This window comes from Campylobacter sp. BCW_4323 (assembly GCF_001763115.1).
Lineage (GTDB): Bacteria > Campylobacterota > Campylobacteria > Campylobacterales > Campylobacteraceae > Campylobacter_D > Campylobacter_D jejuni.
The window spans coordinates 1-57448 of the sequence record NZ_MJYC01000035.1; the positions used below are offsets into that span (position 1 = coordinate 1).

General features: G+C 32.4%; 57 protein-coding genes, 4 tRNA genes and 1 pseudogene (1 of these 62 cut by a window edge). 41 read left to right on the forward strand and 21 right to left on the reverse strand.

All coding sequences use genetic code 11. The features are described 5' to 3' along the window. Positions 1 to 626 precede the first annotated feature (626 nt). The 3 genes from AJN60_RS01565 to AJN60_RS01575 all read right to left on the reverse strand — a co-directional run bounded on the left by AJN60_RS01565 (position 627) and on the right by AJN60_RS01575 (position 4948). The gene (locus AJN60_RS01565) at positions 627 to 1673 is read right to left on the reverse strand and encodes a type II asparaginase (RefSeq protein ID WP_079396326.1); all 1047 of its coding nucleotides are present in this window, start codon (positions 1671 to 1673) and stop codon (positions 627 to 629) included. A gap of 85 nt (positions 1674 to 1758) precedes the next feature. Continuing rightward, complete coding sequence (gene recJ / locus AJN60_RS01570; protein WP_002860872.1) at positions 1759 to 3330, reverse strand: single-stranded-DNA-specific exonuclease RecJ; 1572 nt, start codon at positions 3328 to 3330, stop codon at positions 1759 to 1761. Further along, positions 3317 to 4948, reverse strand: a complete 1632-nt coding sequence (locus tag AJN60_RS01575; RefSeq protein WP_070285749.1) for a CTP synthase — start codon at positions 4946 to 4948, stop codon at positions 3317 to 3319. Before AJN60_RS01575 ends, recJ begins: the two co-directional genes overlap by 14 nt. Positions 4949 to 5067: 119 nt before the next feature. Between AJN60_RS01575 and thyX the strand changes: the two genes are divergently transcribed. Continuing rightward, entirely contained in the window at positions 5068 to 5691 is a 624-nt protein-coding gene (thyX, locus tag AJN60_RS01580; RefSeq protein ID WP_044778558.1) for an FAD-dependent thymidylate synthase, read from the forward strand. Between the two features lie 119 nt (positions 5692 to 5810). Beyond that, complete coding sequence (locus tag AJN60_RS01585) at positions 5811 to 7196, forward strand: cation:dicarboxylate symporter family transporter (protein ID WP_052782965.1); 1386 nt, start codon at positions 5811 to 5813, stop codon at positions 7194 to 7196. 38 nt (positions 7197 to 7234) lie between these two features. On the opposite strand, the gene AJN60_RS01590 is transcribed toward AJN60_RS01585, so the two are convergent. Together AJN60_RS01590 and purB are read right to left on the reverse strand one after the other, a co-directional pair. Then, complete coding sequence (locus AJN60_RS01590) at positions 7235 to 9604, reverse strand: ribonucleoside-diphosphate reductase subunit alpha (protein ID WP_002860869.1); 2370 nt, start codon at positions 9602 to 9604, stop codon at positions 7235 to 7237. A 15-nt stretch (positions 9605 to 9619) separates the two neighbouring features. Beyond that, entirely contained in the window at positions 9620 to 10948 is a 1329-nt protein-coding gene (gene purB, locus AJN60_RS01595) for an adenylosuccinate lyase (RefSeq protein WP_070285750.1), read from the reverse strand. A 77-nt stretch (positions 10949 to 11025) separates the two neighbouring features. Between purB and AJN60_RS01600 the strand changes: the two genes are divergently transcribed. The 6 genes from AJN60_RS01600 (at position 11026) to dsbI (ending at position 17494) form a co-directional block, all read left to right on the forward strand. Next, the gene (locus tag AJN60_RS01600; RefSeq protein WP_044779733.1) at positions 11026 to 11928 is read left to right on the forward strand and encodes an RluA family pseudouridine synthase; all 903 of its coding nucleotides are present in this window, start codon (positions 11026 to 11028) and stop codon (positions 11926 to 11928) included. A gap of 111 nt (positions 11929 to 12039) precedes the next feature. Then, positions 12040 to 12912 carry a fumarylacetoacetate hydrolase family protein gene (locus tag AJN60_RS01605; protein ID WP_002860866.1) on the forward strand — a complete coding sequence of 291 codons (873 nt, stop codon included), beginning with the start codon at positions 12040 to 12042 and terminating at the stop codon, positions 12910 to 12912. 87 nt (positions 12913 to 12999) lie between these two features. After that, a complete protein-coding gene (locus AJN60_RS01610) occupies positions 13000 to 13914 on the forward strand; it encodes a cytochrome-c peroxidase (protein ID WP_070285751.1) in 915 nt (304 codons plus the stop codon). After that, positions 13904 to 15682 (forward strand): methyl-accepting chemotaxis protein, encoded by a 1779-nt coding sequence (locus AJN60_RS01615; protein WP_070285752.1) that lies wholly within the window; start codon positions 13904 to 13906, stop codon positions 15680 to 15682. Before AJN60_RS01610 ends, AJN60_RS01615 begins: the two co-directional genes overlap by 11 nt. Positions 15683 to 15788: 106 nt before the next feature. Beyond that, entirely contained in the window at positions 15789 to 15956 is a 168-nt protein-coding gene (gene dba, locus AJN60_RS01620) for a disulfide bond formation protein Dba (protein WP_002779270.1), read from the forward strand. 11 nt (positions 15957 to 15967) lie between these two features. Continuing rightward, positions 15968 to 17494, forward strand: a complete 1527-nt coding sequence (gene dsbI, locus AJN60_RS01625) for a disulfide bond formation protein DsbI (RefSeq protein WP_070274830.1) — start codon at positions 15968 to 15970, stop codon at positions 17492 to 17494. A 20-nt stretch (positions 17495 to 17514) separates the two neighbouring features. Here dsbI and queC read toward each other — a convergent pair whose 3' ends face one another. Then, the gene (queC, locus tag AJN60_RS01630; RefSeq protein ID WP_044778566.1) at positions 17515 to 18189 is read right to left on the reverse strand and encodes a 7-cyano-7-deazaguanine synthase QueC; all 675 of its coding nucleotides are present in this window, start codon (positions 18187 to 18189) and stop codon (positions 17515 to 17517) included. Between the two features lie 78 nt (positions 18190 to 18267). On the opposite strand from queC, the gene AJN60_RS01635 reads away from it, so the two are divergent. After that, positions 18268 to 19494 (forward strand): HD domain-containing protein, encoded by a 1227-nt coding sequence (locus AJN60_RS01635; protein ID WP_070285753.1) that lies wholly within the window; start codon positions 18268 to 18270, stop codon positions 19492 to 19494. 91 nt (positions 19495 to 19585) lie between these two features. After that, complete coding sequence (locus AJN60_RS01640) at positions 19586 to 20110, forward strand: YagU family protein (RefSeq protein ID WP_002860860.1); 525 nt, start codon at positions 19586 to 19588, stop codon at positions 20108 to 20110. Between the two features lie 11 nt (positions 20111 to 20121). Here the strand turns inward: AJN60_RS01640 and ilvD are convergent, their stop codons facing one another. Next, positions 20122 to 21798: a dihydroxy-acid dehydratase gene (gene ilvD, locus AJN60_RS01645; RefSeq protein WP_070285754.1), complete on the reverse strand. Its 1677-nt coding sequence runs from the start codon at positions 21796 to 21798 to the stop codon at positions 20122 to 20124. Between the two features lie 158 nt (positions 21799 to 21956). Between ilvD and AJN60_RS01650 the strand changes: the two genes are divergently transcribed. The 3 genes from AJN60_RS01650 (at position 21957) to AJN60_RS01660 (ending at position 23516) form a co-directional block, all read left to right on the forward strand. Beyond that, on the forward strand, positions 21957 to 22604 hold the full coding sequence (locus AJN60_RS01650; RefSeq protein WP_002855562.1) for a ferritin family protein: 648 nt from the start codon (positions 21957 to 21959) through the stop codon (positions 22602 to 22604). A 64-nt stretch (positions 22605 to 22668) separates the two neighbouring features. After that, a complete protein-coding gene (locus AJN60_RS01655) occupies positions 22669 to 22908 on the forward strand; it encodes a ComEA family DNA-binding protein (protein ID WP_070285755.1) in 240 nt (79 codons plus the stop codon). A gap of 32 nt (positions 22909 to 22940) precedes the next feature. Next, positions 22941 to 23516, forward strand: coding sequence for a ribonuclease HII (locus AJN60_RS01660; RefSeq protein WP_070285756.1), 576 nt, complete (start codon positions 22941 to 22943; stop codon positions 23514 to 23516). Here the strand turns inward: AJN60_RS01660 and AJN60_RS01665 are convergent, their stop codons facing one another. The 3 genes from AJN60_RS01665 to AJN60_RS01675 all read right to left on the reverse strand — a co-directional run bounded on the left by AJN60_RS01665 (position 23517) and on the right by AJN60_RS01675 (position 30904). After that, complete coding sequence (locus tag AJN60_RS01665) at positions 23517 to 24962, reverse strand: glutamate synthase subunit beta (protein WP_070285757.1); 1446 nt, start codon at positions 24960 to 24962, stop codon at positions 23517 to 23519. Between the two features lie 9 nt (positions 24963 to 24971). Continuing rightward, positions 24972 to 29462: a glutamate synthase large subunit gene (gltB, locus tag AJN60_RS01670; protein WP_070285758.1), complete on the reverse strand. Its 4491-nt coding sequence runs from the start codon at positions 29460 to 29462 to the stop codon at positions 24972 to 24974. A 134-nt stretch (positions 29463 to 29596) separates the two neighbouring features. Beyond that, entirely contained in the window at positions 29597 to 30904 is a 1308-nt protein-coding gene (locus AJN60_RS01675) for a Na+/H+ antiporter family protein (protein ID WP_044778575.1), read from the reverse strand. Positions 30905 to 31108: 204 nt separating this feature from the next. Between AJN60_RS01675 and sorA the strand changes: the two genes are divergently transcribed. After that, on the forward strand, positions 31109 to 32347 hold the full coding sequence (gene sorA / locus AJN60_RS01680) for a sulfite:cytochrome c oxidoreductase molybdopterin oxidoreductase subunit (protein WP_044778576.1): 1239 nt from the start codon (positions 31109 to 31111) through the stop codon (positions 32345 to 32347). A 5-nt stretch (positions 32348 to 32352) separates the two neighbouring features. Beyond that, a complete protein-coding gene (gene sorB, locus AJN60_RS01685) occupies positions 32353 to 32694 on the forward strand; it encodes a sulfite:cytochrome c oxidoreductase monoheme cytochrome C subunit (protein ID WP_002857673.1) in 342 nt (113 codons plus the stop codon). 25 nt (positions 32695 to 32719) lie between these two features. Here the strand turns inward: sorB and gyrB are convergent, their stop codons facing one another. The 3 genes from gyrB to dnaA all read right to left on the reverse strand — a co-directional run bounded on the left by gyrB (position 32720) and on the right by dnaA (position 37607). Continuing rightward, positions 32720 to 35029 carry a DNA topoisomerase (ATP-hydrolyzing) subunit B gene (gene gyrB, locus AJN60_RS01690; protein ID WP_070285759.1) on the reverse strand — a complete coding sequence of 770 codons (2310 nt, stop codon included), beginning with the start codon at positions 35027 to 35029 and terminating at the stop codon, positions 32720 to 32722. A 29-nt stretch (positions 35030 to 35058) separates the two neighbouring features. Continuing rightward, the gene (gene dnaN / locus AJN60_RS01695) at positions 35059 to 36126 is read right to left on the reverse strand and encodes a DNA polymerase III subunit beta (protein ID WP_070240265.1); all 1068 of its coding nucleotides are present in this window, start codon (positions 36124 to 36126) and stop codon (positions 35059 to 35061) included. A gap of 158 nt (positions 36127 to 36284) precedes the next feature. Beyond that, on the reverse strand, positions 36285 to 37607 hold the full coding sequence (gene dnaA, locus AJN60_RS01700; RefSeq protein ID WP_070284774.1) for a chromosomal replication initiator protein DnaA: 1323 nt from the start codon (positions 37605 to 37607) through the stop codon (positions 36285 to 36287). 94 nt (positions 37608 to 37701) lie between these two features. Between dnaA and ruvC the strand changes: the two genes are divergently transcribed. From ruvC to AJN60_RS01725, 4 genes are all read left to right on the forward strand, one after another. Further along, the gene (gene ruvC, locus AJN60_RS01705; RefSeq protein ID WP_074469938.1) at positions 37702 to 38184 is read left to right on the forward strand and encodes a crossover junction endodeoxyribonuclease RuvC; all 483 of its coding nucleotides are present in this window, start codon (positions 37702 to 37704) and stop codon (positions 38182 to 38184) included. Positions 38185 to 38386: 202 nt separating this feature from the next. Continuing rightward, entirely contained in the window at positions 38387 to 40930 is a 2544-nt protein-coding gene (gene flgE, locus AJN60_RS01710; protein ID WP_070285760.1) for a flagellar hook protein FlgE, read from the forward strand. Positions 40931 to 41178: 248 nt separating this feature from the next. Next, positions 41179 to 41562: a preQ(1) synthase gene (gene queF, locus AJN60_RS01720; RefSeq protein WP_044778580.1), complete on the forward strand. Its 384-nt coding sequence runs from the start codon at positions 41179 to 41181 to the stop codon at positions 41560 to 41562. Between the two features lie 137 nt (positions 41563 to 41699). Then, a complete protein-coding gene (locus AJN60_RS01725) occupies positions 41700 to 42344 on the forward strand; it encodes an outer membrane beta-barrel protein (protein WP_070285761.1) in 645 nt (214 codons plus the stop codon). Between the two features lie 35 nt (positions 42345 to 42379). Here the strand turns inward: AJN60_RS01725 and AJN60_RS01730 are convergent, their stop codons facing one another. Further along, positions 42380 to 43009, reverse strand: a complete 630-nt coding sequence (locus tag AJN60_RS01730; RefSeq protein WP_070285762.1) for a hypothetical protein — start codon at positions 43007 to 43009, stop codon at positions 42380 to 42382. A 463-nt stretch (positions 43010 to 43472) separates the two neighbouring features. Between AJN60_RS01730 and leuD the strand changes: the two are divergent. Beyond that, positions 43473 to 43857, forward strand: a pseudogene (gene leuD, locus AJN60_RS01735) (3-isopropylmalate dehydratase small subunit); the annotation flags it as partial. Here leuD and AJN60_RS01740 read toward each other — a convergent pair. From AJN60_RS01740 to AJN60_RS01755, 4 genes are all read right to left on the reverse strand, one after another. Continuing rightward, positions 43837 to 44367, reverse strand: coding sequence for a GNAT family N-acetyltransferase (locus AJN60_RS01740; RefSeq protein WP_070285763.1), 531 nt, complete (start codon positions 44365 to 44367; stop codon positions 43837 to 43839). The pseudogene leuD and the gene AJN60_RS01740 overlap by 21 nt on opposite strands. A 27-nt stretch (positions 44368 to 44394) precedes the next feature. Beyond that, positions 44395 to 44470: transfer RNA gene (locus tag AJN60_RS01745), tRNA-Val, on the reverse strand. A 3-nt stretch (positions 44471 to 44473) separates the two neighbouring features. After that, positions 44474 to 44549: transfer RNA gene (locus AJN60_RS01750), tRNA-Ala, on the reverse strand. 46 nt (positions 44550 to 44595) lie between these two features. Next, positions 44596 to 44683, reverse strand: a tRNA-Ser gene (locus AJN60_RS01755). Between the two features lie 132 nt (positions 44684 to 44815). On the opposite strand from AJN60_RS01755, the gene AJN60_RS01760 reads away from it, so the two are divergent. Further along, positions 44816 to 44892, forward strand: a tRNA-Met gene (locus tag AJN60_RS01760). 13 nt (positions 44893 to 44905) lie between these two features. Here AJN60_RS01760 and AJN60_RS01765 read toward each other — a convergent pair. From AJN60_RS01765 to AJN60_RS01775, 3 genes are read right to left on the reverse strand one after another with little or no spacing between them, the layout of a single operon-like run. Next, complete coding sequence (locus AJN60_RS01765; protein WP_002867513.1) at positions 44906 to 45004, reverse strand: hypothetical protein; 99 nt, start codon at positions 45002 to 45004, stop codon at positions 44906 to 44908. After that, positions 45001 to 46071 (reverse strand): 23S rRNA (adenine(2503)-C(2))-methyltransferase RlmN, encoded by a 1071-nt coding sequence (gene rlmN, locus AJN60_RS01770; RefSeq protein ID WP_070285764.1) that lies wholly within the window; start codon positions 46069 to 46071, stop codon positions 45001 to 45003. Before rlmN ends, AJN60_RS01765 begins: the two co-directional genes overlap by 4 nt. A 22-nt stretch (positions 46072 to 46093) precedes the next feature. Next, entirely contained in the window at positions 46094 to 46630 is a 537-nt protein-coding gene (locus tag AJN60_RS01775) for a phosphorylase family protein (protein ID WP_070285765.1), read from the reverse strand. Positions 46631 to 46709: 79 nt separating this feature from the next. Here AJN60_RS01775 and rsmA point away from each other — a divergent pair, with 79 nt between their 5' ends. The 20 genes from rsmA to rplF all read left to right on the forward strand — a co-directional run. Next, positions 46710 to 47510 carry a 16S rRNA (adenine(1518)-N(6)/adenine(1519)-N(6))-dimethyltransferase RsmA gene (gene rsmA / locus AJN60_RS01780; RefSeq protein WP_070285766.1) on the forward strand — a complete coding sequence of 267 codons (801 nt, stop codon included), beginning with the start codon at positions 46710 to 46712 and terminating at the stop codon, positions 47508 to 47510. After that, positions 47479 to 49473: a ribonuclease J gene (locus AJN60_RS01785; protein WP_079861557.1), complete on the forward strand. Its 1995-nt coding sequence runs from the start codon at positions 47479 to 47481 to the stop codon at positions 49471 to 49473. The genes rsmA and AJN60_RS01785 overlap by 32 nt, the downstream gene beginning before the upstream one ends. Positions 49474 to 49508: 35 nt before the next feature. Further along, positions 49509 to 50270, forward strand: coding sequence for a pseudouridine synthase (locus tag AJN60_RS01790; RefSeq protein ID WP_070285768.1), 762 nt, complete (start codon positions 49509 to 49511; stop codon positions 50268 to 50270). Between the two features lie 197 nt (positions 50271 to 50467). Next, positions 50468 to 50779, forward strand: a complete 312-nt coding sequence (rpsJ, locus tag AJN60_RS01795) for a 30S ribosomal protein S10 (protein ID WP_002779353.1) — start codon at positions 50468 to 50470, stop codon at positions 50777 to 50779. A 9-nt stretch (positions 50780 to 50788) separates the two neighbouring features. Further along, positions 50789 to 51364, forward strand: a complete 576-nt coding sequence (gene rplC, locus AJN60_RS01800) for a 50S ribosomal protein L3 (protein WP_002779987.1) — start codon at positions 50789 to 50791, stop codon at positions 51362 to 51364. Next, positions 51361 to 51975, forward strand: a complete 615-nt coding sequence (gene rplD / locus AJN60_RS01805; RefSeq protein ID WP_002825499.1) for a 50S ribosomal protein L4 — start codon at positions 51361 to 51363, stop codon at positions 51973 to 51975. The genes rplC and rplD overlap by 4 nt, the downstream gene beginning before the upstream one ends. 2 nt (positions 51976 to 51977) lie before the next feature. Further along, positions 51978 to 52259: a 50S ribosomal protein L23 gene (locus AJN60_RS01810; protein ID WP_002856384.1), complete on the forward strand. Its 282-nt coding sequence runs from the start codon at positions 51978 to 51980 to the stop codon at positions 52257 to 52259. Between the two features lies 1 nt (position 52260). Further along, the gene (gene rplB / locus AJN60_RS01815; protein WP_002825501.1) at positions 52261 to 53091 is read left to right on the forward strand and encodes a 50S ribosomal protein L2; all 831 of its coding nucleotides are present in this window, start codon (positions 52261 to 52263) and stop codon (positions 53089 to 53091) included. 1 nt (position 53092) lies between these two features. Beyond that, entirely contained in the window at positions 53093 to 53374 is a 282-nt protein-coding gene (rpsS, locus tag AJN60_RS01820; RefSeq protein WP_070285769.1) for a 30S ribosomal protein S19, read from the forward strand. A 10-nt stretch (positions 53375 to 53384) separates the two neighbouring features. Continuing rightward, positions 53385 to 53810, forward strand: coding sequence for a 50S ribosomal protein L22 (rplV, locus tag AJN60_RS01825; RefSeq protein ID WP_002860832.1), 426 nt, complete (start codon positions 53385 to 53387; stop codon positions 53808 to 53810). After that, the gene (gene rpsC, locus AJN60_RS01830; RefSeq protein WP_029588596.1) at positions 53810 to 54511 is read left to right on the forward strand and encodes a 30S ribosomal protein S3; all 702 of its coding nucleotides are present in this window, start codon (positions 53810 to 53812) and stop codon (positions 54509 to 54511) included. Before rplV ends, rpsC begins: the two co-directional genes overlap by 1 nt. Before the next feature lie 2 nt (positions 54512 to 54513). Continuing rightward, positions 54514 to 54939: a 50S ribosomal protein L16 gene (rplP, locus tag AJN60_RS01835; protein ID WP_002779441.1), complete on the forward strand. Its 426-nt coding sequence runs from the start codon at positions 54514 to 54516 to the stop codon at positions 54937 to 54939. Further along, positions 54926 to 55111, forward strand: a complete 186-nt coding sequence (gene rpmC / locus AJN60_RS01840) for a 50S ribosomal protein L29 (RefSeq protein WP_002851566.1) — start codon at positions 54926 to 54928, stop codon at positions 55109 to 55111. Before rplP ends, rpmC begins: the two co-directional genes overlap by 14 nt. An 11-nt stretch (positions 55112 to 55122) precedes the next feature. Then, positions 55123 to 55374, forward strand: a complete 252-nt coding sequence (gene rpsQ, locus AJN60_RS01845; protein WP_002851549.1) for a 30S ribosomal protein S17 — start codon at positions 55123 to 55125, stop codon at positions 55372 to 55374. Further along, a complete protein-coding gene (gene rplN, locus AJN60_RS01850; RefSeq protein WP_002779438.1) occupies positions 55374 to 55742 on the forward strand; it encodes a 50S ribosomal protein L14 in 369 nt (122 codons plus the stop codon). The genes rpsQ and rplN overlap by 1 nt, the downstream gene beginning before the upstream one ends. Continuing rightward, positions 55742 to 55975 (forward strand): 50S ribosomal protein L24, encoded by a 234-nt coding sequence (rplX, locus tag AJN60_RS01855; protein WP_002779437.1) that lies wholly within the window; start codon positions 55742 to 55744, stop codon positions 55973 to 55975. Before rplN ends, rplX begins: the two co-directional genes overlap by 1 nt. Before the next feature lie 3 nt (positions 55976 to 55978). After that, positions 55979 to 56524: a 50S ribosomal protein L5 gene (gene rplE / locus AJN60_RS01860; RefSeq protein ID WP_002851453.1), complete on the forward strand. Its 546-nt coding sequence runs from the start codon at positions 55979 to 55981 to the stop codon at positions 56522 to 56524. A gap of 1 nt (position 56525) precedes the next feature. Next, complete coding sequence (locus AJN60_RS01865) at positions 56526 to 56711, forward strand: type Z 30S ribosomal protein S14 (RefSeq protein ID WP_002851478.1); 186 nt, start codon at positions 56526 to 56528, stop codon at positions 56709 to 56711. A 9-nt stretch (positions 56712 to 56720) separates the two neighbouring features. After that, the gene (gene rpsH / locus AJN60_RS01870) at positions 56721 to 57116 is read left to right on the forward strand and encodes a 30S ribosomal protein S8 (protein WP_002860830.1); all 396 of its coding nucleotides are present in this window, start codon (positions 56721 to 56723) and stop codon (positions 57114 to 57116) included. A gap of 78 nt (positions 57117 to 57194) precedes the next feature. Next, positions 57195 to 57448, forward strand: partial view of a 50S ribosomal protein L6 gene (rplF, locus tag AJN60_RS01875; RefSeq protein WP_052821999.1) — the beginning only. The gene runs 283 nt beyond the window's last position; only the first 254 of its 537 coding nucleotides appear in the window; its start codon is at positions 57195 to 57197; the stop codon falls past the right edge of the window.

The following is a 57448-nucleotide window of genomic DNA, read 5'->3' on the forward strand; positions in this document are numbered from 1 at the left end:
TTATAGATAGTTTAATCTTTTTCTTCAAAGAAAAAGTTATAAAAGATTAAAAGAAAGCTTTTAATCTTTTTAATATTAGATTGAATAGATTTTACATAATTGCTTATGCCTAAATCTTTCTGGCTCAATCGATCACTTATTTAGATTTCAAAGATTGACTAATAAGATTTGAATAACAATACTAATTTAAAAGAACAAAACAAAAAATCATTTTTAAAAGAAAAGTTTTTAAATTAAAAACAAGATTTATAAAAAAGCTTTTAGTTTTAAATTAAAAAATTAAGAAAGTTAAAAACTCAAATAATTTAAAAACTTAAAAAATCTAAAATAAAGTTAATTTATAAAATCTACTCAGTTAGTGAAACTTTATAATTTAAAAGATTTTAAGTCCTTTTTTCAAAAAAGGAAATGAAAGTATAACCAATTAAACTTAAAAGGGGATTAAATAAAGGATTAAATAGTATAAATATTTGTGTAAATATTTATATAAGTATTTGGTGGGTTGAAAAATGGGGGCTATATTTTAATGATAATAAAAAATGCAAGATATAATATACTATTATTAGGATTAAAAGGCTTGACTTAGGGAAGATAAATTCCCTAAGTTTAGAAATATTTAAAAAATTTTAATATTTTAAAAAATACTCTTGAATTTTTTTAGGATCACTTGTTTTTGTAAGCGCTAACATAAGCAAAACTCTTGCTTTTTGAGGATTCAAATCTTCAGCACTAATAAAACCTAATTTTTCATCTGAATCACTCACAGCAACACGACCTGCTACAACCCTTGAACTTACAACAACATCAAGTCCTTTTTTTATAAGCTCTTTTAAAACATTTTTTTGATCTTCATGTATACTTCCTGCACCACTTCCTGCAACAACTATGCCCTTAGTTCCATGTTCAAATAAAGCTTTTGCAGCGACACCACTACCATCATTTGAATAGCTATAAAGAATATCTACTTTTGGCAAACTTGTGAGTTTGCTTACATCAAAAGGAGCGTTTTTTGCATGAGCTTTAGTAACATTATTATAGAAAAAGACTTTACCATCTACTATATAACCCAAATCCCCAAAATCAGGAGAAGAGAAAGCATCAACATTTAAACTATGGGTTTTTACTACACCTCTAGCACTTAAAATTTTATCATTCATAGCTACCATAACACCCTTGCCCTTAGACTCTTTATCAGCAGCTAATGCTACAGCATTGTAAAGATTTTTTGGCCCATCTGCACTTATAGCAGTTGATGGACGCATAGCGCCAACTAAAACTACAGGCTTATCACTTTTAATGGTTAAATTTAGAAAATAAGCAGTTTCTTCCATGGTATCAGTACCATGAGTTATAACCACACCATCCACCCCTTCAGCAAAAAGCTTATTGATTTCTTTAGCAAGCTTTAGCCAAATTTCATCACGCATATTTGAACTATCAATATTTGCTATTTGTTCCCCGCTAATATTAGCTAAATCTTGAATTTGTGGAACCGCTTTGATTAAAACATCTACACCAACAACCCCAGCTGTATAACCTGTTGTGGCAACAGCACTATCAATAGAACCTGCTATCGTTCCACCTGTTGCTAAAATAGCAATCTTTGGTTTAGCTTCTGCCATACATGCTCCTATAGATAAAAATACTAATACACATAATAGTAACTTTTTCACAATTCTCCCCTTATTTTGTTAAAATTCGTTTCATTAATGAAACTTATATAATATTAATAAATAATAAATAAAAATTTTATAAAATTTATAAAATTTCTTTAATAACAAATTGTGGAGTTACTAATCCTCTAAATTCATTCTTAGAAATACTTCCAAGCAAAGAAATATTTTGATTCAATTCTGGCTCTTTATCAAAATTAAAAAATAAAGCTTCTATGGTTTTATTTTCCTTGGTTAAAATAAGCTTTAAGTGTTTTTCATCTTTACCTAGAAGTTTTTTATTTTTTACACAAAGATTTTCTAAAACAAAAAAAGGTCGTGGATTTTTATGTCCAAAAGGTTCAAAAGATTCTAAAATTTCAAGCATTTCAAAATCAATTTCGCTAGGTTCTAAGATTCCTAAAATTTCATCTGTATCCAAAAATTCACTTTCAGAAATTTGCGAACATTCTTTTTTGATTTTATTTTTAAATTGTTCAAAATTTTCAGAGTTTAAACTGATTCCAGCGGCACCTTTATGACCACCATAATTGCTTAATATAGAATTTGTCTTAGAAATTAAAGCTAAAATATCAATCTTGCCAACACTTCTTGCGCTACCTTTTAAGTGTTCTTTATTTTGAGAAAATACAAAAGCAGGTTTATTAAAATGTTTAGCTAAACGACTTGCCACAATCCCTAAAACCCCTTCATGCCAATTTAAACCCGATACCACAATACAAGAATCGTTTTCATCGATTTGATTTAAACTATCTTCAAAAAGCTGTTTTTCTTCATCTTTACGACTTTCATTAAAACTAACAATTTGTTCTAGATATTCTAAAGCTTTATTAAAATCTTTAGTGTGTAAAAATTCATAAGAAATACTTGCATCATCCATTCTTCCAGCACTATTTATAAGCGGAGCAATTAAAAACCCTATATTATCAAGAGCAAATTTATCCTTTTGATAATAATGCTTAATAGCCCTAAAAGCAGCCCTTTTAGATTTGTTAATATGATCTATACCACGCCTTACTAAAGCACGATTTAAATCTCTAAGTTCCATCATATCTGCAATAATTGCAATCGCCAAAAGTTCTAAAAATTTACACATATCATATTTAAGCTTGCACACCTCTTTTAAAGCCGCTATCAAATACCATGCAACTTGAGCTCCACAAATTTCAATTTCTGGAAAATCACAATCTTTTTGCTTTGGATTGATAATGGCAAAAGCATCAGGCAAAACATCTTGAGGCATATGATGATCAGTGATAATCAAATCTATATTTTTTTCTTTACAGAGTTTGGCTGCTTCAAGAGCAGCTATTCCATTATCTACTGTTATTATTAAATTTACATCAAGTTCGTTGATGATCTCAGCATTTAATCCATATCCATCTTTAAAACGATTTGGAATTCTTACTATATAATCAAAACCTATATCATCGAAAAATTCTGCCATAATAACACAAGAAATAATTCCATCAACATCATAATCCCCTACTATGGCGACTTTCTCATTTTTTTCTACAGCTTCTTTGATGCGATTAGCTGCTTTATATGCATCCTTTAAACAGCATGGCAAAGGCAGATCGCAAAGTTTGGTATGCAAATCTTTTTCAAAGCGTGAAGCCAAAATTTTTTTAATTTCATTTTTATTAATTATCTTCATAGTTTATAGCTGCCTTGATAAAACCGCAAATCACAGGATTAACATGCTCAAGTCTTGAAGTAAATTCTGGATGAAATTGCACAGCCAAGAAAAAAGGATGACAGTTAAGTTCAACTGCTTCAATCAATCCTTTGCTTTCACCACTTACAATTAAACCGTGTTTTTCAAAATCTGCTCTATATTTTGGATTTGCTTCATAACGGTGGCGGTGGCGTTCTTTTACACTTTTTGTTTCATTATAAACCTTAGCCAAAAGGGATTTTTCCTTGATATCACATTTATAAGCCCCTAAACGCATAGTTCCGCCTAAAGGAGTTTTTGCTGTACGAATTTGTTTTTCTCCATTTGTATCCATAAATTCATCAATCAAATAAACCACAGGATTTTGGCATTTCTCATCAAATTCACTTGAATTTGCATCTTTAAGTTTTAATACATTTCTAGCAACTTCCACCAAAGCAAGCTGCATACCTAAACAAATTCCTAAAAAAGGAATTTTATTTTCTCTTGCGTATTGAATGGCTTTTATCTTACCTTCTACACCACGATATCCAAATCCCCCCGCAACTAAAATTCCACTCACATCTTTAAATACTTCAGCACTTTCCATATTTTCAAGTTTTTCACTATCTACCCATTTTAACTCCACTTTAGTATCTAGAGCTGCGCCTGCGTGTATAATAGCTTCAGTAAGGCTTTTATAGCTTTCTTTTAAATCCACATATTTGCCTACAAAAGCGATTTTAACTTCATTACTTGGAGCTATAACTCTTTTTACCAAAGAGTCCCAATTTTCCATATTAGGTTTTAAATTTTTCAAATCCAAAATTTCAGCAATAGGGCTTAAAATATCTTGCTTTAAAAAATTAAGTGGAATTTGATAAATACTAGCCGCATCAACACTTTCTATCACGCAATTTTTTTCCACCCCACAAGAAATAGCAATTTTATCTTTTAAATCTCTATCAAGAGCTTTTTCACTACGACAAATAATCATATCAGGACTAATGCCTATGCGTCTTAACTCGCCTACACTATGTTGAGTTGGCTTTGTTTTTAATTCTCCTGCAGCCTTGATAAAAGGTACTAGGGTAAGATGAATATTCATAGCATTATTTTTACCCACTTCCAAACGCAAAGCACGAATGGCTTCTAAAAAAGGCAAGCCTTCTATATCCCCAACAGTTCCGCCTATTTCAACGATGAGTATATCTTTGCCTTCTCCTGCTTTTTTAATGCGATCTTTGATTTCTCCTACTATATGAGGGATAACTTGAATGGTTTTGCCAAGATATTCTCCACGCCTTTCTTTTTCAATCACACTTTGATAAACGCGTCCTGTAGTAAAGTTATTATCTTGAGATAAACTCTCATCCAAAAAACGCTCATAATGTCCCAAATCAAGATCCGTTTCTGCTCCATCATCAGTTACAAAAACTTCCCCATGCTCAAAAGGACTCATGGTGCCTGGATCGACATTGATATAAGGATCAGCTTTTAAAATACTCACTTTAAGCCCTGAATTTTTTAAAAGTGTTGCGATAGAAGCAGCAGCTATCCCTTTACCCAAAGAACTTAAAACTCCGCCTGTTACAAAAATATATTTTGTTTGTTTCATTGATAATAAGCCTTATTTTTTTATCTAATTATAGCTTGATAAAACTTTTTATTTCATTAGAATTTTAAGTAAAAAATGCAAGAATTATAAAAAATATTTTTATCAAAAAAGGAATAAGCATGCAAATCACTTTACTTTTTCACACTCCATTATCTATTTGTTCTCATGCAACAAGAACTTGTTGGCAAAGCTTTGAAAAAGGCGATTGCGGTGGCGAAAAAGATAAAGAACTTATCGATCGCGTGGGTAATAAATTCAAACACGCTTCAACCTTAGAACATCTAAACTATACTTTTTATATACAAGGAATTTCAAGAGCTTGTTTGCAAGAAGTTGCAAGACACCGTCACACTAGTCCTAGTGTAAAAAGCACGCGTTATACCTTAAAAGAACTTCGCAATGAAGCTGAATTTAAAACAGGAGATTTTGAAAATGCAAGCCGTTATCTTGTGCTTTGTGGCAATGAAGAGGTTGATAACGCAAGTATTAAAGCCTTAGAAAATTTACGCACTATTTTACAAAAAAGCATTAGTCTAGATATAGCCAAATACTGCTTACCAGAAAGTTATAAAACCGAACTTACACTAACGATTAATGCAAGAAGTTTGCAAAATTTCATATCTTTGCGTAGTTCAAAATCAGCTCTTTGGGAGATTAGAAATTTAGCAAATGCTTTATTTGAAGCCTTACCACAAGAACACAAATTTATATTTGAACATTGCCTACATAAAGATATAGAATAAATCATACTAATTTTATCTTATTTAAAATATTTTTATGCTACCATTTATAAAATCAAGCTTTATGCAAGTATATTTTCATATACCTTGTGCTTGATTATAGTTTCTTATAAGGACTTTTTATGGATAAACAATTTTTTCAAGATTTTTTAATGCTTTCACAAGCTCATACTATAGCTACTCTTGCTATGCTTTGTGTTGCTTTTTACGCATTAAAAAAAATGCGGGATATAAAAATCAATTTTTCTCTTCGCATGCTATTTGCGCTTTTAATGGGTTTGGGGTTTGGTTTTGCTTTGCAATATTTGGCAAATTTTCCAGATGCTAAAGAAGCAAGTAATATTCTTTGGTATAGTGAAACAAAACATTGGTTTGCATTTGTAAGTTCTGTTTTTGTAGCTTTTATAAAAATGTTGGTTGTTCCCCTTGTAAGCATTTGCATTATAAAAGTAATTATAGAAATTGATAAAAATATCAAAATATCCTCCTTGCTTGGAATAAGTCTTTTTTGGATACTCTTTAGCACAGCCATAGCTGCAACCTTGGGTATATTTTTAGGTTATAGTTTTGATTTAGGAAGTAATTTTGCAATACATGAAGGAGATAAACAAATTCGCGAAATTCAAACTTTTTCAAATATTATACTAGGGCTAATACCTAGCAACATCATTACAGCTATTAATAAAGAAAATATTATAGCTATTGTCATTTTTTCTTTTTTTGTAGGAATTAGTGCTAAAAAAATTTCTAAAAAAGAAGAGTATGAACAAGCCTTTAAAAGTTTTCATAATTTTATCCTAATCTTTTATAATATTATGATGAACATGACTGCTACAGTTATTAGATTTATGCCTTATGCTGTAGTTTGTATGATGGCTAATGTGCTTTTAAGCAATGGTTTTGAAGCTATCAAAACAGCTGGGCTTTTTATAATGCTTATTTATATGGCTATGTTTATAATGTTTGGGGTGCATTTTTTACTTCTTGCTTCACAAGGGCTAAACCCTATAAAATATGCAAAAAAAGCATTTCCTGTATGGTTATTTGCATTTAGCTCAAGATCTTCTTTGGGCACTTTGCCTATGACCACTTCAACTTTGCAAAATAAATTTGGAGTTAATTCAGCTATAGCTAATTTTGTAGCATCTATAGGTACAACAACAGGACTTAATGGTTGTGCAGGATATTTTCCAGCTTTAGCGGCAGTTTTTGTAGCTTTTGCTACACATACACATATTGATTTTACATTTGCTTTAATGATAGTTTTGGTAGCTGTTATTGGATCCTTGGGTATAGCTGGGGTACCTGGAAGTGCAACTATGGCAGCTTCTATTATGCTAGCAGGGATTGGATTTGGTAATAATTTTGTCATGCTAAGTTTGATTTTAGCCATAGATCCTATTATAGATATGGCAAGAACAGCAAGCAATGTCTCAGGAGCTATGACTTCGGCACTTTGTACTGCAAAAAATCTAAAAGCTCTAGATAAAGAAATTTACAATTCTTAATCTTTTAAAACCCAATGCTTTTCATTGGGTTTTAGTATTTATTGGCAACCTTCACATTCTATGCTACGATCTGCAACATTAACTTTTTCACTATCAGGGCTTTCGCTTCTTAAATAATAAGTAGATTTTACTCCAAGCTCCCAAGCGAGTTGATAAATTTCATTTAAATATCCCCCACTTGCTTTATCAAGTGATAAAAAGATATTTAAACTCTGCCCTTGATCGATCCATTTACCACGCACAGCAGCAGCCTTTACAAGAATTTTTTGATCAAGTTCGTAGGCTGGAGTATAGTATTGCCAAGTATCAAGGCTTAAATTTGGCACAACAACAGGTATCATACCACTTAAATTTTGTTCAAACCACTTTCTTTTGTAAACAGGTTCTATAGTCTGCGTAGTACCCACCAAGATAGAAATAGAAGAAGTAGGCGCAATGGCCATCAAATAACCATTTCTCATACCATCTTTTTTAACTTTTTCTCTAAGTTTAACCCAGTCGCATTCACTTTGATCAAATAAGCCTTCTCTTAAAGTTAAAGCTTTAGCCTTAGGACTTGCTACATCAATAGGAAAAATCCCCTTGCTCCAATTTGATCCTTCAAAATCTTCATAAGAACCTTTTTCAAGAGCTAAATTTGAACTCGCATTAATAGCTTCAAAGCTAATTTGCTCCATAATCTCATCGATTTTATTTAAATGCTCATCGCTTCCCCAATGAATCTTAGCCTCAGCAAGCATTTGTGCTTCACCCATCACTCCAAGTCCTATGGCGCGAGATTTTAAATTTGTATCTTTTACTTTTCTATGAGGATAAAAATTTAAATCAATTACATTATCAAGCATACGAATAGCCGTTGGCACAACACGCTCTATATCTTCTTTAGTATATACTTTGCTAAGATTTATACTTGCTAAATTACAAACGGCTGTTTTTCCATCATTTTTATATTTTTCCACTATATAAACTTTATTACCATCAATGCTATCTAAAGTTGATATTTTTTTGGCTGGTTTTTCATATCCCCCATCGATCACAACCTTTTGCTCTTCATCAAAATGAAGCTCATCTCCATTTTCAAAAACTACTTTAATTTGATAATAATTTGGCTCGGTATTTTGAAAAATTTCAGTACATAAATTTGAACTTCTAATAATTCCTACATGAGCATTTGGATTTGCTCTATTAGCACTATCCTTAAAACATAAAAATGGCAAGCCTGTTTCAAAATAATTTAGCAAAATTTTCTTCCAAAGCTCTTTAGCTTCTACGATTTCTTTGGTAATGCTTTCATCTTTTTCATATTCTTCATAGCGTTTTTCAAAAGCCTCGCCATATAAATCACACAAATCCGCTGTATCTGCAGGATCAAAAAGAGTCCATTTATCGTTTGCTCTCACTCTCTTCATAAAAAGATCATTGATCCATAAAGCAGGGAAAAGTTCATGAGCACGGCGTCTTTCTTCACCTGAATTTTTACGCAAATCAATAAAATCACTTATATCCATGTGCCAAGGCTCTATATAAACCGCTATAGCCCCTTTTCTAGTACCTAGTTGATCTACTGCCACGGCAATATCGTTGGTAATTTTCAAGAAAGGTATAATCCCTCCTGCGGCATTTTTATGCCCATCTATGCTTCCACCCATAGCACGCACTTTAGACCAATCCCAACCTATACCACCACCAAATTTAGAAAGTAAAGCCATTTCTTGATAAGAATCAAAAATACCTTCAATATTATCAGGGGTTGATCCTATATAACAAGAGCTAAGTTGATGGCGCGTTGTCCTAGCGTTTGATAAAGTTGGAGTTGCAAGCATGAGTTCAAATTTAGAAATAAGATCATAAAATTTCTTTGCCCATTCTTGGGGATTAAATTCATTCTGCGCTAAAAACATCGCAATGGCCATAAACATTTGTTGAGGAAGTTCTATAGGCATACCTTTACTATCTTTAATCAAGTATCTATCATATAAAGTTTTAATACCAAGATAAGTAAATTGCATATCGCGTTCAGGCTTAATATAAGCATTTAAATCATCTAAATCGTATTTTTCTTTAAGACCAAGTAAAATTCTTCCTTCTTTTTCGCCCTTTTCAAAATATTCACGCAAATGATTATAGCGATTCATACCATTAACTTTCTTATACAAATCAAATAAAAAAAGTCTAGCTGCAACAAAGGTCCAATTTGGACAATCAATATCTATCTTATCTACCGCGGTTTTAATTAAAGTTTTTTGAATTTCTTCAGTTGAAATTCCATCGCGAAATTGAATCTTTGCATCGAGTTCAAGTTCGCTTAAATTCACACCTTCTAAATCTTTTACAGCATCAGAGGTGCATTTTTTAATCTTAGAAATATCCAATTCTTCTGTGCGACCATTTCTTTTAATAACTTTCATTGCCTTCCTTGCTTTTTATTTAAATGTTCTTTTAAAAATTGCATCAACATTTTTTGTATAGTAGTTATAATCGAAACATTTTCTTACATCCTCTTCGCTCAAACTTTTTCTTAAATCCTCATCCTCTAAAAGTGCCAACAAAAACAAACTTTCATTTTTTTCATTGATAGCAGCCTTGCCATTTTGCAAATCCGCCCAAACTTTCATAGCATTTCTTTGAACTATTTTATAAGCTTCTTCACGACTAATGCCTTTAAATGGAAGTTCTAAAAGCACCCTCCCTGAAAATACAAGCCCACCTGTAAGATTTAAATTTTTCATCATATTTTCAGGATAAACCAAAAGCTTATCAATCAAATTTGTAAGACGCGTAAGCATAAAATCGGCCGTGATAAAAGCATCAGGCAAAATAAATCTTTCAACACTAGAATGAGATATATCTCTTTCATGCCAAAGTGCAACATTTTCTAAAGCTGGAGTTACAAAAGATCTAAGCACACGACAAAGCCCTGTGATATTTTCACTTAAAACGGGATTTCTTTTATGTGGCATAGCTGAACTTCCCTTTTGTCCTACACTAAAATACTCTTCAGCCTCATAAACTTCAGTTCTTTGAAAATGTCTTATGGCTACAGCGATTTGCTCACAACTTGAAGCTAAAATCGCAATAGCAGAAATAACTTGAGCGTAACGATCTCTTTGAATCACCTGATTTGAAACAGGAGCGGCTTTAAGACCTAAATTTTTACAAACTTCTTCTTCAAATTCCAAAGGTGCATGAGCAAAATTTCCCATTGCACCACTGATTTTTCCATAGCTTATCGCTTCTTTTGCATGTTCTAAAAGCTCTTTTGCATGCAAAATTTCATCATACCAAATAGCTAACACCAAACCAAAAGTGATAGGTTCTCCATGAATTCCATGACTTCTTCCTACCATTAAAGTGGTTTTATGCTCCAAAGCACGCTTTTTAATCACTTCTAAAAGCAAAGAAACATCTTCTAAAATAAGCTCCAAACTCTCTTTTATCTGTAAAGCAACAGCTGTATCTATACAATCAGAACTTGTCATTGCATAATGCACAAAACGACTCTCTTCTCCCAAACTTTCACTTACACTTGTAAGAAAAGCGATAACATCGTGTTTTGTGGTTTTTTCTATTTCGTCTATTCTTGCAATATCAAATTTTGCATTTTTAAGAATTTTTTCGCAGTCTGTGTCATTAATGAGACCGAGTTTATTCCAAGCTTTTACAGCAGCTAATTCTACTTTTAACCACGCATCATATTTTGCTTGCATGTCCCATTTTTTAGCCATGATTTCTCTGCTATATCTTTCAACCATCTTTGAAACCTTTTTAGCTATAATTTTATATTTTAAAAAACGGAAATTATATCAAATTATCCTAAGAAAGTTATTAAATGGCCTACATAAAAATAAAACTCTCAAACAATGGAAAAAAGGCGTTTCAAGTCCTTATGGAAAATTTAAAAATTAGCATAAATGAAGCACAAAAACTCATAGACAAAAAAAGACTTTTTTGTGATGGAATTTTAGTAGAAGAAAAGAATAAAATTTTAAATGGTTTAGTAGAGCTTATAGTCTATGAAAACAACCCCAAAGGAGTAGAAATTGTCTTTGAAAATGAAGACTTTGCCATACTTGAAAAAGAAAGTGGGATCTTAAGCCATCCAAATGGTAGACATTGCAAATACAGTCTTAGTGATGAAATTTGGCATCTTTGGGGAAAAGAAGCTTGCGTAGCGCACAGGCTTGATAAAGAAACAAGCGGACTTATACTTGTAGCTAAAAATAAAAAAGCACAAATTGATCTTAAAAGCTTGTTTGAAAAAAAACTAGTTCAAAAAGAATACCTTGCTCTAGCTCATGGAAAAATAGAAGAAAATTTTATAGTTGATAAAGCTATAAATTTAACTAAAAACTACGATGATATAAAAACAAGAATGCAAATTTGCAAAGAAGGAAAACAGGCTATCACTGAATTTGAAATTTTAGAATACTTTCCTAAAATCAACGCCACTCTTTTACTTTGCAAACCCTTAACAGGCAGGCAACACCAAATAAGAGTGCATTTGCACTATAAAAACCATACCATTTTAGGAGATCCGCTTTATGGGCTTAGCAAAGAACAAATCGAAAGCATTTTAGATGAAAAATTAAATCCTAAAGAACGCTTAAAACTTACAGGTGCCTTGCGTTTGTGTTTGCATTCTTATCGTTTGAAATTTCAATATAAAAATCAAAATTTTGATATCAACTCAAAAATAAACATAAAAGAAATTTTCAACAATTCCATAAAATAAAATGATGTTTCACTACGCTACAATCAATCACTTTTTTACCAAATTTTAAAACAAAAAAATAATTCTTACTAAAACTTTAAGTATAATTAAATAAAAAAGCGAGATTTTCTAATGAAATTTGTTAATTTTATACAGGATCAAAAACCCAATCTAGGAGTACTAAATTCTAGTGGAAAAATTGTAAGTTTTGCTGATCTTGGCATTGAAACTAACGATATGAATGAATTTATTATCTATTTTGATAAATTTAAACACAAGCTTACAGACTTGGATTCTAAAATAGCCTATGAAATTCCAAAAGAAGATTATCTAGCTCCTATTATAGAACCTCGTCAAGATATTATATGTCTTGGGATTAATTTTTTAGATCATGCCAAAGAATCTGCCAAATTTAAGGGTGAAAAATTTGAAGAAAGAGAATATCCTGTATATTTTGGAAAACGCTGCAATCAAGCTACGCCACCTTTTGGAGATATACCTTTACATGCAGATGTAACTTCTCAGCTTGATTATGAATGTGAGCTTGCATTTATTTTAAGTAAAGATGCTTATAAAATCAAAGCTAAAGATGCAAAAAATTATATCTTTGGCTATACTATTATCAATGAAATTTCAGCTCGCGAACTTCAAAAACGCCACAAACAATTCTACCGAGCAAAAAGTCTTGAAGGTAGCACTATAATGGGACCTTATATCACAAGTGTAGATGAAATTTCTTATCCTCCTAAACTCCAACTTCAAAGCTATGTCAATGATGAACTGCGCCAAAACTCTAACACCCAATTGTTTATTTTTGATATTGCTTATGTCTTAGAAGAACTTAGCGCGGGCATGCTTTTAAAAGCTGGAAGTATTATATCTATGGGAACTCCTAGTGGAGTGGGCATGGGGTTAAATCCACCTACTTTTTTAAAATCAGGAGATAAAGTACGTTGTGTCATAGAAAATTTAGGAGAACTTTGCAATAAAATAAAAAAACTTTAAATAAAAAATATCAATATATTAAACAATTTACCAAAATTAAAGTATAATGACATTCTGAGAAATTTAAACTTAAGGTAGAAATTTATTATGAAAAAAATAATAATAATTTTATGTTTATCTTATGCAAATATAGTCTTTGCAGTAGATATGATAACCCCTATTCCAAATTCCATCCCTTATGATAAAGAAAAAGCTAAGCTTGGAAAAAGTCTTTATATGGATAAAAGCTTATCCAAAGATGGAAAAGTTTCATGTAATACCTGCCATAGGCTTGATCAACACGGCGTTGATGGACTTGAATTTTCAATAGGAGTTGATAATCAACTTGATAAACCTTTTAACACTCCTACAACCTTTAATTCTGTGTTTAATTTTGTGCAATTTTGGAATGGCAGAGCCAAAGATTTAGCAGAACAAGCAAAAGTGCCTTTTTTTAATCCAAAAGAAATGGGACTAAGTCCTGAACTTCTTTTACAAAAAGTTAATTCTAATGAAGATTATGTAAAAACTTTTAAAAAACTTTTTGGAGAAGTTACGGTAGAAAACATAGCTCTTGCAGTTGCAGAATTTGAAAAAACCTTAATCACTCCAAATTCTCCTTTTGATCGCTATCTTAGCGGAGATCAAAATGCTATTTCAGCTCAAGCTAAAAAAGGTTATGAAGATTTTAAAGCTAATGGCTGCATTTCTTGTCATCAAGGTCAAAATATAGGTGGAAATATGTTTCAAAAAATCGGTATTTTTGAAGAATACCCAAATCAAGAAGATTTAGGACGCTATGATATCACAAAAAGAGAAGCTGATAAAATGATATTTAAGGTTCCTAGTTTAAGAAATATAGCCAAAACCGCGCCTTATTTTCATGATGGTTCTATACCTACTTTAGATGCTTGTGTTCAGTTTATGGCTTACTATCAACTAGGAAAATTTTTAGATCAAAAAACAGTTGATAATATAGTTGCATTCCTAGAAAGCTTGACAGGAGAATATCATGACAAATAAAAAAAGTTCATTTTTGATAAAATTTATTATTTTATCTTCGCTAGTTTTAGCTTTTATTCTTGTTTTGCTAGGTATTATTTTTAACAACTACTCCTCATCTAAAGATAATAAAGACTTAATAAACATAGTTCAACAGCTACAAATTTCAGATGAAAAAATCAATTCCGTTTTTCAAAATAGTTTTAATTTTATTAACTATGATCCAAGTGTTCAAGCAATAAAAAAAATGCAAGAAAACTTTAAAAAACTTAAAACTTTTGGGATTGATATAAGCAAAGCGGAAGAAATTTTTAATGCCAAACTAATCCAGCTTAATTATTTCAAATCCGCAAATTCCATAGCGGTAAATTCAAAACTTTATTTGTTTGAGTTAGCTAAAAATTATTTTGAAGAATTAGAACAAAACCATGAAACAAATAAAAACAACTATAGAACAATGAGTTCTATGTTAAGCGTTCTTTCAACTGAAAGTATTTTGCAAAAAACAACACTCAATCAACTCAACAGCCTTATGAAAGAAATCAAAAACGATACAAAAAGTGAAAATTTACAACTTTTTCTAAAACACTATAAAATGATTGTAAAACAGATTTCTATTATGCAAGATAATTCTTCTATTTATGAGAATAATTCTCTTATGAAAGAGTTAAAACAACTTAACGCTTTCACTCAAAATGCTGTAGAACAATCTAATTTATTTAAATTTTATATCGCTTTAACAGTATTTGGAATCACTCTTGTATTATTTGTATTTTTTATTTTATTAACACTAAAAAAAGTCATCATGCCAATTCATACTTTAGAAAAACTAAGCGCTAATTTAGCTAGTAAAGAAGCCAATCTACACTCTCGTTTAAATATAGATCCAAAAAGCGAACTTGGACAAAGTGCTCAATATATTAATTCATTTATATCCACCGTTCAAAACTCAATCATAGAAGCCATAGAAAATGCTAAATCAAGTCATCAAAATTCACAAAAGCTCAAAAACAACTCTATGATGCTTGAAAACAGTTCTAATTCACAACATGAACAAATTCAAGGCGTTAAAGAAATCACCTATGTCTTAGATGATCATATCAATCTTGCGGGAAATTTAGCACAAGAAAGCATAGAAAATATGCAAGATATGCACATACTGATGGATAAGGTAGAACTTACTCTATCTGAACTTGTAAATTTAATAAATGAAAATAATGAAAAAGAGCAAAATATAGTAGCCAATATGGATAATCTAACTCAAAGTGCAGATAATATCATAGAAATTACAAGTTCTATTAGAGATATAGCCGATCAAACCAATCTACTTGCCTTGAATGCAGCTATTGAAGCTGCAAGAGCGGGCGAACATGGACGGGGTTTTGCAGTTGTTGCTGATGAAGTAGGTCAACTTGCCGATAAAACAAGTAAATCTCTTTTAAATATAAATGCTACTGTTAATGCTATAGTCCAACAAATCAATGACAACAAAGCCTTGATGGATCTTATCCATGATTCTATGAAAGAAACCTCTTTAAAAACCAATGATTTACAACAAGAACTTGTAAATTCTATGCATAAACTAGAAAGCTCTATAGAATCAACCCAAACCATGAAAGATAAAAGCATGGAAGTAAAAGATAAAATGCTTATCCTAGGAACAAGCATAGACAAGGTTAATGAACTTGCAAATTCTGTTAAAGATTTATCATCCGAAATCAATAATATCTCTCAAAATGTTCTAAATGGTGCGTCTAAACTCTCTGAAAAATTAAGTAGCTTTCAGTAACTTTTTTCGTGTTAATTTAAATTAACACGAAATTTTAATAAAAAATTTATCTTTAATTTATGTTTTTAAAGTAAAATTAACAGTTTTTATTTCATAAGGAGATACTATGGAGTTTCTTGAACTTTTATTAGTTTTAATCGCCTTGATACTGATTATCAAAAAACCAGAAAAAGAAAATTTGGCTTTTGGTTTGGTAATGGTAGCTTGGCTTTTAATGGTTTTTTTCTATGTTGGCCACAAAACAGGCGCACTATTAACAATAATGAATCTGTAAGGAAGGGCTAAATGAACGAAATCAATAAAACAAAAAATTTCTACACGCTAATGTGTTTAGCAGGCTTTTTGATCATACTCTTACCTGTAGGTATTGCAAATTTTGTATTTGGTTATATGTTGGGTGATAGTCCCTGCACGCTTTGCTGGGGACAAAGAGAAGCAATGATCTTTATCGGTGTGATGGCGCTTTTCATTGTTCGTTATGGTATGAAAGGTAAATACCTTGCTGCTCTTTTAATCATGACAGCAGTAGGCCTTTATCAATCTTTTGCTCACTATGGCAATCACGCTCATAGAGATTTAGATCAAGGTTTTGGTTTAGCAGTTTTTGGTATCCATACTTATTTTTGGGCTGAAGTGGTATTTTGGGCTGTTGTATTGCTTTTAGGTGTGATTTTTGCTTTTGCTCCTAAATTTAATGCTTTTGAAGCAGAATTAAATGGAGAAAAATTTAGAAAATATACGAAATTTTCTCTCGCAGCTGTAGTTATCAGTGCGATTGTAGTAGCTTCAAATGTTTTCCAAGCTTTTGTAAGCACAGGAATTCCTCCTTATGTGGGACAAGGCGATCCTGTAAGATTTAGCTTAAATCCAAAATACATCATTTGGAGTAAAGAAGGTTGGAATGGTTTATGGCAAAATATTTCTTTCTTAGGAAAGCGCGATGTTAAAGCTCCTGATTATGCTTTTGCACCTGCAAGTGAAAAACTTGGCATAAAATTTGATAATGATATCAACAATGCTCCATTTGCAAAAATCAATGATGAGCTTAAAATCACAAATGAACAAACTATAAATTTTGACAAAGCCATCAATACTCTTGATTATATCAACAATGAATTTGTAGCAAGCTCTAAATGGGATGTGGCTTTCTTAGATAATAATTTTAGCGTTAAAGAAGGTTTTGAGCTTGATCCTTATTTTTCAGCTACTATCGATCCAATTATTGGCATCATACCTTATATGAACGATAAATTCATTCTTATGGGCTCAAACAAATCTTTCTTAAGATTTGCAAAAAATCCTAATGCAAGTGAAGAAGATATCGCTAAACAATACGCTGATTTTGTAAAAGGTAATGATAAATTTAAAGGCCAAGGCGAAGGTTTAGGTCGTGGAAGACTTGATACTGTAAGAGCAAAATTTAACCATGTAGCAAGCATGACTACAGATGGAAATTATCTTTATCTTGCAACTGTTCCAAACAACAAAGACGCTAAAACTTTTGTAATCTCTAAAGTTTCTTTAAAAGATCGTGTTCTTTCAGGAGAATTTACTCCAAAAGCAAATCTTAAAGAAGGTAAAACTTTAGGCGATCTTTATGTAACTTCTATGACTTTTAAAGATGGGGAAATTTATGCACTTAGTAAAAATCACAATGTGATTGCCGTAATTGATCCAGTTAAGGAAGAAGTAGTAAAAACTATCGCTTTCCCAAGCTCTATCACTAATGCTAGAAGCATTTTCTTTAAAGATGGAAAAATCAACATTCTTTCTTATCAAGATGGAGCAAACAAGCTTTATACTCTAAACTAAGCTTTAAGTCCTAGTGAAAACTAGGACTTATATTTGATCTTATCTTTAAACCCTGCTTTTTCAAAACCTCTTAAACGAAGCAAACAACTATCGCACTCCCCACATGCTTCATCTTCACTCTCATAACAAGACCAAGTAAGTTCTAAAGGTACATTTTCTTTTAAGGCTAGTTCTACAATTTTAGCTTTGTTCAGTCTAACAAGCGGAGTTTTTATACAAATTTTAAAATTCTTACTCGTACCTTCATTGATAAATTCTTGTGCCTTTTGTATAAACTCATCAGTACAGTCAGGATAACCACTGCCATCTTCTTCTACCACCCCTATAAAAATACTCTCACAATTTTCCTTTTCAGCCAAAGATCCTGCTATGCTTAAGAAAATTCCATTGCGAAAAGGCACATAGGTGATAGGTGGGGTATCGCTTATGCAAAGCTCATTTTTAGGAATGTCTATACTTTTATCGGTTAAGGCATTACCCCCTATATCTTTGATAAAACTCACATCTAAAATATAAGATTTTTCTACTTTTAAAGCCTTGCAAATTTGCTTAAAACATTCTCTTTCTTTCTCTTGAGTGCGTTGTTCATAATCAAAATGCAAAGCGATGATTTCATAACCTTCTTTTTTAGCTAGATAAGCACACAAAGTGCTATCCATACCGCCACTTATGATACAAAGTGCTTTTTTACTCATTTTTATCCTTAAATTTGCTATAATTTCGCAATTTTAACGAAAATTTTTAAATTTAAATTGCAAAAAAAAGGCAAAAGCATGGTAAACATAAAACTCATAGAACACATTTTTAAAGCCGCTTCTATCAGTCGTTGGAATGATTATCCAAGAATGGCAAATTTAGTGGAACTTGACAAACAAGCTCATAAATTCATCATCGCATATTTTATCGCTAAAATGGAAAAAGATGTGGATATGAGAGTGATTATAGAAGGGGGAATTTTTGAGTTTTTAAGTCGTGTGGTAGTAACTGATATACGCCCTGATGTGTATCATGAAATCGTGCGTCAAAAAAAGGCTGAAGTTAATGCTTGGGTTTTAAGCAAAATCGAACCTATGATAGAAGATATAGAAGAAGGAGAGTTTTTAAAGCGTTTTGAAGCGTATTTAAACGGCAATGCTTATGCTAAAGAAAGACTTATCTTAAAAGCAGCTTCGTATTTTGCTACAAGATGGGAATTTAACATAGTTTATCAAACCTCAGCTTTTTTAAATGATATTGATGAGATTAAAAACAAAGTTGAAGAAGAATTAGAAGATTACTATGAACTTATAGGAGCTAGAAAAATCGCTTTAAATCAAAAAATTGCAAAAATTATTGATCTTAGCGGAAGACTTCGCTTTCAAAAGCGTTGGGCTCAAACTCCACGCATACCAGAAACTGCGGTTTTAGGACATATGCTTGTGGTGGCGATTTTAGGATATTTTTACTCACTAAAAATCAAGGCTTGCGATAAAAGACTTGAGAATAATTTTTATTGTGCTTTGTTTCATGATTTACCAGAGTCTTTAACACGTGATATTATCAGCCCTGTAAAATACGGTATTGATGGGCTTCATGATATCATAAATGATTATGAAATGAAACTTATTAATGAAAGAATTTTACCCTTTGTGCCTGAGGGTTTAAGGGCTGAGTTTTCTTATATTTTAGGCATTAGAGAAGGTAGAAACGATGAGTCGAATTTTGTAAAAAATGAGTTTGAAAATCGCACTTATAAAAATGCTAAAATAGAACTTTGTAGCGGAAGTTTAAGCTCTTTTAATGAAAATGAATTTGGCGCTATAGATGGTAAGGCGCTTAAATACTGCGATAAAATTGCTGCTTATATAGAAGCAGGACTTAGTATAAGCTATGGTGTAAAGTCTAAAGAACTTGAAAGTGGTTTTTTAGGAATGCATGAGTTTTTTAAAGAAAATCCTACTATAGATGGGGTGAATTTTTTTGAAATTTGTGAAATTTTAAGAGAGTATTTTAAAATTTAAATAAGATTTTTATACTCCTATTTTCAATATATTTTAAATAAAAATATTATAAATTCAAATTTTATTTTGTATAAAATATAAAGGAGTTATTATGAAAAAATACTTTCAAAAGCGCTATACTTTAGCCTTTTTTATAGGTATATTAGCGGGTATTTTCGGAGCTATTGTTAAATGGGGTTGGGAAGTACCTTTTCCTCCAAGAAATCCCAATGTTTTTTGGCCAGCAGATGCTTTAGAACGCGTTACTCCACCTAAAATTTTTCTAGAACAACTAGGCTTACCTACTGATTGGACTTATATGTTTTCAGGTATGCAAATGCCTTTGTCAATTTTTATAGTGCATGTTGGTTTTTCTATTGTTTTTGGAGTGGCTTATTGTATGATAGCGGAAAAATGGCACCGTATTACTATGTGGCAAGGTGCAGTTTTTGGATTTTTTGTTTATCTTTTTGCCCATGTTATTGTAATGCCTTTAATTGCAGAAGTTCCACCACTTTCTGAAATTCCTTTTGATGAACACCTGTCTGAAATTTTTGGACATATTGTTTGGCTGTGGGGCATGGAAATAGTTCGTAGAGATATAAGAAATCGTATAACCAAAGAAATAGAAGAATGAAAGGTTTCCTTTCATTCCATATCCAAAACCGCACCTTTACTAGCATTGCTAACAAGTTTTTGATACATTCTAAGCCATCTTGAAGGCACTTCTTTTTGAGGTAATACAAATTCTTTTTTGCGTTGAGTGATTTCTTCTTCACTTAAATTTGCATGGATGGTATAAGCATCTACATCAATTTCTATTTCATCTCCATCTTTTAAAAGTCCTATAAGACCACCTTCAGCTGCTTCAGGGGAAATATGACCCACGCTTAAGCCCCTTGTAGCTCCACTAAAACGACCATCGGTGATTAAAGCCACATCAGCACCCAAACCCATACCCATTAAAAGTGAAGTAGGGCTTAACATTTCTTGCATACCAGGACCCCCTTTTGGACCTTCATAGCGTATCACACAAACATTTCCTTTTTGCACCTTGCCTTTAATAATACCTTTGATAGCTTCATCTTGAGAGTTAAAACAAATAGCTTTGCCTTTAAATTTTCTTTCTCCGATTATTCCTGCCGTTTTTATAACACAACCTTGCTCAGCTAAATTTCCAAACAAAATAGCAAGCCCACCTACTTTTGAGTAAGCATTATCTACTTTGCGAATGATATTTTCATCTTTGATTTTGGCATTTTTTAAGCGTTCTTTGAGACTTTCTCCTGTGATAGTCAGTGCATCAAGTTCTAAAATATGTCCTTGTCTGCTTGAAATTTCAGCCATAACTGCACTCACACCCCCTGCTTTGTGGATATCATCCATATAAACACTATTTAGCGATGGGGCTATTTTTGCTATGTGTGCAACTTTGCTTGAGATGAAATTTAAATCTTTAATGTCTAGTGCTACCCCTGCTTCACGCGAAATGGCAAGCATGTGTAAAACTGTATTGCTACTTCCACCCATTGCCATATCTACTACCATAGCATTACGCACGGCTTTTTGAGTGATGATATTGCGAATTTTAAAACGCTCATCTAAGGCGATTTCACAAATACGACGCGCTGCTTTTCTTAAAAGCTCTTCTCTTTCTTTGCTTAAGGCTAAGATGGTTCCATTACCTTCTAGTGCTATACCCATAGCTTCGCATAAGGTATTCATGGAATTTGCCGTAAACATTCCCGAGCAAGATCCACCACTTGGACAGGCTGAACATTCTATGTCTTTAAATTCTTCTTCGCTAATTTTTTTGGCTTCATAAGCCCCTACAGCTTCAAAAACAGAACTAAGACTGATCTTTTCTCCTTTTTTGGTTACTCCTGAAGCCATAGGCCCACCACTTACAAAAATGGTTGGAACATTGACCCTTAAAGCTCCCATTAACATACCAGGAGTGATTTTATCGCAGTTTGGGATACAGATTAAAGCATCAAGTTGATGAGCATTCATCACTGTTTCAATGGAATTTGCGATGATTTCACGACTTGGTAAAGAATAAAGCATACCTTCATGCCCCATAGCTATACCATCATCTACACCTATGGTATTAAACTCGAAAGGCACGCAACCATTTTTGCGTATCTCATCTTTAATGATTTTAGCATAATCATTTAAAAAATAATGTCCTGGGATTATATCTATATAGCTATTTGCTACACCTATAAAAGGTTTGTCAAAATCTTCATCTTTCAAACCACAAGCACGAAGTAAAGAACGATTAGGTGCTTTTAAATGTCCTTTTTTTATCGCATCGCTTCTCATTGTAACTCCTGATAATAATTTTTTAAAATTATATTTAGCAAAGCTTAATTTTTGTGAAATTTATTTTGATATACATTTTCATAAATGATAAAAATTATTAATTGACAAAAATATTTTTTTATAATACAATGCTTTTTGATAATCAAAAAGGAGTCAAAATGAGACAATATGAAACCTATAAATGCCAAAAATGTGGTAATGAAGTAGAAGTTCAAAATGTAGGTGGCGGTAAGCTTAGTTGTTGCGGTGAAGAAATGAAATGTATCACTACAGATTTAACTGCAGTAAATTTGATGAAAGCTTTTGCGGGCGAATCTATGGCAAGAAACAAATACGATTTGTTTGCTGATGTAGCTGAAGAAGAAGGTTGGCATGCGGTTGCTAGACATTTTAGAGAAGCAGCTGAAAATGAAAAATGGCATGCAAGAGCAGAATTTAAAGCTTATCATGAAATCGTTGATGGCAAACCTTTAGAGGTAACTACAAAAAATCTAGTAAGTGCTGCAGAAGGTGAAAACTATGAGCACACAACTATGTATCCAAATTTTGCAAAAATTGCTGAAGATGAAGGCAAAAAGGCTATAGCGAGATTATTTACAGCTATTGGCAAAGTAGAAATCGAACACGAAAGAGAATATCTAGCGCTTAAAAAAATGCTTGAAGAAGAAGAATTTTTTAATAGCGAAGTAGAAGAATTATGGGTTTGTGAAGTATGCGGACATATACATCGTGGTAAAAAAGCTCCAGCAGCCTGTCCTTTATGTAAAGCACCAAAAGAGTATTTTAAACGCGAATTTTTGGGTTAAGTTAAGAAATTCTTATCCTTTTTAAGATAATATTATAATTATTTTTTAATAAAAGGATAAGAAAATGAAAAAATTACTATTTTTATTTTTTGCTTTAACGGCTTTTCTCTTTGGTGCTGTAAATATCAACACTGCAACGCTAAAAGAATTAAAAAGTTTAAATGGTATTGTCGAAGCTAAGGCTAAAGCAATTTTAGAATACCGCAAAGAAGCAAATTTTACAAGTATTGATGATCTTAAAAAAGTTAAAGGCATAGGTGATAAGCTTTTTGAAAAAATCAAAAATGATATCACAGTAGAATAAAAGGGCATTTTTGCCCTTCTTTTTAGAAAAATTTGAAAACTTTATTTGACACAAAAGAACTTTTAAACGAATTTGACATAAATTTAATTGGTATTGATGAAGCAGGACGCGGTGCTTTGGCAGGTCCTATGATGATGGCAGCTTGCAAATTGAACAAAAGACTTGATGGGTTGTGTGATTCTAAAAAACTAAGCGAAAAAAAACGCGAAGAACTTTATGAAATCATCATCAAAAATTCAAACTATCTCATACTTGCTTTTTCTTCAGAGCAAATCGACGCACTAGGCTTAAGCACTTGTTTAAAAACAGGCTTAAAGCTTATAAAAAAGCATTTTAAAACAGAAAATAACTTCTTATATGATGGAAACACCAACCTAGGTATAAATGGGATAAAAACACAAATCAAAGCCGATGCTAGCATTTTGCAAGTAAGTGCAGCTAGCATACTTGCAAAAGTTAGTAAAGATAGGGTGATGAATTTCTTAGCTAAAGACTTTCCTTATTATGAATTTGAAAAAAACAAAGCCTATGGTACAAAAGCTCATAAAGAACTTATAGCTAAATTTGGAATTTGTAAACTCCACCGAAAAAGTTTTAAACTTTTATGATTATTTTGCTAAATTTTGATGCAAACTCAAAGCACATTCTATACCATCTTTTATAGCCCAAACAACTAAAGATTGTCCTTTTCTAGCATCTCCACAAGCAAAGATTTTTTTATGAGTGGTTTGGAAATTTTCTGTGCTTATGTTGTTTTTCTCATCTAATTTCACTCCAAAATTTTTAGTGATAGCTTCTTCGCACCCGCTAAAACCCATAGCTAAAAGCACTAAATCCGCTTTATAAGTTTTTTTAGAATTTGAAATTTCGACATTTATAGCTTTGCCTTCTTTAAACTCGCGTTTTAAATCATTTGCTTCAACGCCTTCTACATGAGTTTTTCCTAAAAATTTCTTTGTCATTTTTTGATATTCCCTAGGATCTTTGCCATATACAGCAATGGCTTCTTCTAAACCATAATCAGTAGTAAAAATGTCAGCTTTTAAAGGCCAAGGATTGTTTTGGCTTCTTTGCAAAGGTCTTTTTGGACTTCTTTCAAAACGCACTATAGATTTAGCCCCTTGTCTTGTCGCTACAGCGATACAATCAATACTTGTATCCCCGCTTCCTATAACCAAGACATTTTTACCTTTGGCCGTATCTGCACCCTTGCCTGTTTTTAACAAAGTTTTGGTATTTTGCGTTAAAAAATCAAGGGCAAATTCAACCCCTTTTAGCTTTCTACCTTCTATATCAAGATCTATAGGCTTACTTGCTCCTGTACAAAGCACCAAAGCATCAAATTCTTTTAGAAGTTTTGAAACCTTATCTTTGCTGTCTATATTTTCATTCACTTTAAATTCAATCCCGCTTTTTTTAAGCAAATCCACCCGTCTTTGAACTATACTTTTATCAAGCTTCATATCAGGGATGCCATACATCAAAAGTCCGCCTATTTTATCGCTTCTTTCAAAAACACTTACTTTATAACCTAGTGAATTTAAAGTATTAGCACAAGCAAGTCCAGCGGGTCCACTTCCTATGATAGCGATTTTTTTGCCATTGTATTGCTTAGGTTTATTTACTCTTACTAAATTTTCCTTAAAAGCATTTTCTATAATGGATAATTCATTATTTTTGATGCTCACGCTTACACCATTTATCGCACACACACAAGAATCTTCACAAGGAGCAGGGCAAACACGACCGGTAAATTCAGGAAAAGGATTAGTAAGTTCAAGTCTTTCATAAGCTTCTTTCCATAAAGAACGATAAATAAGATCGTTCCATTCAGGAATGAGATTGTTTAAAGGACAGCCTACGTCTTTTCCTTCGCTCATCACGCCTGTATGACAAAAGGCCACACCACAATCCATACATCGTCCGCCTTGAATTTCTTGTTCTTTTTTATCCAAAGGTATAGTAAATTCTTTGAAATTTAAAACCCTTTCCTTAGGAGCAATTTTTTTAAAATCTATTCTTTTAAAGTCTAAAAAACCTCTTGCATTTCCCATTTTTACTCCTTATTTTTGCGTGATTTTCAAAAATGCTGCTAAATTTGGATCTTTTTCATTTTTACAAAGATCAAGCATTTTTAACATCTTTTCATAATCTCTTGGCATGACTTTAAAAAAGTCTTTTTTATCGAATTTTTCTAAAATATCTTTAGCCTTTTTAGAATCTGTATAAGCGATATGTTTTTCTATCACAGCTTTTAATTCTTTTTCATCCTTAGCATTAAGATCTTTAATATCCACAAGCTCGGTATTTACATGAGCTTCGTTGTGTCTTCCAAAAATATAAACAACGCCCCCACTCATACCAGCAGCGAAATTCGCACCCACATCTCCAAGAACTACAACTTGCCCACCTGTCATATATTCACAACCATGCACACCTGTTCCTAAAACCACAGCCAAAGCTCCTGAATTTCTTACACAAAATCTTTCCCCTGCTATACCATCTAAATACACTTCACCTTTTGTAGCTCCGTATAAACAAGCATTTCCTGCGATGATATTTTCTTCAGGCGAAAAAGTAGCTTCATTTGAAATTTTTGCTATGATTTTGCCACCACTTAAACCCTTGCCTAAATAATCATTGCTATCGCCTATAATCTCAAGTTTAATGCCCTTTAACAAAAACGCTCCAAAGCTATTGCCTGCATTGCCTATAGCTTTGATATGGATACTATCTTCGTCTAAAGCATCTTTTCCATAAGTTTTTAAAATTTCACTTGAAAGCATAGTTGCAAAAGTACGGCTTTGATTTCCTACTTCTAAAGAAAGTTTGATAGGCTCTTTTTTCTCCACAGCATTTTTACAAAGTGGTAGTAAAATTCTATAATCAATCGTTTTTTCAAGTTTATTATCTTTATAGTCTTTAAAATGCACAGCAGTTTTATTATAAGTAGGCAAGGATTTTAAAATTTTATCTAAATTTAGCTTTCCTGCTTTACCTTGCACACTTTTTTGGCGGAGTTTATCCACACGACCTATCATATCATCTAAACGTTCAAAACCAAGCCTTGCCATGTATTCTCTAAGCTCCTGGGCTATAAAATACATGAAATTAATCACATCATCCACTTTGCCCTTGAAACGATCTCTAAGTTCTGTATCTTGAGTGGCTATACCAAAAGGACAGGTATTTAGATGACAAACTCTCATCATCGTACAACCTAAAACAATCAAAGGCGCGGTTGCAAAACCAAATTCTTCAGCTCCTAAAAGTACTGCTATGGCTAAATCACGCCCATTCATAAGCTTTCCATCAGTTTCTAATCTTACCCTATCTCTAAGCTTGTTTAAAATCAAAGTTTGATGTGTTTCAGCCAAACCTAACTCCCAAGGAATTCCTGCATGCGGTATAGAAGTTCTAGGGCTTGCACCCGTACCTCCATCATAACCTGAAACAAGGATTAAATTCGCTCCTGCCTTAGCCACACCTGCAGCAACCGTTCCTATGCCATTTTCGCTTACAAGTTTTACTGAAATTTTAGCGTCTTTGTTAGCATTTTTTAGGTCATAAATAAGTTGAGCTAAATCTTCTATAGAATAAATATCATGATGAGGAGGTGGGGAAATAAGCGTCACACCTGCAGTAGAATGCCTAGCCTTGGCTATCCAAGGGTAGACTTTAAAGCCCATTAATTGTCCGCCTTCACCTGGTTTTGCACCTTGAGCGACTTTGATTTGAATTTCTTTTGCATGACTTAAGTAGTTTAAATCCACGCCAAAACGCCCACTTGCTACTTGCTTAATGGCTGAGTTTTTATCCACACCCTCTTTGGTTTCATAGCGTTCTTCATCCTCTCCACCTTCACCTGAATTTGATTTAGCACCTATTTTATTCATAGCCTGTGCTAAACACTCGTGTGCTTCTTTAGAAATAGAACCATAACTCATAGCCCCTGTTCTAAAGCGTTTAACTATACTTTCTACACTTTCAACCTTATCTATGCTAATAGCTTCACTAAAATCAAATTCCATCAAAGAACGCAAGTTAACTTGTTTTTCATCTACTAAAGCCGAGTATTTTTTAAAGCTTTTATAGTCTTTGTTGCGACAGGCTTGCTGAAGATTAAAAATCACAAGCGGATCGATTAAATGTTCTTCTTTAGCACTTCTAAAACCATGAATTCCTTTAGAATCTAAAGCCTTATGTGTATCGTTAAAAGCATGTTTGTGCAAAGCAATGAGTTCTTTTTCAAAATCTTCTAAATCCATACCTTCAATGCGTGAAGTTGTAGAAGTGAAGTATTTATCAATCACCTTAGAACTTAAGCCCAGACATTCAAAAAGTGCAGAGCCATTATAACTTTGCAAGGTAGAAACCCCCATTTTAGAAGCAATTTTGACTATGCCGCTTGAACTTGCCTTGATGAAATTTTCTACTGCCTTTTCATAGCTTAAATCTAAATCTTTATTGACAATGAGTTTTTGTATACTCTCATAAACCAAATAAGGATTAATAACAGTCGCACCATAACCTAAAAGACATGCAAAATGATGAATTTCTCTAGGTTCACCACTTTCGATGATAAGGCTTGTATGTGTTCTTAAATTTTTTCTTACTAGATGATTATGCACTCCAGAAACAGCAAGCAAAGCAGGAATATAAGCGTTTTTTTCATCCACTCCTTTATCACTTAAAATGATAATAGAAACACCTTTTTTAACCTCATCTTCTATCTTAACGCAAAGTTCATCTAAAGCCTTTTCTAAAGTTTTTTTAGAATAATCATAAAGTATAGAAAATTCTTTAACTTGAAATTTATTTAAAGCCTTAACTTCAAAAAGTTCTTCATTGCTTATCACAGGCAGGGCTATTTTTACGCGTTTTGCATTGTTTTCATCGGGTTTTAATAAATTGCCTTCACTTCCTAGATAAATCCTTGTAGAAGTAACGATCTCTTCTCTTATAGCATCAAGAGGAGGGTTAGTTACTTGTGCAAAAAGTTGTTTAAAATAATTATACAAAGGTTGATAAGTTTTAGAAAGTATAGCCAAAGGAGTATCTACACCCATAGCTGCTATAGCTTCTTTGCCATTTTGAGCCATAGTAGCCACACTCATTTTAAGCTCATCATAACTCCAACCAAAAGCTTTTTGAAGTTTTAAAACCTCATCTTCTTTTAAAAACTGATGTTTATAAACTCCGCTTTTTTGTTTTTCAAGTTCAACTAAATTTTTAAGCCATTTTTTATAAGGCTTAGCATTAGCATAATGCTCTTTGATTTCATTATCAGCTATAACCCTACCTCTTGCTGTATCAACGAGTAAAAGTTTTCCAGGTTCTAAGCGTTTTTTAGCTTTGATATTTTTTTCATCAAGTTTTAAAGCCCCTGTTTCACTTGAAAGTATGAGCATATCATCTTTTGTAAGATAATACCTTGAAGGACGAAAACCATTTCTATCCAAACTCGCCCCCATAATCACTCCATCAGTAAAAACTATAGCAGCAGGTCCATCCCAAGGCTCCATCAATAAAGAATGATACTCATAAAAAGCACGCTTTTTGCTTTCCATATTTTCATTTTTATGCCAAGGTTCTGGCACCATCATCATAAAAGCTTCTTCTAAAGTGCGACCATTTAGAGCTAAAAATTCTAAAGTATTATCAAACATTGCAGAATCACTGCTAGGCTTAGCTATGATGGGAAAAATTTCATCTAAATTTTCAAAATACTCACTTTGCATCAAACCTTCTCTAGCTCTTATACTATCAACATTTCCGCGTATGGTATTAATCTCTCCATTATGCACCATATAGCGGTTTGGATGTGCTCTTTCCCAACTTGGAAAGGTATTAGTCGAAAAGCGAGAATGCACCAAAGCGATGGCTGATTTCATATTGACATCTTTAAAATCAAGATAAAAATCGCTCAATTGAGTTGAAAGAAGCATTCCTTTATAAACTATGGTACGTGAAGAAAAACTTGAAAAATAAAATTTTGGCACATTAATAGCTCTTTTTTCTATAAGGCGACGCGTACTATAAAGCACTCTTTCAAACTCAAGTCCTGCACTTATTTTACTTGGTTTTTTCACAAAGGCTTGTAAAAAATAAGGCATAGCTTTTAAAGCACTTGCACCTATATCACTAGGATTAAAAGGCACTTCTCTAAAACCTAAAAATTCAAGTTTTTTATCCTTTAAACCTTGTAAAAATATCTCTTTTGCTTCTTCTTTTGCATCAGTATTGGGTGATAAAAACATCTGCGCTACGGCATAATCACCCTTTTTAGGGAGTTCAAAACCTAATTCTTGAGTTTTAAAAAAATCATGTGGAATTTGGATCAAAATCCCAGCTCCATCACCTGAATTTTCTTCAGCTCCTGCACCACCTCGGTGCTCAAGATTCATCAAAATTTCTAAAGCATCACAAATAACCTTATAAGAGGCAATACCACGTATATTAGCAATTGCAGCGATACCACAGGCATCATGTTCGTTCTTTGGGTGATATAAACCTATGCTTTGATTATTTTCTAGGATATTTTCTAAATCCATTTTGCTCTCCTTATAAGACTGATTTAAATTTTGTTAGCTTTATAAAGGATTATAGCATACATTTTTTTAAAATCGATATAATTTTTATCTTAAAAATAAATAAATTAAAAAATATTTTGATAGATTTGTAAAAATTATAAAAACATGGCGATAATACTACCTAAAATCAATAATGGGCCATTATAAAAAATAAAAGTTGGTATACAAGTATCTTTAATGTGATCGTGTTGTTTATCAGCATTTAATCCTACAGTGGTTCCCATGGTTGTTTCACTGGCTGGACTTCCTGCATCTCCTAAAGCTCCTGCTACTCCTAAGATAAATATAATAAGTGCTGTACTAAAACCAAGTTCCAAACAAATAGGACAAAAAAGCGTAGCTATGATAGGTATAGTTCCAAAAGAAGTACCTATACCCATAGTGATGATAAGTCCTATTAAAAGCATAAAAAATACTGCTAAAAATTTACTTTGTTCCATCCAAGGAACGACTGAATTTACAAGCTCTACTACTGATCCACTTTCTTTTAAAACTTCTCCATATCCTGCAGCAACAAGGATAACAAAAGCTATAAAACCCATCATTTTAAGTCCATCATCAAAAACTTCATTGACTTTTGAAAATTCAACTCCACCCAAAATAACCATTAAAACAAAACCCAAAAGCCCTGATAAAGGTAAATTCATAGTCAAAATTTGCAAAATTAAAGTTAAAACAAGCCCAGCTAAAACGCCCCATTCCTTACGAGTCATTTCAAGATTTTCTAAATTCACTTTAGCAATTTCTACTTCTTGATACTCTCTTGGCTTACGATAAAACACAAAAAGCGCTAGAAAAAGTCCTGTTATCATACAAATAGCAGCAAAATACATAGTATTTGTAACATCATTTAAAGATACACTTACATTATTTGCATTTAAATTATCTTTTAAAAGATCTTGAAAAGTAAGTCCAAAGCCTACTGGCAAAACCATATAAGGCGTAGTAAGTCCAAAAGTTAAAGCACAAGCAACCGCTCTACGATCGATTTTAAGTTTATTAAAAAGACTTAAAAGAGGTGGAATTAACAAAGGTATAAAAGCTACATGAATAGGAATTAAATTTTGAGAAAAACAAGAAATTAAAGCTATAGACAAAAGCAATAAATATTTTTTATGAGATATAAAATGGCTTACTATCTTAATTAAATATGCAGTTAAATTTGTCTTTGAAATCGCTGCGGCAATGGCCCCTAAGAGTATATAGCTAAGAGCTGTTTTTAAATTTTCTTTCATTCCGCTTATAAGTATATTCATAGTATCTACGAGTTCAAGATGAGAAAATACACCTGCAACAAGAGCCGAGATCAAAAGACTCAAAAGTACATTAAAACGAAACAAACAAAGTAAAGTCATCAAAACAACACTGATAATGATAGGATTAGTAAGTAAAGTCAAAATCATTCCTTAAATAATTTTAAAAATTTAATTGTAGAAAAAACTTAGTTAAAATGTAATAAAACTCGAACATATGATGATTTTATTTTAATATGTAAAATTATAAAAATAATTAATTTTTTTAATTTAAATAATTAATTATATTAATTATTTAAATTTTTAAAATTTATAATAAAATAAAAGATTATATAAATATTTAAGGATATTTCAATGAAACAGAACGATCAAAAAGAAAATCGTAGAGACTTTCTAAAAAATATAGGACTTGGTTTATTTGGCATTAGTGTATTGTCAAATTTTTCTTTTGAGAATTTTTTAGGAAGTAAGGCTTTGGCAAAAGAATTACCTGATTTTAAAATAGAAGGTAAAAAAGATCTTATCTATCATGGTGAAAAACCATTAACAGCAGAAACTGAAATTTATGCTCTTGATTCTGATTTTACAAAACCTGAAAATTTCTTTGTTAGAAATAATGGCTTACCACCAAGCCTAGAAACGATAAAAGAAAGACTTCATAAAGGTTGGACTTTAGAAATCGATGGAGAAAGCATTATCAATAAAAAATCTTACACCATAGAAGATTTAAAAAAGAAATTTAAAACCTATACTTATGCCTTAACAGTTGAATGCGGTGGAAATGGTAGATCCGAAGTTATACCTAGCACAAAAGGAACTCAATGGGGTTATGGTGCAGTAGCTTGTGGTAGATGGACAGGAGTGCGTTTAAAAGATATTTTAAAAGATTGTGGCATCAAAAATGATGCGGTGTATATTGGATATTATGGTATAGATACAAAATTAAACGGTGAAGAAACTTCACCTATTAGTAGAGGAGTTCCTATTTCTAAAGCTTTACAAGATGAAACTCTAATAGCTTGGGCTTATGAAGGCAAAGATATTCCTTTAGTTAATGGCTATCCACTTAGACTTGTTTGTGGTGGTTACCCTGCAAGTACAAGCGGTAAATGGCTTTATAAAATTTCAGTAAGAAATAAAATTCATGATGGTGAAAAAATGGAAGGTTCTTATAAAGTTCCTGTAAATCCAGTAAAACCAGGAGATTTTAACTATAAAGGCGAGATGAAAATCATAGAATCAATGCCTGTAAGATCTGTAATCACTAATATCAAAAATGGTTCTGAAATAAAAGCAAATAAAAAATTTGAAGTTAGAGGTAAAGCTTGGGCTGGCGAACTTGAAGTTAGTGAAGTTTATGTAAGCAATGATTATGGCGTAACATGGACCAAAGCAAAAGTAGAAAAACCATTAAATAGATTAGCATGGCAAAAATGGAGTGCTCAAATATCAATACCGACAAAAGGATATTATGAAATTTGGGCAAGAGCTATCGATAGTCAAGGTAACAGTCAACCTATGGTTTTAGCACAGTGGAATCCAGGAGGATATATCAATAATGCATGCCATAGAGTTAATGTTTATGGAGTTTAAGAATGGTGAAAAAAATTATATTGATCTTAGCATTGTTTTTAAGTGCAAGTTGGGCTCAAAATCTTGAAATTAACCCTGATACAGGATTGATTATCGATCCTGATTCACCTTTAGTGGAAGCAAATTGTTTAGCTTGTCATGGATCCAATCTCATTACCAATATGCACGCAAGTAGAAAAGCTTGGTTAGCAGCTATAAGATGGATGCAAGATAGTGAAGGACTTTGGGAAATAGAACCTGAAGATGAAGAAAAAATTTTAAATTATCTTGAAAAATATTATGGAGAAAAATACGATACAAGAAGAAGAATTCCTCTAGCTATATTCTTACAAAACAAAACTCATTGAAGAAATCATTTCTTCAATGATAAATTTACACATCCAAATGTTTTACATCTTTAGCGTGTGCTTGGATATAATCGCGTCTTGGTTCAACCTCATCACCCATAAAGAGATTAAAGGTATCATTTGCACTTTGTGCATCTTTAATAGTGATTTTTAAAAGTCTTCTTACGCTTGGATCCATTGTAGTTTCCCAAAGTTGCTCAGGATTCATTTCCCCTAAACCTTTATAGCGTTGTATAGTAGCACCTTTTTTAGCATTGGTTTCAACATCTTCAAGAACTTCTAAAATATCTTTATCAAATTCCAAGCCTCTATCTTTAATCTTATCAAAAATATAACTTGCTTCTTCATATAGTGGATGAGTGAAAAGTTCTTCATTGATCACAAGTTCTTCTAGGCCATTTTGAGTTTGAACAAAAGCTCGAATTTCATTTTCGTTGATATAATGATTTAAGATATTGTGTCCTTGTGTTTCTAAAAATTGTTTGATTACACTAAATAATTCTTCATTATTTGCTTTAACTAAATTTGAATTTTCTATCATATAACGTATCACAGAAATCACATTAAAACGCTTTTCAAGATCTTTTAAAATCGCACGATAAGCTGCAACGATTTTTAAATAATCTTTTAAATCATTCATTCCTATACCTTCATAATTTAAACCTTCTATTCCCGTTTCTATCAGGTATTCGCTCAAAGCTTTTTCATCTTTTAAATAAATTTGCTTTTTAGCTTTTTTATAAAGATATAAAGGCGGTTGTGCTAAATAAATATGTCCATTTGTTACAAGTTCATTCATAAAACGGAAGAAGAAAGTTAAAAGCAAGGTTTGTATATGTGATCCATCAACATCCGCATCTGTCATGATGATGATTTTATGATATCTTAGTTTTGAAAGATCAAAATCTTCACCTATACCACAGCCAAAAGCGGTAATCATATTTTGAATTTGCTCAGATTTTAAAATTTTATCCAGTCTTGCTTTTTCAACATTTAAAATTTTACCACGCAAAGGCAATATAGCTTGGAAAGATCTTTCTCTACCTTGTTTTGCAGAACCTCCTGCAGAATCCCCTTCCACAAGATAAATTTCACTTTCACTTGGATCTTTACTTTGACAATCAGCTAATTTCCCTGGTAAAGTTCCTACGCTTAAACTTTCTTTTTTACGCGTTAATTCTCTGGCTTTTTTCGCTGCTTCTCTACCACGAGCAGCCATTAAAGCTTTGTTCATTATAGCTTTAGCTTCGATAGGATTTTCTTCAAAATATTTAGTCAAATACTCAAAACTTGCTTTTGAAACTATAGGACGCACATAAGTTGAACCAAGTTTTCCTTTGGTTTGTCCTTCAAATTGTGGTTCAGGCACCTTTACACTCACAATAGCGATTAAACCTTCACGCACATCTTCACCCGTGATTTTATTATCCTTTTCTCTAGCATTTGCATTTGCTTCTATGTAGTTACTTATCACACGAGTTAAGCCCATTCTAAAACCAGCTTCATGAGTTCCACCATCTGGAGTTTTGATATTATTTACAAAAGAGAGTAAATTTTCGCTATAAGTATCATTGTAAAGCAAAGCTACTTCAACATTCACATCTTCTTCATCTACGCTAAAGAAAATTGCCTTAGTTAAAGCTTCTTTTTTATTTAAGTCTGTAACAAACTGAGAAATTCCACCTTCAAAGTGAAAACTTTCATGTTTGCCTACGCGGTTATCTTTAAAATTTATAGTGATTTTTGGATTTAAGTATGCAAGTTCACGAAATCTTTTAGCTAAAATTTCATAATCAAATTCAGTCACTTCAAAAATTTGATCATCAGGCCAAAATTCTATAGTTGTTCCTGTCTTTTTACTTTTTCCTATCACACCAAATTCACTGATAACTTTACCTTCTGAAAATTCTTGACGATAAATTTCTCCATTTCTTTCAACTGTAGCTACAAGTTTTTTAGAAAGTGCATTTACAACTGAAACCCCAACACCGTGCAAACCGCCTGAAACTTTATAAGTATCTTTATCGAATTTCCCCCCTGCATGAAGGACAGTTAAAACAACAGTTAAAGTTGGCATATTTTCAGTTGGGTGCATATCAACAGGAATACCACGACCATTATCACTAACTATACAGCTTCCTTCAGTAGTGATTTCTACATCTATAGTATCACAATGTCCTGCCATAGCTTCATCGATAGAATTATCCACAACTTCATAAATCATATGATGAAGTCCGCCTATGTTTGTATCTCCTATATACATACCTGGGCGTTTTCTAACAGCTTCTAGGCCTTTTAGGACTTTAATATTACTCGCACCGTAATTTTCTTGCATATTTTTCCTTTATCTTTTACTTGTTCTTATTATAAAACCATAGGCATGATAATCATTGATAGTCCTTGGGATTTGACTATAAATGCTGAATTAGGTTCATTTACACTTAAAGTGAATTTTTCTTCTTCTATAGAAGTTAAGAAATCAAGTAAATATTTGATTTTTATAGTAAGATTAAATTCTTCACTCACTCCTGTTTGAATTTCAAGCTCTGTTTTTGCTTCCATATTGTCTAAACTTATACCTTCAAAGATGATTTTATCTTTGTTAAAATGAAGTTTCATTTTTTCAGTTACAACGCTGATTTTTTTAAGACTATCTATAAAATCTTCAGTTGAAAAGCTAAGTTCTTGTTTGAAAGTTTTTGGTATAACTTTTTCATAGTCTGGAAATTTATCGTTAATAAGTTTTGTAAAGAATTCAAAGTTTTCATTTTTAGCGATAAGCATATTTTGATCATAAAAAATTCCTATTTTTTCATAGAAAAGTTTTTGCATTTCCATGATAGCTTTTTTAGGGATACTAAAACTAAATTCTTGATTATTTGCTTTTTCTAAAGTATAGATTGCAAGGCGTTTTGTGTCAGTTCCTACGAAGTTAATTTTATCTGTTTTTATATCTAAAAATGCACCATTTAAGGAGTATTTTGGGTTGTTTGTATCAATACTTGGTAATATCTTTTTAAGAGAACGACTTAAGTCACTTGAATCAATGTCAAATTGGTTTTTTCCTTCTGTATTTGGAAAATTTGGAAAATCTTCGTGATTAAACATAGGGAGTTTGTATTTTGTGCTTTTTTGTCTTATAAATAAGAAGTTATCAATAGTTTCTAAAACAACTTCTTCATTATTTAAGCTTTTAATAACATCTGCAATACTTTTTGCATTTGCAGTAGCAAAACCACTTGATTCTACGCGGATTTTTTTTATCTTATAGTTGATACCTATTTCATAATCACTAGCTCTAATAAGAAGTTTATCTTCATCAGCATGAAAAAAAAGATGAGAAGTAATGGTGCTTGAATCTTTTTTTTCTACATAAGCATTACATAAAATCACTGCAGATTCTAAAGTATTTTTATTGATACTTAACTTCATTTTTTCTCCTTGGTTTATTTTAATTTAAATTCGTTGTAATAATAAGCTCGTTGAAATTGTGAAATTCTTCAAAGCAAAATAATCAAATTTGTATTTTATCATACTTTGCTTAATTTCTTTTTTTCACATTCTAGAATTTATTTTTCACATCCTTTCACTTAACTTTGACTTTTAACAAGAATTTTGTTTTTAAGTTCTTCGATTTTTGCTTTTAAAGAAGCATTATTTTCTATCATTTCTGTGATTTTTTTAACATTATGTGAAATAGCCGTATGATCTTTCATTTCAAAATAATTCGCAAGTTGTGGCATAGTTAAAGCCGTAAGTGTCCTAGCTAGGTAAATCACAATGCGTCTTGCTGTGACTATATTTTGAGTTTTTTTATTGGATTTCACATCGCTTGGTTTGATGTTAAATTCTTTACATACTAAAGATAAAATGTCATCTATAGTGATATTTTCTTTCTTTTCTTTGATATGATCTTTCATCACACTTTTGGCAAGTTCGAGTGTGATTTCTTGTCCTAGTATGGTTGCATAAGCATTTAAACTTATGATGATGCCTTCGATTTCTCTTATATTATCTCCTAAAGAAGTGGCGATATAGTTTATGATATCATTAGAAAGATTAATATCGTTAAATTCACATTTTTTCCTTATGATGGCTATTTTTGTATCTAGTTGAGGTGGAGTTATATCAGCTATGATCCCATGTGCAAAACGACTTTTTAAGCGTTCGGTTATGCCTTTTAGCATGTTGGGTGGATTGTCTGAAGTCATGATGATTTGTCCATCGTTGTTTTTGATTTCATTAAATATAAAGAAAAATTCTTCTTGAATTTTATCGGTTTTTCCTAAAAACTGCACATCATCTATAAGCAAAACATCGCAGTTTCTATACTTTTCATGAAATTTATCTAAAGAGCCATTTTTTAAATTTGAAGTAAAATCATTGATAAAATTTTCACTTGTAGCGTAAATGACTTTTTTTCCCATTTCTAAACTTGCATTTCCAACTGCTTGAAGTAAATGTGTTTTTCCAAGTCCTGTAGGCCCATAAACGAAGATTGGATTATAAAGTTTTCCAAGTTTGTCTTTATGCGCTACGGCTTTACATGCTCCATAAGCGTATTTGTTAGAATCCCCCACAACAAAACTTTCAAAAGTAAAAGAAGGATTTAAAATCGTGCTTTGTGCCTTTATATGAGCTATGTCGATTTTTGTGCTTTTGTTGCTTTGTTTAGTACTTTGTGCTTGTATATTTATGATGGCTTTATTTCCGCTTTGCACTTCATAAAAATGTGCGATTTTTTTGCCGTATTTTGTTTGTATGAATTTAGCCATGAGTTCATTTGGAGCATTAAAAACCAAAAGATCTGCTTTGCTTTGCTTTTCGTTGAATTTTAAATTTGATAGATAGTTTTCGTATTCGTTTTCGCTTAATTCTTTTTTTAAATTTTCAAGTATTTGGCTTGGATTCATAATCTCTCTTTAAATTTTGCATAATGTATAAATTTTATCTTAAATTTCATAAAAAAAGGTTAAAATCTGCTTTTGTATTTTATTTTCAAAAGGTATGAATTTGAAAATTTTAGGTATAGATCCAGGTTCAAGAAATTGCGGTTATGCTATTATAGAAGCCAGCAAAGGAAAAAATATTCTCATAGAAGCGGGACTTATAAAGATAAAGCCAAGCACCTTACAGTATCAAATCACAGAGCTTTGCGAGGGTTTGGATTTGATTTTTAAAAATCATTCTTTTGATGAGGTGGCTATAGAAGATATCTTTTTTGCTTACAATCCAAAAACCGTTTTAAAACTTGCACAATTTCGCGGAGCCCTATCTTTAAAAATTCTTCAAATTCATGGAGACTTTGCAGAATACACTCCCTTACAAGTGAAAAAAGCCGTCACAGGAAAAGCCAAAGCAACCAAAGAACAAGTTGCTTTTATGGTAAAAAGACTTTTAGGACTTAGCAAAGATATCAAACCTTTAGATATCACAGATGCTATAGCAGTGGCTTTAACCCATGCGGCAAATTTAAGAGTTAGGGTGTGATTTTGGTAATTTTCATTACATAAAAGCCCAAAGTTCCATAAACTCCTAAAATACCTTTAAATTTTTTCTATAAATTTTTAAAAAATTCATAAAAAATTTCAAAAGTTGGAACAGAACTTGCTTGTAAAACTTCACATAAACGCAAAAGTTTTTAAAGTCAAAGCGTTAAATTTTTAAAACAATATTTTATAAAGGATTTAAGATGATGAGATCACTTTGGTCTGGCGTAAGCGGACTACAAGCACATCAAGTTGCGATGGATGTTGAAGGTAATAACATTTCAAATGTTAATACCACTGGTTTTAAATACTCTCGTGCAGATTTTGGAACTATGTTTAGCCAAACAGTAAAAATCGCTACAACTCCAACTGATGGAAGAGGTGGACAAAACCCACTTCAAATCGGTCTTGGCGTTTCAGTAAGTTCTACTACAAGAATTCACTCTCAAGGTTCAGTTCAAACTACAGATAAAAACACTGATGTTGCTATCAATGGTGATGGTTTTTTCATGGTGAGTGATGATGGCGGTCTTACAAACTATCTTACAAGAAGTGGAGACTTTAAACTTGATGCTTATGGGAATTTCGTAAACAATGCCGGTTTTGTTGTGCAAGGATGGAATATCAACTGGGATGATCAAACCATAGATAGCTCAAGAACTCCACAAAATATTTTCATCGATCCTGGTATGCATATCCCTGCAGCAAAATCAACCGAAGTAGCTATCAAAGCAAATTTAAATAGTGGTTTAAATATAGGAACTTCAAGCACGAATTTATATGGACTTGACTCAGTTCATGGCTATAATACTAAAACCAACAAAGCTGAAGATGAAAACGATACAGGAACCACTCAGTTTTATACTACTTCTAAAAATTCGGTTGAAGTAACAGAAAAAGGTGTAGATGCAGGAGCTTTATTTAATGCAAAAGGAACAGGGCTAAATCTAAGAGATGGACAAGGAATTTGGGTTTCATACGCAGATGCAAAATACACTACAAATACAGGAGGACAAAATGTATTTGATTCTAACAATACGTCAACTCAAAATGGAGTTATTTTTTGGGGTGATAAGGACAATAAAGTAACTTTAGATATAACTTTAAATGGTGTAAATATTTATAATGCTGATATTCAAAGTCTTGATGATGCTATAGCTTATATCAATACTTTTACTGCTCCAACTGATACTAGAGATGGAACAGGAGTAAAAGCGGTTAAAAAATCAGATGGCTCAGGCATAGAATTTGTCAATGATAATGCTGATGGCACTACAGATAATATGAAAAATATTGATCTTACTGTAAATTCTAATAATAGTGCGGGTGAAATTCAAAATGTAACTTATAATCAAGGACAAAAAAAATTTACAGTAACACAAATGAGTACTGCTAAGACTAATTCTGCTTGGATAGCTGGTAATGGTGCTCAAACTGGAGGTGAAAATGTAAAAGTTATTACCGCGCATAAGTATATTTATAGTTCAAATCCTGTGGATTTACCTCCTATGTATAATCCTGATGGGGGTCCAAGTTATGTTGCTAATGCAAACAATAAACCTACAGATCCTGCTTCTGCAAACTACTGGGATGCTTTGCATGGTGGACTTTTAAATACTGATGCAAGAGTATTTAGAACGACTGAAGATTTAAGAGAACTTTTGCAAAGAGATGCTAGATATGGTGTAGACTATAATGGTAGTGGTAAAGGTAATGGAACAACAGTAGATATGAATGATATCAATCAAAATGTCAAAGTTGTAGTAAATTCAAGCGGACATTTTGCTATATCTAATGCAAATGAAGACTCCACCATACCTTCAGGTGCAGGCGTTAATGGTGGCAATGCTCAAAATGTGGCAGCTAAAAATATGAGTTTTAATATCACTGCTTATTCTAATAAAGAAGGTACAGTAAGCACTAATGATGCTTTTACAGCTATCTTTAAAGCTTGGGATGGTCCTTTAGTAACGGGTGGATCGATCAAAGAAAGCGAACAGCTTAAACTTTCATCCTTTTCAGCAGGGCTTGAAATTTATGATTCTTTAGGTTCAAAACACACTTTAGAAGTGCAATTTGTAAAACAAAGCACCACTCAAGATGGGGGTAATGAATGGCAAATGATCATCCGTGTGCCAGAACCTGCAGAGATCAACACTACAGGAGAAGGTCCTACGAACATCATCGTGGGTAGCGCAAGATTTAACAACGATGGATCTTTAGCAAGCTATACACCAAAAACTATAAGCTTTTCACCAAACAATGGTGCTGCGCCAAATCAACAAATCAAACTTTCCTTTGGAACAAGCGGAAGCAATGATGGCCTTGTAAGCTCAAACTCTGCTTCAACTCTAACAGGACAAGCAACCGATGGTTATACTTCGGGTAACTTAAAACCTGATGCTATCCGCGTTGATGATAAAGGAAATATCTTAGGTGAATTTACCAATGGTAAAACTTTTGCAGTGGCAAAAATCGCTATGGCTTCAGTGGCTAATAACTCAGGTCTTGAGGAAATCGGCGGAAACCTTTTCAAAGTTACTGCAAATAGTGGTAATATCGTAGTAGGTGAAGCAGGAACAGGGGGTCGTGGTGAGATGAAAACCTCAGCTCTTGAAATGTCAAATGTGGATTTGAGCCGTTCTTTAACAGAACTTATCATTATCCAAAGGGGTTATCAAGCAAACTCAAAAACCATTTCAACGAGTGATCAAATGCTTCAAACCTTGATCCAGCTTAAACAATAATTTAAGCTTAGCATTCTATAAAATATTGTTTTTTGCTCCCTTAAAGGGAGCAAGCCTTGCTTTACAAGCCTATCTTGGTAGTCTTGTAATACTAGGCTTAGGCTTGAACTGCCTTCAATTTATTGCTAACTCACTCTTGCTAGGGGTGAGTTGCAATAAAATTGCATTTTCTTATCTGTATCATAATCGTTTTAAAAACTTATTTTGTTATAATTTTTGCTTGAAATTTAAATTTTTAAGGAAAATCTATGCGTTATGGTGAAAAAGAAATCAAAGAATTTGATGTAGAAAATATGGAAATTTGGCCAAATGATGCGAAAAATGACTATATCATTAAAATCACTTTGCCTGAATTTATGTGTTGTTGTCCGCGTTCGGGTTATCCTGACTTTGCGACGATTTATCTTGAGTATATGCCTGATAAATTTGTGGTTGAGCTTAAGGCGATAAAGCTTTATATCAATACTTTTATGTATAGAAATGTTTCACATGAAGCAAGTATCAATGAAATTTATAATACTTTAAAAGATAAATTAAAACCAAAATGGATTAAAGTTGTAGGGGATTTTAACCCGCGTGGAAATGTGCATACGGTGATAGAATGTCGTAGTGATATAGTTGTTCCAAAATAATATTTGAGTAAAATATTCACATATTTTTATGTAAAGATTAAATATTTTATAAAAAGATCTTATTTAACCTTTGAAGAATATATAATATAAAAAGATCTAAAATTTTTAGATCGAATTTTATTATAAGGAGTTAGGTTATGAATAAAAAATTATTAAGCATTGTCGCAAGTGCTACTTTGTTTTCAAATTTGGCTTTAGCAGATGAGAATTCCGGTTTTTTTATAGGTGCTGATGCAGCTTGGATACATGCTCAAGTAAAAAGTGAGTTAAAACATAAGAATACAAAGCAAAATTTTAATGGAGATATTTCAGGTAATATACCATCGTTTGGTCTAAAACTTGGATATCGTTTAAATGAAAATCATAGAATTTATGCTGGTTATAATTATTCTGATGAATTTAGTGATTTTATCAAAACTCCTAAAATTCAAATCGAAGGTGATTTTACTACACATAAATTTTTAACAGGTTATGATTTTACTCCTAAGCTTTTTGAAAAAACCAGAGCTGTTTTAGGTGTGTATGGAGGATATGCAAGAACAGATCTTACCTTAAAAACAAGCTTTTTATCTTTGTCGCAAAATTTTGACGGTTATTTTTATGGAGCGAAAATAGGTGCTTTATATGATTTGACGCCACATAATGAAATAGAATTAGGCTTTAAAGCAGAGCAAATTCATTATAATTCTAGAAATTTTTATCAAAATACAGTAGGTTCAAACTTCTACGATCCTAAACAAACAAATTATGGTGTATATTTAGGATATAATTATAAATTTTAATCTAATGCAAGTTTTTATAACTTGCATTAATGAAATCAACCTCCACCGATAAAGTATTTTTCTACATCATCAAGTAATTTTTCACAAATTTGAGAATCTGTATTTTTTTCTACTATAAGATTTATATAAGTTTTAGTATCTCTAAAGCTTCCTGCTGATTTTGAATTTTCGCGAGTGAGTTTTTGGGTGTCTCTAGTATATTCTATATTGATGTTAAATTTAAGTGCAGCACTTGCTTCGCCTAAATTTGTTTTTACTACTACATTCATGTTAGAAGCTTTAGCGAGTGTGGCTTGGGTTTTATTTATGATTTCTTTAAAGCGTTGGCAAGATCGTATGAGTGTAGCGATAAATTTGTTATCAAGCCCCTCATAAGCTACTTTGAGTTTGTTTTTGATATCTTTTGTACTTTCTTTTTCAGGGGCTACAAAAACCATGTAAAAACCATTTTTTATAGCTACATTGTCTGTTTTTACATCGCGTCCACTTGACATAACTTTAACATAAATGGCATTATCAAGATAAACACGATCTACCATAGGGCCATAAATTTCGTATTCTTTTTTTCGGACTATGACTTCACGAGCCAGGACATTTAATTTCACATTGGCTTCGTGGATAACAGGTTCCATTTCTTTTTTAATCTCTAAGAGTTCTTTTAACATCAACATCCTTTTTGTTACTTAAAACTACAATTATATCAATAATTTTCTTAATTTAAGAATTTTACAAGCACATTTACTAAAAATATGATACATCAAGGATTAATTTTAACAAAGGAGGAAAAGATGAAGCAAATTTGTAAAATTTCAAATTCAGTCCAACAAAAAAGTAAAGACAATACTTTTAATCTGCTACTGCAACTCTCACTTTAAAACTCAATTTTATTTTTAATCATTTTTTACATTTTTAATTTTTTATCATTGTTGTTAAGTTTTTGAAATTTTATTCATTTATTCTATTTGGTTTTAAAGGATTAAATCATGAAAGATAATAAAATCATAATCTTTGATACCACTTTGCGTGATGTAGAAAATGCGATTTAGAAGAAGTGGTTATGGCGATAAAAACTTGCCTTGAAAATTTAGACTACGATGAAAATATTTATAATTTAGATGATGTTTATGTTTGGTGAGTTTTGAAAATTTTTGTAGAGGCTCTTCAAGAAAGCATGCGCCTTGGGCTTTGGTTGATTATGGTATTAGAGTTATTATCGCACCTTCTTTTGCAGATATTTTTAAAAACAATGCCTTAGGAAATGGTTTGCTTACCATAGAACTTACTAAAGATGAGGTTTTGGAAATAGTTGATGAGTTAAAAAAATCCCAAGATAAAAATATAGAAATTTCTTTATTGTAAAAAAGATATTTTTTAAAGATAGGATTTTTCTTTTGATTTAGATGATTTTCACAGAATTTGTCTTTTGGAAGGACTTGATAATATAGCTTTAACTTTAAAACATGAAGTACAAATCAAAGCCTATGAGAAAAACTCAAAAAGCTTTTTGGTTTAGAATTTTTTCATAAGCTAAAAAAGGATCTTGGTAATTAGGTATGTTAAAATTTCCACAAAAATTAAAATCAAGCTTTTTAAAAAGCGAATTCATAGGAAAATTTTTACTATGAGTATCTGCTCTTAAACTTGCCTTGTGATTTTCCAAGGCAAAATTTTCGCAAAAATTTAAAAGTTTTTGTGCTACGCCTTTGCCCTTTGCTTTTTGTTTGACGGCTAAACGGTGTAGATAAAAAGCTTTATCATCATATTTTTTGTTAAAAATAACTTGTTTGTAAAATTCAGGTTCAAATTTTTCATTGATACAGATAAAGCCTAAAATTTCATCATTTTCTTTAAACACATAAAGTTCTTGTACTTGTATATCTTCTTGAAAAACTATTTCATTAGGATAATTCTCATCCCATTGATGAAAATTCATAGCTTTCATAGCATTTAAAGCATCTTTTGTGATTTCAAGTATAGAATTTAAATCTTTATGGACGGCTTTTTGTATGATAGTGTTTTGCATGATAATCCTTTGTATAAGGAAGGGTGATGGTGGCTCCGATTGGACTTGAACCAACGGCCACTACCATGTCAAGGTAGTGCTCTACCAGCTGAGCTACGGAACCATATGGTGGAGCATAGCGGGTTCGAACCGCTGACCCCAACGCTGCCAGCGTTGTGCTCTCCCAGCTGAGCTAATGCCCCAAATGAAGTTTGTATTATAACTTAGTTTGCCTTAAAATTTATTTGATGGCAGACAGGAAGGGATTCGAACCCTCGAAAGCTTGCACTTTACACGCGTTCCAGGCGTGCTCCTTCAACCGCTCGGACACCTGTCTATGAAATAAAGCGTTCATTATATCTATAAAAGCTTTAAAAATAAAGAAATTTTTTAAATATTGAAAATAAAATTATTTTTTTAAAAATCAGAAAATTTTTAGTAAAAAGTAGTATAATTATATTTTATTTTAGTCAGGGTAGCTCAGCTGGTTAGAGCGCTGGTCTCATAAGCCGGAGGTCGGGAGTTCAAGTCTCCCCCTTGACACCATTAAATGTAATAATTATTTTTTTTCTTTTGTTACTACAAAAACAATTCCACCAAAACCTATAATTACAACAGCTGTTATAAAAATGATTTCGAAAATATCTAACATCGTCATTGTTCTTTTGCCCTTTCTTTAAGCTGTCCACAAGCAGCTGAGATATCAAGTCCTTTACTTTCTCTTATAGTGCAAGTTACACCTTTATTGCTGAGTAAATCTTGGAATTTAATCGCGTTTTCTAAACTAGGGCGTTTATATAAACTTCCTTCATGTGGATTAAAGAGTATTAAATTCACTTTGACTTTAATACCATTTAAAAGCTTGACTAATTCTTTAGCGTGTTCAAGCTTATCATTGATACCATCAATTAAAAGATATTCAAACATTACCCTTTTTCTTTGATCTATAGGAAATTCACGCACCGCATCCATAATCGCAGCGATATTATAAGCTTTATTGATAGGCATAAGCTCAGTTCGAAGCTCATCATTAACTGCATGCAATGATATAGCAAGTAAAACACCTAAATTCATTTGACCTAATTCTTTGATTTGTTTTGCCAAACCACTAGTACTGATGGTTTGACGGCGTGGGCTTATGGCAAGTCCATCATTTTGTGATAAAATTTTTACCGCTTTAGAAACATTTTTAAGATTATCCAAAGGTTCACCCATACCCATATATACTATATTTATACGGCGTTCGTAAGGGATATTGTTTTGTTTTTTGATCCATAAAATTTGTCCGACTATCTCCCCTGCACTTAAATTTCTTTTCAAGCCACCCTTAGCAGTAAGACAAAAACTACAGCCACTTTTACAACCTACTTGAGAAGAAACACAGATAGTATATCTCGCATGAGAAATTATTTTGCCTTCCGCGTCTATTTTTTCTTCTTTCATAGGCAAAAGCACACTTTCTACCCTTAAACCATCAACGAGTTCAAAAAGATATTTTATACTTCCATCTTTACTTTGCTCATTTTTAACGCATTTTACAGGAGAGAAATGAAAATTTTGTGCAAGTTCTAAACGTAGATCTTTTGGTAAACTTGACATATCGGAAAAATTATTGGCGTATTTTTGATAAATCCATTGATAAATTTGTTTCACGCGAAACATCGGTTTGATTTTTTCTCCTAATTCTTCAGGTAAAAAATCTAAAATATTAACAAGCTCTTTCAAAATTATTTTCCTTTTTGAATTTTTAAATATAATGATATTTTTTTAAGTATTCTTCTAATTTTTCTTTTGCCTTTTGATGATTTTTTATAAAATCTTCGTGAGCGTTTTCATTGCAAAAATTTGTTGCACACAAAATACACTCTGCATCAATATTTAAATTTTTAGCTACACTCAAAACAGAAAAGGCTTCCATATTTTCTGCAAAAAAACCTAATTTTGAAAATTCTTTTGCTGCTTTTGAATTTTGACAAATATAATTTGAAGAATTGATTTTGATTGTTTCACGAGAAACATTTTCTTTTTCTAAGCAAATTTCATATTTTGCAGGAGTATAAAAAGCATGTGAAATTTTAGAAAATTCTACATTAAAAGCATATGAACTTCTATAAATTTCTAAAATTTCCCCCTTATCATAAAGCCCACAAGTTCCTATAAATATGAGTTTTGATGGTTTTTCTTTTAAGCAAAGTTGACCCAAATGAAAAGCTGATTCAACCAAACCTATACCTATAGCTTTTGCAAAAGAAAAATTTTCATTTCCACCCGCACAAACAACCATTTTGATCCTTATGAAATTTTACAAAAATAATTCTACCTAAAAAGACTTAATTAAGAATTTTTAGATAAAATTATTTCTTATGGTTAAAGCAAAAAAACAATACGGACAAAATTTTTTAATCGATAAAAGCGTATTAGCAAAAATCATCCAAGCCATACCCAAAGAGATGAACAATATCATTGAGATTGGGCCTGGCTTAGGTGATTTAACGCAAGAACTTTTAAAAATTTCTCAAGTAAAAGCTTATGAAATCGATAATGATCTCATACCTATTTTAAAAAAGAAATTTCAAAAAGAACTTGAATGTGGAAAATTTAACTTGATCCATCAAGACGCAAGCGAAGCTTTTAATCCTAGTCTTGATGAAAAACCATATTTTTTGGTTGCAAATTTGCCTTATTATGTTGCAAGTCACATTATATTAAAAGCTTTAGAAGATAAAAATTGTCTAGGGCTTATTGTAATGGTGCAAAAAGAAATGGCTGAAAAATTCTGCGCTAAAGAAGGAAATAGTGAGTTTTCTTCTTTAGGTGTTTTAAGTGCAATGATTTGCGAAAGAAAAATACTTTTTGATGTTGATCCACAATGTTTTAATCCGCCGCCAAAAGTTATATCAGCGGTGATGAGTTTGATTAAAACTAAGGATTTTGATGAACTTTGTGAAATAGAAAATTTCAAAAATTTTCTAAAAGACTGTTTTAAAGCTCCTAGAAAACAACTCTTAGGAAATTTAAAAACATATAAAGTAAAAGTTTTAGAAGTTTTAAGTGCTCTTGGCTTAAAAGAAAACATCAGACCACATGAAATTTGCGTTAATTCATACCTTAAAATTTATGACAAATTAAAGGATGAATATGGACGAAAACAAAGAGATAAATAAAAACGAACAAAATCCGAACTCAAATTCAAAAAACAATAAACGCTATAAATATAAAAATCGTAGAAAAAAATTAGCTGATTCTTTGCAAAATGAAAACGATACTCCAAAAATCGATCAAATTTCTAACAAGGAAAATTCTGAAAACTCAGAAAATAAAACTGAGAAAAAAAAGAAGAAAAATCGCAATCTTCCTTCAAAACTCACAGGCAATGAAGATTGGCAAATCGCTCTTGCAGAATGTATAGAAGCTAACCGTGTTTCACATGAAAACCGCTTACACCCTTTAAAATATAATAATTCTAGCGAACATAAAATCCGCATTACTCCTTTAGGAGGCTTAGGAGAAATCGGTGGAAATATTAGCGTTTTTGAAACCAATAAAGATGCAATCATAATAGATATAGGCATGAGTTTTCCTGATGGAACTATGCATGGGGTAGATATTATCATCCCTGATTTTGATTATGTAAGAAAAATTAAAGATAAAATTCGTGGTATAGTGATTACCCATGCACACGAAGATCATATCGGTGCGGTGCCTTATTTCTTTAAAGAATTTCAATTTCCTATCTACGCTACACCTTTGGCTTTAGGAATGATTTCAAACAAATTTGAAGAACATGGCTTAAAAGCAGAACGCAAATGGTTTCGTCCTGTAGAAAAACGCAAAGTTTATGAGATAGGTGAATTTGATATAGAGTGGATTCATATCACGCATTCTATCATTGATGCTTCAGCACTTGCGATCAAGACAAAAGCAGGAACGATTATCCATACAGGTGATTTTAAAATCGATCAAACTCCAATCGATGGCTATCCAACAGACTTAGGGCGTTTGGCACATTATGGGGAAGAAGGGGTTTTATGTCTTTTAAGCGATAGTACAAATTCCTATAAAGAAGGCTATACAAAAAGTGAAAGCTCCGTAGGACCAACTTTTGATCAAATTTTTGCACGCACTAAGGGCAGAGTGATCATGAGTACTTTTAGTTCTAATATCCACCGCGTTTATCAAGCTATCACTTATGGTTTAAAATACGGCAGAAAAGTTTGTGTCATCGGTCGTTCTATGGAAAGAAATCTTTATACCACTATGGAATTAGGCTATATTAAACTTGATAGAAAAATTTTCATCGATGCTGATGAAGTAAGCAAATATAAAGACAATGAAGTGCTTATTGTAACCACAGGAAGTCAAGGCGAAACCATGAGTGCGCTTTATAGAATGGCAACAGATGAGCATAAATTTATAAAAATCAAACCTACAGATCAAGTAATCATTTCAGCTAAAGCTATACCAGGAAATGAAGCAAGTGTTTCTGCGGTGCTTGACTATCTTTTAAAAGCAGGAGCTAAAGTAGCGTATCAAGAATTTAGTGAAATTCATGTAAGCGGACACGCTAGCATAGAAGAGCAAAAACTTATGCTAACCCTTACCAAACCTAAATTTTTCTTACCAGTTCATGGAGAATACAATCACATCACCAAGCACAAAGAAACAGCGATGAAGTGCGGTATCCCCGAAAGAAATATCTATCTTATGAGTGATGGCGATCAAGTAGAACTTTGCCAAAAATATATCAAACGCATAAAAACCGTAAAAACAGGTAAAGTTTTTGTGGATAATCAAATCAACAAACAAATCGCCGATGATGTAGTTATAGATCGTCAAAAACTTGCAGATAGTGGTATAGTAGTTATCATTGCACAAATTGACAAAGCTACAAAAACACTGATCAACAAACCAAGAGTATTTAGCTATGGGCTAGTAGCTGACAAACACGATCATGCTTTTAGCAAAGATATGGCTGAAGTTTTAGGACAGTTTTTCATCAATGTTAAAGATGAAGCACTCAATGATCCAAGATTTTTAGAAAATCAAATCCGCCAAGTTTTAAGAAAACATATCTTTAGAAAGATTAAAAAATACCCAACCATAGTTCCAACTATTTTTGTAATGTAAAAAAGGGCAAAAACGCCCTTTTTAAGGAAGATTAAATGAGAATTAATAAATTTATATCCCATAACACTCGTTATTCACGCCGTGAAGCTGATGAACTTATCAAACAAGGCTTAGTAAAAATAAACAACAAAATTGCCCTTTTAAGCGATGAAATTAAATTTGATGATAAAGTCTTTGTTAAGGGTAAAAGAGTGCAAAAAAGAACGCAATTTAGCGTGATAATCTACCATAAACAAAAAGGCGAAATTGTCAGTAAAAAAGACGATCGTGGAAGAAAAACTATATACGATACCTTGCCAAGACAATTTAGCACTTGGCTTAGCGTAGGCAGGCTGGATTATGCAAGCGAGGGCTTGCTTTTGCTTACAGATTCTCCTGTGATTGCCGATGCTTTAATGCATAGCGATTTAGAAAGAGAATACTATCTTAAAGTTAAAGGTATGGTGAGCAAACAAGTCATCGAAGCCATGCAAAATGGACTTGAGATTAAAAATGAAAAAAAAGGCGCACATGCAAAAACTAAAATTACCTCTATGAGTTTTGCTCCTTTTATAGACTTTGAAATTTTTGGATCAAGTGGAGGTTATACTAAGCTTAGAGTGGTTATAAATGAAGGTAAAAATAGAGAGCTTAGACGCTTTTTTGGGCATTTTGATCTTGAGATTATGGATCTTAAGCGTGTTGCTTTTGGGGCTTTAGATCTTGGTATGTTAAAGGCGGGAAAACATCGCTATTTGGAAAATGGCGAATATGAAAAATTAAGAGATTTTTTGAAATTTAATGAAATAAGATATTGATCATTATATACAAAAATTTAAAAAATAATGATAATTTTTAAATTCTAAAAATTCTATTTTTATCCTTTTTAAAAGGAAAATAATAAAAAAATTTCATCAATTTCCTTGACTTTGAAAACAAGATTTTATATACTCTCATTTCAATTTTTATAAATTGGTTAGTTTTTAACTAACGAGTTCTTTTTAAAGGAAATATTATGGAAAGAATTAGGCTTAAGCTAAAAGCTTATGACCATCGAGTACTAGACAGAACAGTTGCAGCAATCGTAGAAGCTGTTAAAAGAACAGGTGCGGATATCAGAGGTCCGATACCAATGCCTACTAAAATCAAACGCTATACAGTTTTAAAATCTCCACACATTAACAAAGATTCTCGTGAGCAGTTTGAGATAAGAATTCACGCGCGTATGCTAGATATAGTAGCAGCGACTCCAGATACAGTTGATTCTTTAACTAAGCTTGATTTAGCGCCAGAAGTAAGCGTTGAAGTAAGAGCTATGGGTAAGTAAGGATAAGATATGGAATATATTGTAGAAAAAATCGGAATGAGCAGAACAATTACTAATCCAAGTATCGCTGTAACTTTACTAAGAGTTGTAAATGCAAAAGTATGTGAAGTTGAAGGCGGAAAGGCTTTAGTAGCATATCCAAAAGGTAAAGCAAGTAATAAATGTGTCGCAGGACAACAAAAAAAGTATAATCTTTCTGCAGAATACAATAGATTTGCGACTTTAGAAGTAGCAAATACTGAAGCAGGAGATTTAGATGAAACTCCATTAAATGAAGCAAAAATTTTAAAAGTAAGCTTTAACACTAAAGGTAGAGGTTATAGCGGTGTTATGAAAAGACATAACTTTGCAGGGGGTCCAGCAAGTCACGGTTCGAGATTTCATAGACGCCACGGATCTATTGGTAATAGAGAATGGCCAGGTCGTGTTCAACCAGGTATGAAAATGGCAGGACACTATGGAAATACTAAAGTAACCGTTAAAAACGAAGTTGTATCTTATGATGCTGAAAACAAAATTTTAGTAGTTAAAGGTGCAGTACCAGGTTATAATGGTGCTATGGGTAAAATAAGGATTGCAAAATGAGTAAAGTAGTTGTTTTAAATGATAAGTTAGAAAAAGCAGGTGAACTTGATTTACCTTCAAAATATGCGGAAGTAAATCCACACAATCTTTACTTATATGTAAAATCTTACCTTGCAAGTTTAAGAGCAAATACAGCTCATACTAAAGGTAGAAGTGATGTAAGTGGTGGTGGTAAAAAACCTTGGAGACAAAAAGGTCGTGGCGGTGCTAGAGCGGGTTCAACAAGAACTAACGTTTGGGTAGGTGGCGCGGTTGCTTTTGGTCCAACAAATGAAAGAAACTACTTTCAAAAAGTAAATAAAAAACAAAAAAGATTGGCGCTTGAAAGAGCTTTAGCAGATAAAGCAGCTAAAGGTGCGTTATTTACTGCTGATTCTTTAGCTATTGAAAGTGGCAAAACAAAAGATGCAAACGCTGTGATTAAAAAACTTGGCGTCAAAGATGCTTTAATCGTTAAAGATTTACTAGATGAAAAAACACTTTTAGCTTACAGAAATTTAGCAAATTGCTATGTAGTTGATGTAAGCGAAGTAAATGCTTATTTAGTATCTGTATTTAATGCTGTTATTATGGAAAAATCAGCGTTAGAATCTATTACAAAAGAGGGATAATTATGGCAGATATTACTGATATAAAGACTATACTTTACACAGAAAAAAGTTTGAATTTGCAAGAGCAAGGTGTCGTAGTTATTCAAACTTCACCAAAGATGACTAAAACAGGCTTAAAAGCGGTTTTAAAAGAGTATTTTGGTGTAACTCCAAAAAGTATCAATTCTTTAAGAATGGATGGAAAAGTTAAGCGTTTTAGAGGTCGTTTAGGTCAAAGAAACGATTATAAAAAATTCTATGTTAAGCTACCTGAAGGTGTTAGCTTAGAAAATACGGAGGCTTAAGATGGCAATTAAAACTTATAAACCATATACTCCAAGTAGAAGATATATCACAGGTTTAAGTTCTGAAGATATTACAGCTAAACCAAGTGTACGCTCACTACTTGTTAAACTTCCAGCACACGCGGGTCGCAACAGCTATGGAAGAATTACAAGTCGTCATAAAGAAGCGGGTGCTAAAAAACTTTACAGAATTATTGATTTTAAACGTCGTAAATTCGGTATAGAAGGTAAAGTAGAAGCAATCGAGTATGATCCATATAGAAATTGTAGAATTGCTTTGATTGCTTATAAAGATGGGGAAAAAAGATATATTCTTCAACCACGTGGATTAAGCGTTGGCGATATTGTTGCAGCTGCTGAAAGCGGACTTGATATTAAACCAGGTAATGCAATGAAACTTAAAAACATTCCTGTGGGTACTATTGTTCATAATGTTGAGTTAAAGCCAGGCAAAGGCGGTCAAATGATCCGTTCTGCAGGTGCTTATGCACAACTTATGGGTAAAGAAGAAAAATATGTTATCTTAAGACTTGCAAGTGGCGAAATGAGACAAGTTTTAGCTGAATGTATGGCAAGTATTGGCGAAGTTGGAAATGAAGAATGGGCTAATGTAACTATCGGTAAAGCAGGTAGAAATCGCCATAGAGGCATCCGTCCACAAACTCGTGGTTCTGCTATGAACCCAGTAGATCACCCGCACGGTGGGGGTGAAGGTAAGAAAAATTCAGGCCGTCATCCAGTAACTCCATGGGGTAAACCAACTAAAGGTGCGAAAACTCGTCGTAAAAAAGCTAGCGATAAGCTAATAATTTCAAGAAGAAAAGGAAAGTAAGATGGCTAGATCACTAAAAAAAGGTCCTTTTGTTGATGATCATGTAATGAAAAAAGTCATCGCTGCTAAAAAGGCTAATGATAATAAACCAATTAAAACTTGGTCAAGAAGAAGCACAATTACTCCTGATATGATAGGACTTACATTTAATGTTCATAATGGTAAAAGCTTTATTCCAGTTTATGTTACTGAAAATCATATCGGTTATAAGCTTGGTGAATTTGCTCCAACGCGCACATTTAAAGGGCATAAAGGCTCTGTGCAAAAGAAAATTGGTAAGTAAGGGATAAGATATGAGTAAAGCATTAATTAAATTCATAAGATTATCTCCAACTAAAGCAAGATTGATTGCTAGGGAAGTTCAGGGGATGAATGCAGAATTAGCTATGGCTAGTTTAAAATTTATGCCAAATAAAGGTGCAAAATATATCGCAAACGCAATTTCAAGTGCAGTAGCAAATGGTGGCTTTGAAGCAAACGAAGTGATTGTAAAAAGTTGTCGCGTGGATGCAGCTGCGGTGTTAAAAAGATTTAGACCAAGAGCTAGAGGAAGTGCAAGTCGTATTAGAAAACCAACTTCACATATTTTAGTAGAAGTGGCAAAAGCAGAAGTGAAAGCTGAAGAGAAAAAAACAGTAGCTAAAAAAACTACTACAACAAAAGCTCCAGCTAAAAAAACAACAAGCACTAAAAAAGCAACAGCGAAAAAGGAAAGCTAATGGGACAAAAAGTTAATCCAATTGGTCTAAGACTAGGAATCAATAGAAACTGGGAATCAAGATGGTTTCCAACTAAAGCAAATTTAGTAGAAAATATCGGTGAAGATTACAAAATCAGAGCTTTCTTAAAAAGAAAACTTTATTATGCAGGAATTAGCCAAATTTTAGTAGAAAGAACTGCTAAAAAACTTCGCGTTACTGTAGTTGCTGCAAGACCAGGTATCATCATCGGTAAAAAAGGTAGTGATGTTGATAATTTAAGAAAAGAATTGCAAGATTTAATCGGTAAAGATGTAAATATCAATATCAAAGAAGAAAGAAAAGCAGGAGCTTCAGCTCAACTTGCTGCTGAAAGTGTTGCAACTCAACTTGAAAAAAGAATTGCTTTTAGAAGAGCAATGAAAAAAGTAATTCAAGGCGCGCAAAAAGCAGGTGCTAAAGGGATTAAAGTTTCAGTTTCTGGTCGTTTAGGCGGTGCTGAAATGGCAAGAACAGAATGGTATCTTGAAGGACGCGTTCCACTTCATACTTTAAGAGCAAAAATCGATTATGGTTTTGCAGAAGCTAGAACTACTTATGGAAACATAGGGGTTAAAGTATGGATCTTTAAAGGTGAGGTATTACACAAAGGTATGCAACCTGAAAAAACTGAAGAAAGTGCTCCAGCTAAAAAGTCAAGACGCACAAGAAGGGGTAAATAATCATGTTAATGCCAAAAAGAACTAAATATCGCAAAATGATGAAAGGGCGTAACAGAGGTTATGCTAATCGTGGAACAGAATTTACTTTTGGTGAATTTGCATTAAAAGCAACTGAAGCAGGACGCATTAACTCACGCCAAATCGAAGCAGCGCGTATTGCTTTAACTCGCTTCGTTAAAAGACAAGGAAAAACTTGGATTAGAGTTTTCCCAGATAAGCCTTTGACAAAAAAACCTTTAGAAACTCGTATGGGTAAAGGTAAAGGTGCTGTTGAGGAATGGGTAATGAATATCAAGCCAGGCCGTATCATTTATGAAATGGCAGGAGTAAGCGAAGAAATGGCAAGAGAAGCATTGACTTTAGCTATGCATAAACTTCCATTTAAAACTAAGTTTGTTACAAGAGAGAGCCAAAATGAAATATACTGAGATTAAAGATAAAACAGCAGCTGAGCTTGCAACAATGCTAAAAGAAAAAAAGGTGCTTTTATTCACTTTAAAACAAAAGCTAAAAACAATGCAACTTACTAATCCAAAAGAGATTAGCCAAGTAAAAAAAGACATTGCTAGAATAAATACAGCAATTAACGCTTTAAGATAAGGATAGAGAAAATGGCATTTAAAAGAGAAATTCAAGGCGTTGTTGTTAAAATCGCTGGTGAAAAAACCGCAAGTGTTTTGGTTGAAAGAAAAGTGGTTCATCCAAGATATAGAAAAATTGTTAAACGCTTTAAAAAATATCTAATTCATGATGAGAGAAATGAAGTTAAAGTGGGTGATACTGTTGTTGCAGTAGAATGTAGACCACTTTCAAAAAGAAAATCGTTTCGCTTAAAATCTGTATTAGCTACAGGAGTTGAGTAATGATTCAAAGTTTTACTAGACTTGCAGTTGCTGATAATAGCGGTGCAAAAGAATTAATGTGTATTAAGGTTTTAGGGGGTAGCAAAAGAAGATACGCTACTGTAGGTGATGTAATCGTTGCATCTGTTAAAAAAGCTTTACCAAATGGAAAAGTTAAAAAAGGTCAAGTGGTAAAAGCGGTTATTGTTAGAACTAAAAAAGAAATTCATAGAGATAATGGTTCTTTGATTCGTTTTGATGAAAATGCTGCGGTTATTCTTGATAACAAAAGAGAGCCTATCGGAACTCGTATCTTTGGGCCAGTGGGCAGAGAAGTTAGATATGGTGGCTTTATGAAAATCGTTTCACTAGCACCGGAGGTATTATAATGGCGGTTAAATTAAAAATCAAAAAAGGTGATAGCGTTAAGGTTATCACAGGCGATGATAAAGGTAAAACAGGTAAAGTTTTAGCGGTATATCCAAAAACACTTAAAGTGGTAGTTGAAGGATGTAAAATCGCTAAAAAAGCTATTAAGCCGAGTGAGAAAAACCCAAATGGTGGTTTTATCAATAAAGAAATGCCAATGGATATTTCCAATGTGGCAAAAGTTCAGGAGTAAGCGATGATGAGATTAAAAGAAAAATACAATCAAAGCATTAAACCTGCATTGGTTAAAGAATTTGATATTAAAAATCCTATGCTTATCCCTGTGATCGAAAAAGTAGTTATCAGCGTAGGTGCTGGTGAGTTGGCTAAAGATCAAAAAGTATTGCAAAATGTTGCAGATACTATTTCTTTAATTGCAGGACAAAAGGCTGTGATTACTAAAGCTAAAAAATCAGTTGCAGGATTTAAAGTTCGCGAAGGTTTTCCTGTGGGTGTAATGGTAACTTTAAGAAAAGAAAATATGTATGCTTTTCTTGATAAATTAATTTCTATTGCTTTGCCAAGGGTGAAAGACTTTAGAGGTTTAAGTAGAGATGGTTTTGATGGACGCGGAAACTATAACTTCGGTCTTGATGAGCAGTTGATGTTCCCAGAAGTGGAGTATGATAAAATTTTAAGAACTCATGGTATGAATATTTCTATAGTTACAACAGCACAAAATGACAAACAGGCACAAAAGTTATTAGAACTTATCGGTGTGCCATTTACAAAAGGAAAGTAAGATGGCTAAAAAATCAATGATTGCAAAAGCGGCACGCAAGCCTAAATTTAAGGTTAGAGCTTATACGAGATGCCAAATTTGTGGGCGTCCGCATTCGGTTTATAGAGATTTTGGAATTTGCAGAGTTTGCCTAAGAAAAATGGGCAATGAAGGTTTGATTCCAGGTCTTAAGAAAGCAAGTTGGTAAGGATAAAATATGATAAATGATATTATTTCAGATTCACTCACTCGTATCAGAAATGCAGGAATGAGAAAGCTTGAAACAACCAAGCTTTTACATTCTAAAGTTGTAGAAGCTTTAGTTGGAATTTTTCAAGCTAAGGGCTATATTGAGAGTTTTAATGTTATTGAAGAAGATAAAAAGAAATTTATCAATGTAGTTTTAAAATACGATGAAAAAGGTAAGAGTGTTATCAATGAGCTTAAAAGAATTTCTAAGCCCGGTCGTCGTGTTTATAAAGGTAAAGATGAAATCAAGCGTTTTAAAAATGGTTATGGTACTATCGTAGTTAGCACAAGTCGTGGCGTTTTAGCTAATGATGAAGCTTATAAAGCAGGTGTTGGCGGCGAAATTTTATGTACTATTTGGTAAAAAATCTGCTTTTTATGGCATTGGGTATCCATTCTTTTAAAAAAGTAGAAATATCCTAGACAAATAAAAAGGAAAAATATGTCTCGTATAGGTAAACAACCGATTGCTATTCCAGCAGGAGTAGAAGTAAAATTAGAAGGAAATTTGCTTAAATTTAAAAAAGGAAATTTGGCAAAAGAACTTGATACTAAAGCAAATGTAAATGTTGAGATTAAAGATAATAATATTCTTTTTTCTCCAAAAGGTGAAGATAGACAAAGTAGAGCTTATTGGGGAACTTACAGAGCTTTAGCTTACAATATCGTTATAGGTTTAACTCAAGGTTTTTCAAA

What these genes read in the sequence shown, in the direction of transcription:
- rplD (WP_002825499.1), top strand. Translation starts at nt 51,361, where the DNA reads ATGAGTAAAGTAGTTGTTTTAAATGATAAGTTAGAAAAAGCAGGTGAA.
- queF (WP_044778580.1), top strand. Translation starts at nt 41,179, where the DNA reads ATGCGTTATGGTGAAAAAGAAATCAAAGAATTTGATGTAGAAAATATG.
- recJ (WP_002860872.1), bottom strand. Translation starts at nt 3,330, where the DNA reads ATGAAGATAATTAATAAAAATGAAATTAAAAAAATTTTGGCTTCACGC.
- rplB (WP_002825501.1), top strand. Translation starts at nt 52,261, where the DNA reads ATGGCAATTAAAACTTATAAACCATATACTCCAAGTAGAAGATATATC.
- flgE (WP_070285760.1), top strand. Translation starts at nt 38,387, where the DNA reads ATGATGAGATCACTTTGGTCTGGCGTAAGCGGACTACAAGCACATCAA.
- ilvD (WP_070285754.1), bottom strand. Translation starts at nt 21,798, where the DNA reads ATGAGAAGCGATGCGATAAAAAAAGGACATTTAAAAGCACCTAATCGT.
- dnaN (WP_070240265.1), bottom strand. Translation starts at nt 36,126, where the DNA reads ATGAAGTTAAGTATCAATAAAAATACTTTAGAATCTGCAGTGATTTTA.
- thyX (WP_044778558.1), top strand. Translation starts at nt 5,068, where the DNA reads ATGCAAATCACTTTACTTTTTCACACTCCATTATCTATTTGTTCTCAT.
- rpsJ (WP_002779353.1), top strand. Translation starts at nt 50,468, where the DNA reads ATGGAAAGAATTAGGCTTAAGCTAAAAGCTTATGACCATCGAGTACTA.
- rpsH (WP_002860830.1), top strand. Translation starts at nt 56,721, where the DNA reads ATGATAAATGATATTATTTCAGATTCACTCACTCGTATCAGAAATGCA.
- rplN (WP_002779438.1), top strand. Translation starts at nt 55,374, where the DNA reads ATGATTCAAAGTTTTACTAGACTTGCAGTTGCTGATAATAGCGGTGCA.
- purB (WP_070285750.1), bottom strand. Translation starts at nt 10,948, where the DNA reads ATGGTTGAAAGATATAGCAGAGAAATCATGGCTAAAAAATGGGACATG.
- AJN60_RS01865 (WP_002851478.1), top strand. Translation starts at nt 56,526, where the DNA reads ATGGCTAAAAAATCAATGATTGCAAAAGCGGCACGCAAGCCTAAATTT.
- AJN60_RS01590 (WP_002860869.1), bottom strand. Translation starts at nt 9,604, where the DNA reads ATGAAAGTTATTAAAAGAAATGGTCGCACAGAAGAATTGGATATTTCT.
- AJN60_RS01810 (WP_002856384.1), top strand. Translation starts at nt 51,978, where the DNA reads ATGGCAGATATTACTGATATAAAGACTATACTTTACACAGAAAAAAGT.
- sorA (WP_044778576.1), top strand. Translation starts at nt 31,109, where the DNA reads ATGAAACAGAACGATCAAAAAGAAAATCGTAGAGACTTTCTAAAAAAT.
- AJN60_RS01675 (WP_044778575.1), bottom strand. Translation starts at nt 30,904, where the DNA reads ATGATTTTGACTTTACTTACTAATCCTATCATTATCAGTGTTGTTTTG.
- AJN60_RS01610 (WP_070285751.1), top strand. Translation starts at nt 13,000, where the DNA reads ATGAAAAAAATAATAATAATTTTATGTTTATCTTATGCAAATATAGTC.
- rplV (WP_002860832.1), top strand. Translation starts at nt 53,385, where the DNA reads ATGAGTAAAGCATTAATTAAATTCATAAGATTATCTCCAACTAAAGCA.
- AJN60_RS01665 (WP_070285757.1), bottom strand. Translation starts at nt 24,962, where the DNA reads ATGGGAAATGCAAGAGGTTTTTTAGACTTTAAAAGAATAGATTTTAAA.
- rpsC (WP_029588596.1), top strand. Translation starts at nt 53,810, where the DNA reads ATGGGACAAAAAGTTAATCCAATTGGTCTAAGACTAGGAATCAATAGA.
- AJN60_RS01725 (WP_070285761.1), top strand. Translation starts at nt 41,700, where the DNA reads ATGAATAAAAAATTATTAAGCATTGTCGCAAGTGCTACTTTGTTTTCA.
- AJN60_RS01730 (WP_070285762.1), bottom strand. Translation starts at nt 43,009, where the DNA reads ATGTTAAAAGAACTCTTAGAGATTAAAAAAGAAATGGAACCTGTTATC.
- AJN60_RS01600 (WP_044779733.1), top strand. Translation starts at nt 11,026, where the DNA reads ATGGCCTACATAAAAATAAAACTCTCAAACAATGGAAAAAAGGCGTTT.
- AJN60_RS01585 (WP_052782965.1), top strand. Translation starts at nt 5,811, where the DNA reads ATGGATAAACAATTTTTTCAAGATTTTTTAATGCTTTCACAAGCTCAT.
- gyrB (WP_070285759.1), bottom strand. Translation starts at nt 35,029, where the DNA reads ATGCAAGAAAATTACGGTGCGAGTAATATTAAAGTCCTAAAAGGCCTA.
- AJN60_RS01740 (WP_070285763.1), bottom strand. Translation starts at nt 44,367, where the DNA reads ATGCAAAACACTATCATACAAAAAGCCGTCCATAAAGATTTAAATTCT.
- queC (WP_044778566.1), bottom strand. Translation starts at nt 18,189, where the DNA reads ATGAGTAAAAAAGCACTTTGTATCATAAGTGGCGGTATGGATAGCACT.
- rpmC (WP_002851566.1), top strand. Translation starts at nt 54,926, where the DNA reads ATGAAATATACTGAGATTAAAGATAAAACAGCAGCTGAGCTTGCAACA.
- AJN60_RS01655 (WP_070285755.1), top strand. Translation starts at nt 22,669, where the DNA reads ATGAAAAAATTACTATTTTTATTTTTTGCTTTAACGGCTTTTCTCTTT.
- rsmA (WP_070285766.1), top strand. Translation starts at nt 46,710, where the DNA reads ATGGTTAAAGCAAAAAAACAATACGGACAAAATTTTTTAATCGATAAA.
- AJN60_RS01775 (WP_070285765.1), bottom strand. Translation starts at nt 46,630, where the DNA reads ATGGTTGTTTGTGCGGGTGGAAATGAAAATTTTTCTTTTGCAAAAGCT.
- gltB (WP_070285758.1), bottom strand. Translation starts at nt 29,462, where the DNA reads ATGGATTTAGAAAATATCCTAGAAAATAATCAAAGCATAGGTTTATAT.
- rpsQ (WP_002851549.1), top strand. Translation starts at nt 55,123, where the DNA reads ATGGCATTTAAAAGAGAAATTCAAGGCGTTGTTGTTAAAATCGCTGGT.
- AJN60_RS01635 (WP_070285753.1), top strand. Translation starts at nt 18,268, where the DNA reads ATGGTAAACATAAAACTCATAGAACACATTTTTAAAGCCGCTTCTATC.
- rplP (WP_002779441.1), top strand. Translation starts at nt 54,514, where the DNA reads ATGTTAATGCCAAAAAGAACTAAATATCGCAAAATGATGAAAGGGCGT.
- rplE (WP_002851453.1), top strand. Translation starts at nt 55,979, where the DNA reads ATGATGAGATTAAAAGAAAAATACAATCAAAGCATTAAACCTGCATTG.
- AJN60_RS01790 (WP_070285768.1), top strand. Translation starts at nt 49,509, where the DNA reads ATGAGAATTAATAAATTTATATCCCATAACACTCGTTATTCACGCCGT.
- dsbI (WP_070274830.1), top strand. Translation starts at nt 15,968, where the DNA reads ATGAACGAAATCAATAAAACAAAAAATTTCTACACGCTAATGTGTTTA.
- AJN60_RS01785 (WP_079861557.1), top strand. Translation starts at nt 47,479, where the DNA reads ATGAATATGGACGAAAACAAAGAGATAAATAAAAACGAACAAAATCCG.
- dnaA (WP_070284774.1), bottom strand. Translation starts at nt 37,607, where the DNA reads ATGAATCCAAGCCAAATACTTGAAAATTTAAAAAAAGAATTAAGCGAA.
- AJN60_RS01615 (WP_070285752.1), top strand. Translation starts at nt 13,904, where the DNA reads ATGACAAATAAAAAAAGTTCATTTTTGATAAAATTTATTATTTTATCT.
- rplC (WP_002779987.1), top strand. Translation starts at nt 50,789, where the DNA reads ATGGAATATATTGTAGAAAAAATCGGAATGAGCAGAACAATTACTAAT.
- AJN60_RS01575 (WP_070285749.1), bottom strand. Translation starts at nt 4,948, where the DNA reads ATGAAACAAACAAAATATATTTTTGTAACAGGCGGAGTTTTAAGTTCT.
- rpsS (WP_070285769.1), top strand. Translation starts at nt 53,093, where the DNA reads ATGGCTAGATCACTAAAAAAAGGTCCTTTTGTTGATGATCATGTAATG.
- AJN60_RS01650 (WP_002855562.1), top strand. Translation starts at nt 21,957, where the DNA reads ATGAGACAATATGAAACCTATAAATGCCAAAAATGTGGTAATGAAGTA.
- ruvC (WP_074469938.1), top strand. Translation starts at nt 37,702, where the DNA reads ATGAATTTGAAAATTTTAGGTATAGATCCAGGTTCAAGAAATTGCGGT.
- rplX (WP_002779437.1), top strand. Translation starts at nt 55,742, where the DNA reads ATGGCGGTTAAATTAAAAATCAAAAAAGGTGATAGCGTTAAGGTTATC.
- AJN60_RS01765 (WP_002867513.1), bottom strand. Translation starts at nt 45,004, where the DNA reads ATGACGATGTTAGATATTTTCGAAATCATTTTTATAACAGCTGTTGTA.
- AJN60_RS01605 (WP_002860866.1), top strand. Translation starts at nt 12,040, where the DNA reads ATGAAATTTGTTAATTTTATACAGGATCAAAAACCCAATCTAGGAGTA.
- AJN60_RS01640 (WP_002860860.1), top strand. Translation starts at nt 19,586, where the DNA reads ATGAAAAAATACTTTCAAAAGCGCTATACTTTAGCCTTTTTTATAGGT.
- dba (WP_002779270.1), top strand. Translation starts at nt 15,789, where the DNA reads ATGGAGTTTCTTGAACTTTTATTAGTTTTAATCGCCTTGATACTGATT.